Origin of the sequence: Streptomyces sp. NPDC091289, assembly GCF_044757365.1 — a bacterium.
In the GTDB taxonomy this organism is placed as follows: domain Bacteria; phylum Actinomycetota; class Actinomycetes; order Streptomycetales; family Streptomycetaceae; genus Streptomyces.
Genome location: NZ_JBIVUT010000034.1, coordinates 1 through 57,671, shown reverse-complemented (window position 1 = coordinate 57,671; position 57,671 = coordinate 1). Strand labels below are relative to the sequence as shown.

Here is a 57,671-nt window from a genome sequence, read left to right as displayed (position 1 = left end):
ACCTCGACGCCCGCTACCTCGCCGCCCACCGTGAGGGGCGGCTCCGTGTCGTCCTCGGGCGGTCCGCCGACTTCGTCGGGCCCGAGGTCCTCAACTCCACGCTCGGCGGAGCCGTCCTCCCCGCCGCGCTCACCGGGCAGAGCGTGCCCGCGCTCGGCGACATCGACCTGCCGCACAGCTACACGTACATCGAGGACGTCGCGGCCGGCCTCGCCACCCTCGGTGAACACCCGGACGCCGACGGCCGGGTCTGGCACCTGCCCACCGCCCCGGCCCGCACCACCCGTGAGATCTTCGCGCTCGTCGAGCGACGCACCGGCCGGCCGATCGACGTCACGGTGGTCGCCGAGCCCCGCCCCTTCGGCCCGTTCGACGAGACCTTCATGGCGGAGTACGCCGAGATGTTCTACCAGCACACCGAACCGCAGATCCTTGACTCCTCCGCCATCGAGCAGGCCTACGGACTGGCCCCCACTCCGCTGGAGACCGCGCTGGACGCCACCCTCGCCTGGTACGGGGAGTTCCTCGCCGCCCACCGCTGAGTCGCGGCCCGGCCCCGGGCGCCGTACCGCACACCCGGGGCCGGACCGCTGACGCCGTCCCTCAGTAGCGCAGCCGGGACAGATACCGGTAGCTGGCCCGCGCCGAGGCGAACGGGTCGGCCGGGGCGTCATGCTCCACCAGCCACTGCTTCACCCCGCCCTGCCGTGCGGTGTCGAACATCGCCGGGAAGTCCAGGATCCCCGACCCGACGTCCGCGAAGTCCCCGTTCGGCGCCATGTCCTTCACATGGAGCGCGGGGAAACGGCCCCGGTGGCGGACGAACAGTTCGCCCGGGTCGGAGGAGCCGCCGTCGGCCGCCCAGTACAGGTCCAGCTCGAAACCGACCAGCTCCGGATCGGTCTCGTTCAGCAGGATGTCGTACAGGCTGACGCCGTCCACCACCTCGTGGTCGCTGCCGTGATTGTGGTAGAGCAGCTTCAGCCCGGACTCCCGCGCTGCCAGCCCCGCGCTGTTGAACTGCCGTGCCACTTCCCGGTATCCGTCCGGCGAGTGCAGCGAACCCGGCAGGCTCGGCACCACGATCCACTGACCGCCGAGGGTGTGGACGTCCTCCAGCGCCTGCGGCAGCCCGGAGCCCGTCACGATGTCGTAGCCGACGTGTTCCAGCACCGCCTTGAGCCGGGTCCGGTCCAGCATCTGCCGTATCGCGGCAGGGGAGTTGCCGTGCCGGCCGCTGACGCCGACCGTCGCGTACCCGATCTCCGCGAGCTGCTCCAGCGTGCCCGCGAAGTCCTCCGCGAGCGGCGTGCGCATGGTGTACAGGTGCATCCCGATCCCCGACGGCGGGATCCGCCGACAGCCCCGCCGGCCGGCCGCGGCGGCCGGGGTCGCGCCCAGTCCGACGGCGGCCACCGCCCCCAACGCCGTACCGAGAAAGGCTCTTCGGGCTCCGTTCGCGTGCTCCGCTCTCACAGGACTCCTCACTTCCCGTCGATTCACTTCACATCGATCCGGACGGCGCCGGTGCTCGTGTCGCCCTTGTCGTCGGTGACCGTCAGATGCGCGGTATAGGCGCCCTTGCGGTCGTAGGTGTGCGTCGCCGTCGCACCCTCGGGCCCGGACGGCTTCACGTTGTCGCCGAAGTCCCAGTGGTACGAGGCGATCGTGCGACCCTCCGCGGGCTCGACCGTGCTGCTGAGCGACACGGTGAGCGGGGAAGTGCCGGAGGCCGGTTCGGCCTTCACCGCCACCGTCGTCCCGGCCTCCTTCTCCACGCCCGGGCCGTTGAAGTGCAGCCAGTCGACGGAGAGCAGATCGGCCTTGTCGGGACTCCAGTCCGGGTTGGTGAATACGGCGTACAGCCGGGTGGTGCCGCCCGGATCCTTGAGCTCCGTCGTCGGCGAGATCACCTTCTCGTAACCGCCGGTGTTCGGGATCTCCACCGAGCCCAGTAGCTCACCGGTGGGGGAGCCGGCCCGGAACTCCACCGTGCCGCCGAGCCCGCCGGACGACGCGCCGACCGTCACCGAGTCGACGCCCTGGAGGTTCACCGGGTCGAAGCCGACCCAGTCGCCGTCCTCGATCTCGATCAGCCGCTTCCCGCCGGACGCGTCGTCCCGACTGCCGATGTCCGCACCGCCGTTGGCACCGCCCGTCGCCGTGCGGTGCTCGGCCTCACGGAAGGAGGTGCGCAGGGTCAGCGAGGTGGAGCCGGTCAGTGCGGGTGCGTCCGGTGCGCCCTTGTCCTCGTACTGGGCGGTGATCCCGTAGTAGAGGTTCTGCCCCGGACCGTGACTGTCCCCGGCGTCCGTGACGATCTCCCCGGTGCAGCCGGTGTAGTTGTCCAGCGGATGCAGATGGGTGTCATGGCCGAGCTGCGACTGCACCACGACCCGTGAGCAGTCGATCGGACCGCTCTCGTCATCCTCCGCGTCGGTCACCTTCACCGTGAAGGGGATCGTGTCCCCGAAGCTGAACATCCCCCCGTCCGGCGGCTGTTGGATCGTCACCTCGGGCCGGGTGTTGCCCACGGTGATGTCCCGCACCGCGAGCGCCGTCAGTTCGTCGGGCCCGGTCACGGTGAGCCGTGCGGTATGCAGCCCCTTGGCGGTGTACGTGTGCGAGGGGTTGGCCTCGGTCGAGTCCGTGGTGCCGTCGCCGTCGAAGTCCCAGGCGTAGCTGACCGGTTGGTCGCCGGGCAGCCCCGATCCCTCGCTGGAGAACTTCACCTCCAGCGGGTCCGTTCCGCTGTCCCGGTCGACGGAGATCTTGGCATCGGGCAGCCGGCCGTCGCCGACGTAGTCGATCCGGTAGATGCCCGCGCCCTCGTTGCTGCCGCCACGGCCGGTGCCGCTGCCGAGCCCGAAGTCGATGACGTACAGCGCCCCGTCAGGACCGAAGTCCGCGTCGAAGGGCTGATTCCACTCCATGTCCTCGAAGACGCCGTTGATCGACTGGAGGTCCCCCGCCTTCACCGGGTCGAACCGGGGATCGGTGAAGGTCTGGTCCTCGCTCTGGAACGAGAACGTCTTGAACCAGGTCCGCGTCAACTCGTAGTTGAACGCCTTCCCTTCGAAATACTCCGGGAACTTGGTGCGGTAGGTGTTGTCCGGGTCGTAGTCGTAGACCGGACCGCCCATCGGGCCGCCTCCTCCGGTGCCCACCTCGGGGAACTCGGCCGAGGCGGAGTAGGCGTACCAGACCGTCGCGGGCTGGGCCGGCGGCAGCTCCCGCAGCCCGGTGTTGTTCGGCGAGTCGTTCACCAGCGCCCCGCAGTCGAACTTCGGACCCGACGTCTTCGTCGCGAAGTCGTAGTCGTTGAACGGGGTGTTGTTCCCGACGCAGTACGGCCAGCCGAAGTTCCCCGCCTCCGTGATACGGGTGTACTCGACGGTCCCCTCGGGACCCCGGTCCGCCACCGCCTCGCGGGCGTCGGGACCGTAGTCCGCGACCATCAGCGCCCCACTGACCGGATCCGAGGTGATCCGGAACGGGTTGCGCATGCCCATCGCGTAGATCTCGGACCGTGTCCTGTCCGTACCCGGCGCGAAGAGGTTCCCCTCGGGGACGGAGTACGTCCCGTCGTCCTCGGGCGTGATCCGCAGAATCTTGCCCCGCAGATCGTTGGTGTTGCCCGCGGTGCCCTGCGCGTCCCAGGCACGCCGGCCCTCGCCCTCGTCGATCGGCGTGAAGCCGTCCGAGGCGAACGGGTCGGTGTTGTCGCCGGTCGCCGCGTACAGGTTGCCGTCCTTGTCGAAGGCGAGCGAACCGGCCATGTGCGAGTTGGCCCGGCCCTCGCCGCGCAGCGTCGGCACGGTCAGCAGCCGCTTCTCGGAGGCCGGGTCGACGGTGTTGCCGTCCGCGGTGAAACGGGACAGGTTCAGCCGCTTCTCGACCTTGTCGGAGTACAGCAGGTACAGCCAGTTGTTCTCCGCGAACCCGGGGTCGAGCGTCAGGCCCAGCAGCCCGTCCGACTGGCTGGTCATCTCCGGGGTGTACGCGAAGTCCAGCGCGGTGGAGACCTTCATCGTCTCCTGGTCGATCACCTTCAGCTTCCCGGTCCGCTGGGCGAAGAACACCCGGCGGTCGGGGGCGACGGCCAGCTCGAACGGGTCGGCCAGATCACTCGTGGCGAGCGGGGTCCGCTGGAACGAACCGGTGCGCGTCGCGGTGCAGTCGCCCTCCGCCGCGCCGGCCGCCCACTGGATGCCGCCGAGGAGGTGCTTGACGAACCCCTCCTCCTGGAAGGCCGCCTGGTCGTGCCCGCCCGCCGTGAACCAGGAGCGGCCCCCGTCGTAGTTCTGGCACCAGGAGAACGGGTGGTCCACGCCCTCGTCGAGCCCGTCGATCCCGTCACGCACCTTGATCTGGGCGAGGGTGTGGACCTTGGACGTGGGGTTGGTGCGCCAGTTGTACCACTCCTCCTGCAGCTCCCAGAGGTCGGGAAGGTGCTGGGTCGAGGGGTGCGCGTGGTCCAGGACCTTGACCCGGCCGGTCTGCGGGGCGGGGTGCTGGTCGAAGATCGCGCCGACCAGACCCTCGTACCACTCCCAGTCACGCTCACTGGCGGACGCCGCGTGCAGCCCGACCCAGCCGCCGCCCGCCCGGATGTACCGCTGGAGGGCGGCCCGCTCCTCGGCGTCGAGCAGGTCACCGGTCTCCGGGGTGGAGTTGGTGTTGTTGAAGACGATCGCCTGGAACCGGCCCAGGTCGGCGTCGTTGAAGACCGAGGAGTCGTCGGTGGCCTCCACCTCGAAGCCGTGCTCGGCTCCGAGCTTCTTCACCGCCTCGATCCCGGCCGGGATCGAGGGGTGGTCGAAGTTGGTGACCTCGGAGTAGACGAGCACCCGATAGGCGGGAGCCGCCTGCGCGCCGGTCGGCGAGGCCACCAGCAGGGCGAGGACCAGCGCCAGGAGCGAGGTGACGGCGATGAGGGGGGAAGGGCCGCCGGGGGATCGGCCGACGCGGCCGGCCCGGCGTAACGAACGGCGTCTCATGGGGCGCTCCCTGTGCGGTAGAAGCCGACTGTGGGGTGGGTAGAAAGCGCTTTCTGAATTACGCCGTTCAGAGTAGGTTCAGCGCTCCGACGGGGTCAATGGGTCTGCAGGGTCCGCCGGGCCGGTTGCGGGGCGGTGCCCGGCCGCGGGTGGATGTCGGCGCCGGGCGTTACGGTCGAATCGATCCCGGCGCCAGGCCGCCGGGGCCGTCGAAACGGAGACCCGGGATGACCGCCGACGCCACGATCACCGCCGCCGACGTCCGCACGGCCGCGCTGTCCCTGCCCGACACCACCGAGAAGCTCGCCTGGGGGCAGCCCACCTTCCGGGTGGCGGGCAAGATCTTCGCCTCGCTCGGCGACGACGAGACGGCCATGGGCGTGAAGTGCCCGAAGGAGGACCGCGCGGAGCTGATCGCCGCCGAGCCGGAGAAGTTCTTCATCCGGGAGGGGCACGACGACCACTACGCCTGGATGCGTGTCCGGCTGGCCGCACTGGAGGGCCCGGACGAGCTGGCCGCCATCCTCGCCGACTCCTGGCGGCAGGTCGCCCCGCGCCGGTTGGCGGCGGCGCACCCGGAGCTGGAGCCGGATGTGCCGGGGCCGGATGTGCCGGGGGAGGGCGATGGCTGAGCGTGGGCAGGGGCGGGCGGTGAGGTGACTCGGGCGGGTCCGAGCCCGGGCGGGCCGGGCGGTCAGGATTCGGGCGGGCGGTCTGGATTCGTGCGGCGGGCGGCCGGGCGGCCGGGCGGCCGGGTGGCTGGGGTGGGCCACCGGGCCCGGCCGGTCCTGAGGCTAGGCGGGGCGGGCGATCAGGATTCGGGTGGGCCATGGGGCCGGGGCGGTCCTGAGGTCGGGCGGGGCGGGCGTTTCGAGGTTCGCCGGGGCGGCCGCGCGGGTCAGGGGCGCAGGAATCCGGTGATCCGTTCCCGCAGGCCTCGCGGGTCCAGGCCGTGCGCCGCGAGGTGCTCCTCCATCTGCCCGTACCGGCGCAGTTCGGCGCGGCCGACCCCCAGCCCGAGCACCCGGTGGGGCAGGTCCATGAGCGCCTCGCCCGCGGCGGCGGCGGAGGTGCCCGCAAGATACGGCTCCACGATCACCACGTCCGCCATCGTTGCCGCACCCGCGGCCCGCCGTACGCCCGCCGCGTCGAACGGCCGCACGGTCGTCGCGTACAGCACGGTCACATCGAGATCCTCGGTGGCGGCGAGCACGTTGTCGAGCATGGGGCCGACCGCGACCACGGTCCCACCCCGCCCTTCGCGCACCACGGCGAACCCGCCCGCGCCGCTCACCGGCCGTGCCTCCCGGTTCGCCTGGAGCGAGAGACGTACGTACACCCGGTCGTCGCCGGCGACCGACTCCCGCAGCAGGGCCTCGGCCTCGTCCGGATGGCCCGGTACGTGCACGGTCCAGCCGTCGAGCGTGTCCAGGAGCGCGACGTCGCCCGGCGCCATATGGGTGAAGCCACCGGCCGGCCAGTCGTACGAGCCACCGGCGCTCACCAGGATCCCGCCGACCCCCTGATGCCCGAAGTCCAGCTTGACCTGCTCGAACGGCCGCTCGACCAGGAAGCTGGCGAAGGTGTGCACGATCGGCCGCATACCCGTCAGGGCCATCCCCGCACCGGCCCCGACCAGCAGCTGCTCCCGGATGCCGACGTTGACCACCCGGTCCGGGTGGGCGCGCCGGGCCGGGGCGAAGCCGTCCGCGCTGATGTCGGCCAGCACGACGGCCAGCCGGGGCTCCTCGTCCAGGAGCTGCGAGGTGGTGTTGATGAATCGGTCACGCATGGTGTCCATGAAGGGGTCCCTCCCGGGGGCTCCGGTGTGCGAAAGCGGCCGGCGCGAGGTGTTCGCGCGGCGTCGGTCGTACGAGGCGGACGCGGTCAGCTCTTGGGTTCGACGCGGGCGACGACGGCCAGCGGCTTGCCCGGGTGGGGTGTGGTGAACGCCGCGTTCAGGGCCTCGTGGTCGCGACCGTCCACGGTCACCGCCGCCCACCCGGCGGATGCGAAGCGGGAGGCGATCCCGCCGGGCCAGCCGTGGGTGGCGGACGCGTTGTCGATCACCAGCGTGTGCAGCTGTTCGAGCCCGGCCGGGCCCGCGTGGGCGATGGCCTCGTGATTGCTGCCCTCGTCCAGCTCGGCGTCGCCGATCAGGACCCAGACCCGGGGATCGGTGAGGCCCTGGGCCCGCAGCCCCAGCACGGTCCCGACGGCGAGCGGCAGCCCGTGCCCCAGGGACCCGCTGCCGATTTCCGCACCCGGCACCAACAGCCGGTCCGGGTGATGTCCGAGCGGTGAGTCGTACGCTCCGAATCCGGGCAGCAGCTCCTCGCCGAAGAAGCCGTGGGCGGCGAGGACGGCGTAGTAGGCCATGGGCCCGTGCCCCTTGGACAGCAGGAAGCGGTCCCGCCCGGGGTCGTCGACCGAAGCCGGTGCGACCCGGAGCACCCTGTTGTAGAGGACCCACAGGGCGTCGAGCGTGGAATGGGCGGCGGGGGCGTGCTTCTCGTCCCCGGTCATCAGGGCGATCAGGCGGGCCAGGTCCTGGCGGTCGGGGGCCGGTGCGCCCCGGTGGTCGAGGGTGGGTGCGGCAGTCGTGTTCGTCATGACACCGAGCGTTCAACATCAACCATGGTTGAGGTCAAGCGGGGAATGGTGTTGGTGACCACCTGTCGGAGTGCGGTATTGTTCTCATGCGCGTTCAGCCAGGGGAAACCCCAGGTCAGACGGGCAGCGGGACGTGGCGCAGCTTGGTAGCGCACTTGACTGGGGGTCAAGGGGTCGCAGGTTCAAATCCTGTCGTCCCGACTGGAGACAGTCGCAGGTGAGGGCCGGTTTCGGAGTAATCCGAAACCGGCCCTCTCTCGTTTTTGAGGCCCGGCCGGGGATCGGCGCCCTTGGTGCGGCGGGTCGGGCCGTGTTTCGGCAACGGCGTGAGCGAGGCGTTCCTTGGCGTCCTGAAGGTCGAGTGCGTCCACCGGTACACCTCCCGTGCCTCCCCCCGCCCCCGCACACCGCTTGCAATGATTTTGCTGAACTCTGATCCATTTTTGCGGCCCGAATGTATCGTGCTCCCATGGCATCGAAGCTGATACAAGTGGCCGAGTTCGCGGGCGTGAGCCAAGTGACGGTGCGGCGCGTACTGAACGGCAGTCCCGCCGTGGCCGAGTCCACCCGGGAGCGGGTCTTCCGGGCTCTTGACGTGCTGGGCATCAAGCGTCCGGCGTCCTTGGCCGTCGAGCGCTCGCCGCTGGTGGGCCTCGTGATCCCGGACCTGCAGAACCCGGTCTTCCCGGCCTTCGCGGAAGCCTTGGCCGGGCGGTTGAACAAGCGCGGCTACATCCCGGTTCTTTGCACTCGCACGGCTGATGGAGTGTCTGAGGCGAACTACATCGAGATGCTGCTGGCGCAGAACATCGGCGGGATCGTGTTCGTCGGGTCCAGTTACGCCGATGCCGGTGTCGAGCAGGGCATGGCGCTGAGGGAGCGCGGGGTTCCGATGGTGCTGGTCAACAGCGCCGACGAGAATCTGGAGGTGGCCCAGTTGGCGGCCGATGACACACACGCCGTCGAGCAGGCGCTCGTGCACCTGGAGCGCATGGGGCATGAGCGCATCGGGCTGTTGGTGGGGCCCGGCGGGCATCTTCCGTCCGTTCGGAAGCTCAAGGGGTTCGCCCGGTTCTGGCAGGCCAGGGGAGTGTCGCGGAAGGTGTGGCTGCCCTGGGTCGGGCACACCCTCTTCTCCCTGGAGGCGGGCGCCCATGCGGTGGGAGACCTTCTCGAGCAGGGGGTCACCGCTGTTGTTTGCGGAAGTGACACACTCGCCCTGGGGGTGGTCCGAGGCGCCCGCCGTCAGGGGCTGCGCGTCCCCGAGGAGCTGTCGGTCGTGGGTTTCGACGATTCGGCGTTGATGAGCGCGGTCGATCCGCCCCTCACCACGTGCCGGCAGCCCGTGGCGGCGATGGCCGAAGCGGCCGTCACCGTACTCGCCGAGCAGATCCAGGGGCGCCGGGTGCCCCCTGGTCTGACGCTCTTCCAGACCGAGCTGATCGTCCGGACCTCGACGACTCGACCCGGCGTAGCCCGTCTCCTCGTCTAGCTTCCAATAATTTGCAACAAGTCATTGACATTTTACGTAAGCGACTCCTACCTTCTGCATGTCCGCTGGCGCTTCGGTTGACGCGGCCGCAAGCACAGTGCATCGAGAGAGGCAGATCTGTCATGGGTGGAGCCCGGAGCCGTCGCAGATTCATCAGCGTGGGCATAGCCTGCGCGCTCAGTGGGGGGCTGGCCGCTTGCGGCGGTTCACCGTCCTCGGGGAGTGAGAACGGCGTGGTCACCATCTCGGTGAACGGCATGCCGCCCAAGACCCAGCCGGTGGACCGCAGGTACTTCGAGCAGGACGTCAAGGCGTTCGAGAAGGAACACCCCAAGATCAGGATCGATGCCCGTGAGGGCCAGATGGATCCCAAGACCTTCTCGGCGAAGCTGGCCGGCGGCCAGCTGGAGGACGTCTACTACGTCTACTTCACCGACCCGGCAGGTCTCATCCAGCGCCGCCAGGGCGCGGAGATCACCGAACACGTGAAGGACATGCCGTACTTCAAGGACGTCAAGAGCGAGTTCCTCGACGTGTTCACCGGCCCCGACGGTGGCCTGTACGGCCTGCCCAACGGACAGTACTCCCTCGGCCTGATCTACAACCGCGCCCTGTTCGAGAAGGCAGGTCTCGACCCCGACGAGCCCCCCACCACATGGGAAGGGGTCCGCGAGGCGGCCAAGAAGATCACGGCGCTGGGCGACGGCACGGTCGGTTACGCCGACTACAGCAAGAACAACCAGGGGGGCTGGCACTTCACGTCGTGGGTCTACTCGATGGGCGGGGACATCGCCCTGCGGAAGGACGGGAAGTGGAAGGCCGCCTTCGACAGCGAGGCCGGCCGCGACGCACTCCGGACGCTGCACGACATGCGCTGGACCGACAAGTCGATGGGGACGCGGCAGCTTCTGCAGATCGACGACGTGCAGAAGATGATGGGCTCCGGAAAGCTCGGAATGTATATGGCCGGCCCGGACAACATCCCCACGATCGTCAAGCAGTTCGAGCGGAAGTACAGCGAGTACGGCGTGGCCGCCATGCCCGGTGAGGCCACGCTCGGCGGCGGCAACGGCTTCATGTTCAACCCGAAGGCGTCACCGGAGAAGATCAAGGCCGGTATCGAGTGGGTCCAGTGGAAGTACCTCAACCCGGACCGTACGGAGTTCGAGGACAAGCGGGCCTCCGGCAACGACGTGCCCATCGGACTTCCGCTGGACCGGCTCTTCAACGGCGCCGCCGAGGCCGAACAGGCCCGCGCGCACGCGAAGTACGCCAACGTGCCGCAGGACAACTACCGGCCGTTCGTCGAGCGGAACGCCCAGATCGACCAGAAGGTCGAGCCGCCGAACGCGCAGCAGATCTACACCGTGCTCGACGGAGTGATGCAGGCTGTCCTGACCAAGGAGGACGCCGACCTCGACCAGGTTCTGGCCGACGCGGCCAAGAGGGTCGACGCCATCCTCGCGACGGTCCGGTGACATGGCGGCCCCGGCCCCCGTCCGAGAACCGAAGACCTCCCCGAAGCCGCGGAAGACCGGCGTGAACGACCCGAGCGTGCGACGGCGCCGCTTCCAAGAACATCTCGTCGCCTACAGCTTCCTCGGCGCGGGCGTGCTCTGCTTCGCCCTCTTCTCCTGGTACCCGATCGTCCGCGGCTGGCTCCTCGGCTTCCAGGAAGTGACGTTCTCCGAACCCGCCGCCTGGGTGGGCTGGGAGAACTACCGACGGCTCTTCGACGACCCGCTCTTCGTGACGGCGTGGAAGAACACCGGGTACTTCACCCTCCTCGCCCTCGTGTTCGGGTTCGTCGCCCCCTTTCTCACCGCGGTGGTGCTCAACGAATTCCGCCACGCGCGCTCCTACCTGCGGATGACGGTCTACCTTCCGGTCATGCTGCCGCCGATCGTCACCATGCTGCTGTGGCGCTGGTTCTACGATCCGGGCCCGGGGCTGTTCAACAGCCTTCTCGAGACCCTTCGGCTGCCGGCGCAGCAGTGGCTCGAGTCGGAGAACATCTCCATGATCTCCCTGGTGCTGGTCTCCACCTGGGCCAACATGGGCACCACGACCCTCATCTACCTCGCAGCTCTCGGTTCGATCCCCGGCGAGGTGTACGAGGCGGCCGAACTCGACGGCGCCTCGATCCGCCAACGGCTGTGGCACGTGACGATCCCGCAGATGCGGTTCATCCTCATGATCACCCTGCTGCTCCAGATCATCGGCACCATGCAGGTCTTCATCGAGCCGTACGTCCTCACCGGCGGCGGCCCCGACGACGCCACCGTGACCGTCCTCCTGCTGCTCTACCGCTACGCGTTCGTCTACAACGACTTCGGCATGGCCAGCGCCATGAGCACGGTGCTCTTCATCGTCCTCGGACTCTTCGCGGCGGTCTATCTCCGACTGACCCGCAGCAAGGGCTGAAAGGAACGACCATGTCCGAATCCTTCGAACGCACCCTCATCGCCCCTGCCGAGATGAACCGGCGGACCGGTCGCCTCCTCTACCGGTTCGTGCTGTGCTCGACCGTCATCGGCTTCACCCTCGCCTTCGTGTTCCCCTTGTACTGGATGGCCGGCGGGGCGGTGAAGTCCTCCTCCGAACTGGCCGACCCGAACCCCACCTTCCTCCCGCAGAGCTGGCACCCGGAGTCCTACTCCCAGGCATGGGTCAACGTCGGCCTGGGCGACTACTTCCTCAACACCCTGATCCTGGCCGCCGGCGCCTGGCTGACCCAGCTGCTGGTCGACGTGGCAGCCGCCTATGCCTTGTCCAAGCTACGGCCGGCCCTGGGCAACGTCGTCCTCGGCATGATGCTGGCCACGCTGATGCTGCCGGTCTCCGCACTCCTGGTGCCGACCTATCTCACCGTCACCGACGTGCCGCTGTTCGGCGTCAACCTGATCAACACCCCCTGGGCGATCTGGCTGCCGGCCTGCGCGAACGCGTTCAACATCTTCATCCTGAAACGCTTCTTCGACCAGATTCCCGCCGAACTCCTCGACTCCGCGCGCATGGACGGCGCAGGCCCCTTGCGCGTCCTGGTGTCCGTGGTCCTGCCGCTGTCCCGTCCGGTCCTGGCGGTCGTCTCCATCTTCGCCGTCGTCGGAGTGTGGAAGGACTTCCTCTGGCCGCTGCTGGTCCTCCCGGATCCGGCACGCCAGCCCATCACCGTCGCGCTCAACCGACTGGCCGAATTCATGCCCGCCAACCAGCTGTTGGCCGGCATGGTCATGGCCTCGATCCCCCTGCTGGTGATCTTCCTGATCTTCCAGCGGCACATCATCGCGGGTCTTACGGCAGGCAGCCTCAAAGGCTGAGCCGCCCGAGTCCTCGCCCCCCCACCAGCCCGCTCACCCCGTCAGGTCCGCACCCGCACATCCCCATCCTGACCCGGACGCCGCTGGGTGGTCCCCCTGCCCGCCGTCGCGCATCCGCGCGTCACGGCGCAAGCTCGTCGGCCCCTCGCCGACATTCCGAAGGGCCGAGCCGCCCCTCTACGGAAGGACACACCGCTGTGTCGACCCACCGCACCGCAAGGTCCCTCAAGCCCACCGCCGTCATATCCGCCGCCCTGCTGCTGGCTCTGACCGGCGCGGTCTCCTACAGCCTGGCCGTGCCGACCCCCGCCCACGCGGCCACCATCACGCTGGAGGCCGAGTCCACCACCCTGTCCGGCGGCGCCGTCGCCGAGCAGGAGCACTCCGGGTACACCGGCAGCGGCTACGTGGGCGGACTGACCGACCCCAACAAGGGCAACGCCTCGATCACCACCGGTGTGCGGTCCGACCGGGCCGGCGGCGGCAGCGTCGCCATCCGTTACGCCAACGGCACCGGCTCGTCCAAGACGCTGACCCTGTCCGTGGGCGGCGCCGCCTCACAGGTCACGCTGCCGGCGACCCAAGGCTGGGCCGCCTGGTCCACCGTCGATGTTCCGGTCACTCTCGCCGAGGGAACCAACAACCTCACCCTGGCGTTCACCGGCAGCGACAGCGGCAACGTCAACATCGACCACTTCAAGGCGACCACCCCCGCCGCCCCCGGCGACCCCGACCCCGGTGTCCCGGACCCCAGCGGCGTCGGCGCCACACTGCCGTTCACGGCCTACGAGGCCGAGGACGGCACGACCAATGCCTCGACGATCGGCCCGGACCGCACCTTCCTCACGGAGGCCTCGGAGGCGTCGGGCCGCAAGGCCGTGAAGCTGGCCAGGACCGGCGACCACGTCGAGATCACGCTGACCGAACCCGCCAACGCGATCAACCTGCGGTACGCCCTGCCCGACAGCAGCGACGGCCGGGGCATCGACGCCTCCCTGAGCCTCTACACCGACGGCACGGAGCTGACCGACCTCCGTCTGACCTCGCGCTACGCCTGGGTCTACGGCGACTACCCGTACACCAACGTCCCCGGCCAGGGCAAGGCTCACCGCTTCTTCGACGACACCCGACTCCACCTCGGCAGGACCCTGCCCGCGGGCACCGTCCTGCGGCTCCAGAAGGACGCCGCGGACGACGCCGACTTCTACACCATCGACCTCCTGGAAGCGGAACTGGCCTCGGCGGCCGGCACCCTGCCCACCGGGTATGTATCCGCCCGGGACCTCGGCGTGACACCGGACGGCCCGGACGTCACCTCCGCCCTCAACAACGCGCTGACCCAGGCCAAGAGTCAGGGCAAGGGCTTGTTCCTGCCCGCCGGGACGTACGCCATCTCCGACCACGTGAACCTCACCGGGGTGAAGCTGCGCGGCGCGGGAGTGTGGCACACCGTCCTGCGCGGCACCGGCTTCAAGGGCGGCCTGCTGGCCAAGGGCGGCACCAGTACGGTCGAGGACCTCATGATCGACGGCCAGAACACCGTGCGTGACGACGCCGCCGGGCACGCCGCCATGGAGGGGGACTTCGGCACCGGCTCCGTCATCCGCAACGTCTGGATCGAGCACACCAAGGTCGGCCTGTGGGTCACCGCCCCGACCGACGGGCTGGAGGCAAGCGACCTGCGCATCCGCAATACCTTCGCCGACGGCGTCAACCTGCGCGGCAACGTGCGGAACACCGTCGTCTCCAACAGCAGCATCCGCGGTACCGGCGACGACGCCCTGGCCATGTGGTCCGATCCCGGCGCGGTCCGCGACAGCGCCTTCCGCAACAACACCGTTCAGCTTCCCACGCTCGCCAACGGCGCCGCGGTCTACGGCGGAAGCGGCAACAGCGTCGAGAACAACCTCATCTCCGACACCGTCACCTCCGCCGCCGGAATCTCCGTCTCCACCCGGTTCGGCGAGCCGTTCACCGGCACCACCACCGTCTCCGGCAACGTGCTGCGCCGCACCGGCAGCCTGGAGCCGAACTGGAACTCCGAGCTCGGCGCCCTGTGGGTCTACGCCGACCGCCACGAGATCACCCAGCCCGTCGTCCTGAACGACAACCTCGTCGAGGACTCCACCTACAGCGGTCTGCTCGTCTCCTGGGAGAAGCAGGTCACCGACCTGCGCGTGGACGGTCTCACCATCGACAAGGCCGGCACCCACGGCATGGAGGTGTTCGCCGGCGGCAAGGGCACCTTCTCCCACACCAGGATCACCGGAACCGCCGACAGCGCCCTCGACATCGCGGGCGGCTTCACCATCCAGCGCGGGGACGGCAACTCCGGCTGGTGATCAAGGCCGGCCCCACCCCATGACTCGCGGGCCCGGAACACATGGCCCCGCTTCCGGGCCCGCGGCACCACCCATCCACTCGCTTCGCACAGGAGGCAGGTCCCATGACCCCGCGCACCACCGACTGGTGGCGACACGCAGCCATCTACCAGGTCTACCCGCGCAGCTTCGCCGACGGCAACGGCGACGGTATCGGCGACCTGGCCGGAGTGCGCTCCCGGCTGGACTACCTGCACCGGCTGGGCATCGAAGCCATCTGGTTCTCCCCCTGGTACCTGACTCCCATGGCCGACGCCGGCTACGACGTCACCGACTTCCGGCAGATCGACCCCCGCTTCGGCACCCTCGCCGAAGCCGAAAAGCTCATCGACGAAGCCCACCAGCGCAACATCCGCATCATCGTCGACGTCGTCCCCAACCATGTCTCCAACGAGCACGCCTGGTTCCTGGCCGCTCTCGACGCCGCTCCGGACTCCCCGGAACGTGAACTGTTCTGGTTCCGCGACGGCCGTGGCGAAAGCGGCGAACTGCCGCCCAACGAGTGGCAGTCCATCTTCGGCGGCCCGGCCTGGACCCGCGTGCCCGACGGGCAGTGGTACCTGCATCTGTTCGCCCCCGAACAGCCCGACCTCAACTGGCGCAACCCCCTGGTACGTGACGAGTACGAGGAGGTCCTGAGGTTCTGGTTCGACCGTGGGGTCGACGGCATCCGGGTCGACTCGGCCGCCATGTGCAGCAAGGACCCGGCGCTACCCGACTACGACCACACCGTCTTCCCCGATCCCCACCCCTATGTCGACCTCGACGAGAACCACGACATCTACCGCGGATGGCGGGCGGTCGCCGACTCCTACCCCGACAAGCGCGCGTTGATCGGGGAGGTCTGGCTCGCCGACCCCGCCCGCTTCGCCCGGTACCTGCGTGCCGACGAACTGCACACCGCTTTCAACTTCGACTTCCTCGGATGCGGTTGGGACGCCCTGGCCCTGCGTGCCTGCATCGACCAGACCCTCGCCGCACACGCCGGGGTGGAGGCGCCGAGCACCTGGGTCCTGTCCAACCACGACGTCACCCGCCACGTCACCCGCTACGGAAGGCCCGACACCAGCACGGCCGCGGGCATCCGCCAGTACAACCCGGTCGTCGACGAGGACCTCGGCCGGCGCCGGGCCCGCGCGGCCGCCCTGCTCACCATGGCGCTGCCGGGCGCCGTCTACATCTACCAGGGCGAGGAGCTCGGCCTGCCCGAGGTCGAGAACATCCCCGCCGACCGCCGGGACGACCCCATCTACCACCGTACGCAGGGCAAGGACCCCGGCAGGGACGGATGCCGCGTACCCCTGCCCTGGGACGAAAGCACGGAGACCTACGGGTTCGGCCCCGCCGGCGCCGATCGCCCCTGGCTGCCCCAGCCCACCGCCTGGGCACAGCTCAACGCCGCCGCCCAGGAGTCCGACCCCGCTTCCATGCTCCGCCTCTACCACACGGCCCTGGCCCTGCGCGGAGAAGAACCCGCTCTGGGCGACGGGCCCCTCACCTGGCTCCCCGCCCCGGAGAAGGTCCTCGCGTTCACCCGCGGTGGCGGCTTCACCTGCGTGATCAACCTCTCGGAGGCAGCCACGCCCCTTCCGCCGAACAGCACCGTGCTCGTCGCCTCCCAGCCGCTGACCGGCGCACTGCTGCCGCCCGACACGGGAGTGTGGCTCCGCACGTTCTGAGCGGTCCGGGGCCTTGGCGCTCAGCCTCCTTCGAGCTCCCGGCGCACGGTAGCGGCGATGCGGGTCAGGGCGGCCTCGAGGTGGCGGCGCTGAGCGGCGCCGAGCGGATCGAACACGAGCCGCTTCACCTGCGCGACGTGTTCCGGTGCGCTCTCCACGAGCTTCTGCCGGCCGGCGTCGGTCAGGGCGGCGAGGGTGTACCGGCCGTCGCCGGGGTCGGTTCGGCGGGCGACCCAGTCGCGGGCTTCGAACCGGTCCATCACCTTCGACAGCCGGGGCTGGGTGCTGTCGCAGAGCCGCGCCAGTTCGCTGAGCCGCATCGTGGCCTCGTCGGCCATGGACAGCTGCGCCAGGACCCCGTACTCGAAGTTGGAGATGCCCGCGTCCCGCTGCAGCTGGCGGTCGAGGGCGGCGGGGAGGGCGATGACGACCGTGAGGAGCGCCTGCCACAGCTTCTGCTGATCGTCGTCGAGCCAGGGCGACTGAGTATCCATGCGTCCCATCGTACTTGCCCAGGCAACTCGTATCACTTGCCTGGGCAAGTCTTGGTGGGCTACTTTTTCACTTGCCTAGGCAAGTGAAGAGCTTCGTCGGCACACCCTGGAGGACAACGACATGAAGGCAGTACGTTTCCACGAGTTCGGCAGCAGCGAGGTCCTGCGGTACGAGGACGTCGAGCGTCCGGTCCCCGGCGCCGGCCAGGTGCTGGTGCGGGTGGCGGCCACGTCGTTCAACCCGGTCGACGACCACATCCGCGCCGGTGTCATGGCCGGGATGCTCCCGATCGCACTCCCGTACGTGCCGGGGATCGACCTGGCGGGCACCGTCGCCGAACTCGGCGCCGACGTGACCGGCCCGGAGGTCGGCGACCAGGTCGTGGCGATGCTGCCCCTCGACTCCGCCGGTGGCGCCGCCGAGTACGCGCTCGTCCCGGCCGGGTCGCTGGCCCCGGCGCCCCGGACGACCGAGCTGGTCGACGCCGCGGCGCTGCCGCTGACCGGCCTGGCGGCCTGGCAGACGGTGTTCGAGCTCGCCGAGCTGAAGCCCGGTCAGACCGTGCTGGTCAACGGTGCGGGGGGCGCGGTGGGCAGCCTCGTGGTGCAGCTCGCCGTCGACGCGGGGGCACAGGTGACGGCGGTGGACGCACCGGGGCACGCCGACCGTCTTCGAGGCTACGGCGCGGACCGGGTCACCGGCCCCCTCGACCTCGCCGCGGGACCGGGCGCCGTGGGCGGTCCGTTCCAGGTCGTGGTGAACCATGTGCGCGTCTCTCCGGAGGAGCTCGCCCGGCTGACGGACTACGTCGCCGACGGCGGGGTCGCCGCCAGTACGGCCGGCCCGGTCCCCGAAGACCCGGGCCGGGGCGTGCGCAGTGCGAGCCTGTGGGTCCGCAGCGACGGAGCCCAGCTGGCGGAGCTGGTCGCCAAGGTGGATGCCGGAAAGCTCCGGGTCCATGTCGCCGCCCACCGCCCGGTGGCCGAGCTGGCCGCCGTGCACGAGGACGCCGGCGCCGGGCGGCTGCCCGGCAAGACGGTCGTCCTCGCTCCCTGACCGCACCCGACCGGGCCGCCCGCCGTCCGCTTCCGCACTTCGGCACGGCCGGGCGGCCCTTCCGGGGGCGTGGGCCGCACGACGATGAGGAGGGGTCCGAAGCCGTTGTCACTGGTGCCGCTTAGAGTCTCTCTCACTCGTCACGGTGCGTTGCCGCTGACGGGTTCTGTCAGCGTGCCGCCGGTGCGGCGGCCGTCCGGAACAACGGGGAGAACAGCGCATGGGGTGGGTTTCGGCAGGCGACTATGAAGTCGCCCTGGAGGCGGGCAAAGTAGTCTGCCGCAACGGGAAGGGACGACGGCTGAAGTCCGTTCCGGCCAGGTTGAAGGACGACCCCGCGGTCGTCGGTCTCCGGCAGTTGACCGAGTGGCTCGAGCGACACGAACGCCGGTGCGTGACCGACGTCGAGCAGTGGATGGTGCGTTCGCTGCCCGTTCCCACGGCCGTGCTCGCCCGGGTCTGGCCCGATCCGGCCTGGCAGGCGGCCCTGCGGGACGTCGTGGTCACCGGCGCCGGCGGCGGGGTCGCGGGATTTCTGCGCGATGTCGACGCCGAGCGTGGCCTCGGCCTCGTCGACCTGGACGGTGACACGGTCCGCATCACCCCGGACGTGGTCAGCGTGCCCCACCCCGTCCTCCTCGACGACCTCGACGAGCTGCGGGAGTTCGCGGTCGAACTGGGAGTGCGCCAGAACGTGGAGCAGCTGTTCCGTGAGGTGTGGCGCCGCCCGCCCGGCCTCGCCCCGGAGACCACCTCCGTGGACACCTACGCCGGCGGCGTGTTCAAGGAACAGCGCTTCCTGCACGGCCGCGTCACCCAACTCGGGTACCGCTCGCGCGGGGGATACGCGGTCTGCCCGGTGGTCGAGGACGGAGCCACCGCCGAGGCGCGCATCTGGATCGGCGAACACGACGGATACGACGCGTACGGCACCGAGACGGGCCCCCTGGGCTGGACCGACCCCGCGGGGCGCGCGCTGACGGCCGCCGAGGTCGGCCCCGTGGCGTGGTCCGAGGGCATGCGGATGGCGGCGGCGCTCTACGCCGGCCGCGACGTGGAGGACGAGGAGCGGGCGGCATGAGCATCACGACGACGAACACCGACGCGAGCACGACGGCCGCGACGTTCCTTCCCGGCCAGGCCCCGGGCGGGAGCACCGCCGGACCCGACGCCGAGGCCGCCGCGACGGCCCTGCTGGACGCGGGCGCGATCCTCCCGGCCGGCACCACCGACCGGGACGACGCCGACGCGCTGACCGCCCGCACCTACACGCACACCGCCCTCGGCGACCGCCCCGTGGTCCGGCTCGTGCCCGGCACACTCGGCGAAGCCGAGGACCTGGCCCTGGAGTTCCTCGGCCTGGCACGGACCGCGGAGGCCCCCGTCGTGGGCCAGGTGCGCCGCGAGACGCTGGGCTTCCCGGCCTGGGCACTGGTCAACGACCCGGCCAACGGACACCACGCCCTGGCCCTGGTCAAGGACATCGAGCGGCTGGGCCGACAGGCCAGGACCCGTGCCGGAGCGGCCAAGGAGGGCTTCGACGCACTCGGCGCCCGGCTCGGCCGGGCCGTGCCGCACTTCCTTCCCACCTACTACGAGCAGGTGGCACGCCTCTTCCTCCAGGCCGAGAACACCAGCTACGCCGCCTCCTTCTTCGGCAAGGCCCGCGAGGCCGAGCGGGTGCACGGGCTGGTCGTGGACGAGGAGCGGCAGCGGGCCGTCTTCCTGGAGTTCGCCCTCGCCGGCGCGCTGACCGTCAAGGCGCTCCGGCAGTACGTGCGGGACCTGGTGGCCCGGCTCGCACCGGCGGACGCCTGGGCGCAGTTCCGCCGGCTGCTGGTCGAGCGCTGCGCGGCCGGCATGCCGCCGTACGCGGCGCTGCCGCAGGACGTACGCGCGCTGGTCAAGGCCGCCGGGCTGGACCGCGAGGCCGCCGAACAGGAGCTGGTGGCCGATCTGATCGGCTCGCCGGGAGTCGTCCGCGCACCCGCCTCGTTCTGGACGGCCTACCGCTCCGCGCTCATCGCCCTCGCTCGACGGGACACGGCCGTCAAGGCCCGCCTCCTCGGCTTCTTCCCGGAGACCTTCAGTGAGAGCGGCCAGTCCGCCGGTGAGACGGACGGCGAATCCGGCTGGCTCGCGTTGCTGGCCGAGGCCGGCGCCGAGGACCTGCTGACGGCCCTCCCGGACACCGCCGGCAAGGCACCTTCCGCCCCGGCCGCCCTCTCCGCCCCGTCCGTCTCACCGGCGGACTGGCTCGCCCGCTGGGAGGCACACCGCCGGCGCGACCGGGCCACATCGGGCCGCTGCCCGGGGACCCTCGACCTGGCCGCCCGGATGGCGGACCGGCTGCGCGCCGAGGGGCGCCCCGTCGAACTGTTCCAGGGCCGCTGGCAGCGCACCGCCGATCTGGACCTTCTCGACCTCTGCCTGGCCTCCGGCGTTCCCGTGGCCGAGCCGGACGACCAGGACGCGGCCACCGCGCGGTCCCTCGGTGTCCCGATCGGCCAGTGGCTCGCCGACACCGCGCCCGGCGCGCGGGATCTCACGGCCGTCGCCGAACGGCCGGTCTTCCGTGCCCTGCTGAGCCGGAACGTCGGGCGCCTCGGCGACGGGCGCGGGCAGCGGTTGAGCGACGCCGGCCTGGCGAAGCTGGCGGCGCACCCGGTGCTCTCCGTCATCCTGCGGGAGTGGCTGACCGCCCGCGCCGAGGAGTACACGGCCGCGCGAGGGCTCCCCGGGCTGCGCACCGCTCTCAACAGGCTCTCGCCGTTCGGTTCCGTGGTCGCGGACGTCGCCCCGGAAGCCGTACGACTCCTCGAGAGCCACGACGTCGTACCGCTGCTCGCCGCCACCCTGCGCACTGGCCTCCTCGACGAACTGGGCTGGCCCGCGCTCGACGAGACCTACGCCGAACTGGCCGCCGAGGCCGCCGCCGCCGCGCGTCGGCCGAACCACCGGTCGCAGAGCGTCGGCGTCACCGGCGCCTGGCCCGCGCTGATCCTCAACACCTTGGAACGGGCCGTCGTCGTCGGACCGGAAGGCGTGCTGCTGCGGCACACCCTGCGACTGCCCGCCACCGTCGACCACTGGCGGATGATCGCCTTCCGTTACGTCGACGGCGAGTTGCTGGTCATCTGGTGGGAGGACGGCAAGCAGCGCGGCTACTGGTCGCACCGCCCCACCGAGGTGTTCACCGTCGGCGGCGAGCAGATTCCCCGCTGGGGCGGCTCCGGCCCCTCGGACGAGGTCTGCCTGCCGCTGCCCGACGGCGGTCGCGCCACGGGCGGCAAGGCGCTGCACGCGGGAGACACCTCCCTCCCGCCGCAGCGCGCCGTCATCTCCGACGGCACCGGTCACTGGCGGGAGGGCCACCAGGGCACCCAGCGGGTGTGGCTGGAGTACGACCCGGCCGGCGGCACGCACGGCCGCGCATCCCTTCCCGCCTTCCTCCGCTCCGGGGTGCGGGACGGCACCCGGCTGCTCGCCGAGCACTGCCAGGTGCTGCCCCTCCAGCCCGGTCTGGAGACCACCCCGTTCGGCACGGACGGCACGGTCCTCGGCCGCTGGGTCCGCCGCACGGTCACCGAGCCCGGGGCGGCCGCCCCCGCCGACGGGCACCGCACCGTCGCCGGCACCCCCGACGGCCACACGGTCGCCCTGCCGCACCCGCTGCCCGGCGGCGTCTCCCCGGTGCCGCTCGGCGCCCTCGCCCTGCCCGGCGGGTCGAGGCCGGTCGCCGCCCTGAACCACCGCTCCGTGGAGGCGCACCCGGCGGACACCGACGGCACCGGCGGCATCCTGTGGTCCGTCACCACCGAATCCTCCGGCGGGAACGACGCGGCGGGCACCCCCTACGTACCTCCCGTCTCCTACTGGCACGCCCTGCGCCCGAGGGACGAGCGGGGCTCCACCGCCCTGCGGAACCTGACGGACGCCCGGGCGGAGGAGCTGTTCAACGAGGTCGCCGTCGCGGTCGCCCAGCACCTGGAGGCGTTCCGGGCCGTCGAGGAGTACACCGGGCCCTCCTCGCGGGAGCTGACCGAGGAGGCCGCCGCCCGGGTGCTGCCCGAGGTGTCCGACGCCCGGCTCCTCGCGGGCGTCACCGCGCTCGTCCGGAACGCGGTGGACCGGGCTGTCTCTGCCGCCCGGTATGTGGAACCGCCCGAGCCCGTGGAGCCGGCCACCCCCCGGAACACCGCGCGCACCAAGGGCATGTTCTTCGACCACGAGCCCGAGCACGGCGACGACACGACGTTGCGGGACGCCTCCGCCTGGGGCTCCGAGCGGATGCGCGGCAGCTGGTGGGGAGCCGGGAACCGATGGACCGTGATCCGGCAGATCCTCGCCGTCAACCATGTGCTCGGCGGTGAGCCGGCGTTCGGCCCGCCCACCCCGTCGAAGGTCCCGTTCACCCCTGTGGACGGCTGGCAGCGGGACGAGTACACCGTGCCCGGAGACTCCCTCACCTGGCTCTCCCTCCTCGACAAGCTGCCCCAACTGGCCTACCGGGCCGCCTCGGAGACCACCTCCGCCGAGCACCGCACCGGGCTCCTCCTGCTGCTGGAAGCCCTCGCCGCGGGCCCGCTGGCCGACCCGGCCGGCACGGTCCGACAGGTGGAGCTCGTCGAACCGCTCGGCGGAGCGACGCCCGGGCGGGGACGCCCCGAGGCCGTGCACCGCCTCGGCCAGGTGCTGCGCAAGGGCGCCCGCACGGTCGTGGTCCTCGCCGACCGCGGCCGGAACACCCGGGACGACGCGGCCCGCTGGCTCGCCCTGGACCACGACCCGACCGGCGCCTTCGGACCCGTCCCCGGCTTCACCCTGGACCGCGAGCGCGTCCACCGGCAGGGCTTCGCCCGCGACCGGCTCACCCGGCTCACCGCCCTGGTACGGGAACAGGGCCCGGCACCCTGGCGCCCGGAGGCCGCCGAGGCGTTCCACACGGCCACCGGAATCGGACCCCTCCAGTCCGCCGCCCTGCTGTCGGCAGCGGTGCCGGAGCCCGGCGCCGAGGCGCTCGCGCTGCTCGGCGCGAAGACACGTGCCTTCGAGGAGGCCGAGGCACGGCTGGACGCCCTGCCCCGCGACGACCGGTACGCCCTGCTCCGGGCGCTGCTGCCCGAGGACCCGGCCGAGCTGTGGTCCACCGGCCCCGACGTCCGCGCCGCCGCCGAGGTCTGGCAGGACCGCCTGTCCTCCCTCGTCCGCGTCCCCGAGGAGCTGGACCTCGACCTCTCGGGCACCACCGCGGACGCCGTCGACCTGGTCCTCAACGCGGGCTCCCGGACCTGGCTCGCCCACGGCACCGCCGTCCAGGACGGCACCGGTCGCCCGGGCCCGCGCGTGACGAGCGCACGCGGCGCGGTCTCCTCCGCACTGACCGCCCTGCACACCCTCGCCTACACGCTGCCGTACGGGCACCCCCTGCGGGAGCACCTGCCCATCGGGCTCGCGGCCCTGCGCGGCCGCCTCGCCGACCCGGACCTGGTGCTGGACCTCGGTCTGCACTGGACCGAGTCGGGGGGCCCGATCGGCGGCACGGTCCGCGCCGCCCACGGGCTCCCCGAGTCCGGCGGCGCCGACGCCGACGGACTGGTCCGGGCCGGCGAGGCGCTGCTCCTCGCCCCCGGTTACGGCGACAACGAGAAGCTGCTGATTCGCCCGGCCGGCCTGGCGGGCCCCGACGACCCGGCGTTTGGCCTCGTCGAGGGCACCATCGCCAGTCACGGCACCGGCGATCTGCTCGCCCTGCGCGCACTGCTGGGCCAGGAGACCGACGCGTTGGTCTCGGCGGGCGCCCCCGACGGCTCCCCGCACCATCCGGCCCAGGACCCGACGCGTGCGGTGCCGGACCTGGTGGCCGAGGCAGCCGCCGCCCTCGACCTGAGCGCGGACACCGCCGCCCTCTACCTGATGCTCCTCGCCCTGCCCGACCCCACGGACCGCAACTGCGTCCGCTGGACCGGGTGGAAGCCGGCACGGATCAAGAAGGCCCGGGCGGAACTCGCCGCCACCGACCTCGTCGTGGAGGCGAAGCGCTCCCGCGCCGGCCGCACCCTGTTCCTGCCCTGCGGTTGGCTGGAACGCGGAACCCCCGGGCTGCCGCTCGAGACCTGGAAGGAACGCCTGTACCCCGTGACCGGGTCCACCCGGACCCTGCCCCACCTCCCCGTGCCCGAGCTGTTCGCAGCCGCCTGGGCACGGACCCGCGGCGGCGACGCCCCCGCCTTCGAAGAACTGGACACCCGCGCAACCCGGAAGGGCCGCCGCCGATGACGAACGACACCACGACCACCACGGACACGACCGCCACGGACACCACCACGGGCAGCACCATCGGGGGCGGCGTCCCGGGCCGGGCGACGGCGCCCGGCCGGCAGCACCGCCAGATAACGCCCCCCGAGGACCGGTACGCCACCGAGCTGGCCTTCCTCGCCGCCCACGACCCCGGGCCCCGCCCGCCCGGCTGGCTGCTCACCCCGCGTGCCGTCGTCACCTTCGTGATGGGCAGCGCGGGCGATCCACTGGGCCTGCCGAAGGGGGCCCGGCCCGGAGCCGGGGTCCCGGGCCGCCTGGTGATCGAGCAGAAGTTCGTCGGCGAGCGCGCTCTGGTCGAACGGTGCGTGGTCACCCTCGCCGGGGAGCGCGGGCTCCTCCTCGTGGGTGAACCCGGCACCGCCAAGTCCATGCTCTCCGAGCTGCTGTCGGCGGCCGTCTGCGGGACCAGCGCGCTCACCGTGCAGGGCACCGCGGGCACCACCGAGGACCAGCTCAAGTACGGCTGGAACTACGCGCTGCTGCTCGCCCAGGGGCCCACCGAGCAGGCCCTCGTCCCCTCCCCGGTACTCACCGCCATGACGCGGGGGGCCGTCGCCCGCGTCGAGGAGGTCACCCGCTGTCTGCCGGAGGTCCAGGACGCCCTCGTCTCCCTGCTCTCCGAGCGGCGGATCGCGGTCCCCGAACTCGCGGGCGGCGAAGGCGCCCAGGTGCACGCGGCCCCCGGGTTCACCCTCATCGCCACCGCCAACCTGCGGGACAAGGGAGTCTCGGAGATGTCCGCCGCGCTGAAGCGTCGCTTCAACTTCGAGACCGTGGGCCCCATCGGGGACGTCGAGGCCGAGACCGCGCTCGTCCGGAGCCAGTCGCGGGCGGCCGTCGAACGGGTGGGCGCCGCCTACCAGGTGGACGACGCGGTCCTCGAAGCCCTGGTCACCGCCTTCCGGGACCTGCGCGCGGGCCGCTCCGTGGAGGGCTGGGAGGTCGAGCGCCCCTCCACGGTGATGAGCACGGCGGAGGCGGTCTCCGTCGCGGGCTCCCTGGGCCTGGCCGCCGCCTACTTCCCCGGCGACCGGGACGTGCTCTCCCTCCTGCCCGGCCATCTGCTCGGCGTCGTCCGAAAGGACGACCCCGCCGACGCGGGACGGCTGCTGGGGTACTGGGACGGGCCGGTGCGCAGGCGCGCGGAGCAGGGGTCGGCCACCTGGCGTGCCCTGTGGGACCTGCGCGCGGTGCTGGAGAACTGACGGATGAACGAGTCGACCATCCCCGGTACGCGGTCCACCGCTGAGGCAGCACCCACCGCCGACGCGCCGGCCGCTTCCCCGGCACGGGGCACGGCGGCAGAGCCGGCCGCCACCCCGGCTTCCGGACCGGCTGCCCCGGAAGCCGGGCCCGCCACCTCGGAAGCCGCGGTGGCGGCCCTCGCGGCGACCGGACCCGGGTCGCCGTTCCTCATCGGGGTGCGTCACCATGCGCCCTCGCTGGCGGCCGCCCTCCCGGCGATGCTGGACGCGGCGGCCCCCGACGTCCTCCTCGTCGAACTGCCCGCCGAGTTCCAGCCCTGGCTGGGCTGGCTCGCCCACGAGGAGACCGAGGCCCCGGTGGCGCTGGCCGCCGTGCCCGCCGCCGTGCCCGGGCCCACCCCGGCAGGCGAACGAGGGCCGGCCTTCTACCCGTTCGCGGACTTCTCGCCCGAGCTGGTCGCCCTGCGCTGGGCGGCGAGGAACGGAGTCCCGGCGGTGGCCTGCGATCTGCCGCTGGCCGACCCGGCATGGGCGGGCGGCACCGACGCCCCCGCCCCCGGCGCCGACTCCGCACCCGTGCCGGGGGAGGGGCGCGGGCTGTCCGCCGCGCTCCGGTCCCGGCTCACCGGCCGGGACGGCGACGACCTGTGGGACCGGCTGGTGGAGGCACTCGCGCCCGGTTCGACACCCGAGGCGCTGCGCCGTGCCGCCCTGCTCACCGGCTGGGCTCTGCGCTACGAGGCCGAGGCGCGGGGCGGGGTGCACGGTATGGATCTGGCGCGCGAGGCGTGCATGCGCGGACATGTCGCCGAGGCCCTGGCGAGCGGGCGGCGGCCCGCCGTGGTGGTGGGAGCCTTCCACACCCCGGCCCTGCTGCCGTCCGCCGCCACGGCCGCCGGGGGCCCCGCGCAGGAAGCGCCGGACTCACGGGAAGCGCCGGCCGCACCGGACCGCACGTCCGCGACCGGTCCGGGCGCGGACGGAAGGATGAACGGCGCGGACGGAAAGGTGAACGGCGCGGACGGCCACGTGAACGAAGCCGCCGGGACCTCGGCGTGCACGGTTTCCCTGGTCCCGTACACGTACCGGCTGCTCGACTCACGCTCCGGCTACCCGGCCGGCATCCGGGACCCGGAGTGGCAGCACATCGTCCTGGACGCCGCCGGGGACCCGGCGGCCCTGCACGAGGCCCTGATCCGCACGGCGGTCCGCGTCTGCGCCGCCCTGCGCGAACAGGGCCACCCCTACGGTCCGGCGGACGGCCGGGAGGTCGTCCGGGTGGCCGGTGACCTGGCCCGGCTGCGCGGTCTGCCCGCCCCCGGCCGCGGTGAACTCCTGGAAGCCGTGCAGACGGTGCTGGGGCGCGGCGAGACCTACGGCACGGGCCGCGCCGTCGCCCGGGCCCTCGAACACGTGCTCGTCGGAGCCCGCACCGGACGGCCCGCACCCTCCGCTCCGCGCAGCGGACTGGGCCCCGCCGTCGAGGCCGCGATCGCCGAGCTCGCGCTCCCCGGGCCGGAGGACGCGCACGAGAAGACGCCGCGCGACCTCCGGCTCGACCCGGCGCGCTCCACCCTGGACCGGCACCGCGAACTGCTGCTGCGCAGGCTGACGGTGTGCGGCATCCCGTACGCGCGTGAGCAGGGGGTGGCCGGTGCGGCGGGCAGTGAAGGACTCACGACGCGCTGGCAGGTCCGCTGGACCCCGGCGACGGCCGCGATGCTCACCGCGGCCGGGGCCCGGGGCGTCACCCCGGCCCAGGCGGCCGAGGGCGTGTTGCGGCAGCGGCACGCGGCCGAGCGGGAGGAGGGCGGTCCGACGGCCGCCCAGGTCGTCCGCGGCCTCATGGAGGCCGCCGAGTGCGGGCTCCCCACCTCCGCCGACGAACGGCTGACGGAACTCGCGGCCGTGCTCCCCGCGAGCGGTACCCTTCCCGAACTCCTCGCCGGCCTCGACCTGCTGGACCGCCTCGACGCCGGCCATCTGCCGGGCCTGGCCGCGCCCGACGGCTCCACGGCCCCGGACGCCACCGCCTCCGCCGGTGCCGCCCGCATCGCGAACGCGGCCGAACTCCTGACCTCGGCCGCGGTACGCCAGGTCGACGGCCTGACCGGCTCGGAGGAACCCGAAGACGCCCGGGCGCTGCTCGAACTGGCGCAGCGCGCCGACCGGGTGGGCGGCATCCGGCTCACCGACGCCCTCGCCCGGCTGGCCGCCGACGGCACCCCGTTGATCGCCGCGGCCGCCGGAGCGGTCCGGGTGCTCACGGGCCACGAAGAGGCGGAGTCCTTCGGGGGGCGCGTCGCCTCCTGGGTGGACGGAGCCGTGGACAGCACCTCCCGGGCCGCGCTCACCGCCCGCCTCACCGGCGTCCTGACGGTGGCGGGCCCGCTCCTGACCGTCGGCGTGGGCGCCCTGGACCCGTTGCTGCACCGGGTCGTCGAGCTGGACGACTCCGCGTTCCTGGCGCGGCTGCCGGCCCTGCGCGGTGGCTTCGACACCCTGAGCCCGGCCGCCCGGGACCGGCTGCTGGACACGGTCGAGGAGCGGCTCGGCGAACGGGTGGACACCCTCGACGCGGACGACCCGGCCGAGCTGGCCCGCCGCACGGTCGCCGACCTCGCGGCCCGCGAGCTCCTGACCGGCCTCGGCCTGCCCGTCCCGCCACCCGCGCACGACGACCGGATCCCACCGCGGCCCGGCAGCCCCACCGCAACGCACCGAACCGCCGCACTGGCTACCGCCACACCCGCCACCGCCACACCCGGCTCACCGGGCCAACCCGCCCCCGCGCTCTCCGCCGAGGCCGCACCCGCCACCGCCACACCCGGCTCACCGGGCCAACCCGCCCCCGTACCTTCCGCCGAGGCTGCTCCCGCACCTTCCGCCGAGGCCGCCCCCGCCCCCTCCGCCGAGGCCGCCCCCGCCCCCTCCGCCGAGGCCGCTCCCGCACCTTCCCCGGGGGCTGCCCCCGTACCTTCCACCGGGGCCGCCCCCGTGCGGACCCTCGCGTCCGCCGACCGCTGGCGGCTCGTGCTCGGCCGGCGTGCCGACCGAATGCCGTCCGGCGCCGCCCGCCTGGCGACCGCTCTGGACGAGCTCTACGGCGCGGGACGCGGCGAGGGATCCCGCAGCGGTCTGCCCGGCCCCGGGCACGGCGGCGCCGGACCGCGCGGCGGCCGGGAGCCGTCGTTCCCCGGCGTCCGCGAGTGGTCCGAGGAACTGGCCGCGCTGTTCGGCCCCGGCGTCCGCGAGGAGGTCCTCGCCGCCGCGGCCGTGACAGGACGGCAGGACGTCCTCGCCGAACTCGACCCGGCGGCCGCCACCCCCTCCGTGGAACTGCTCCGGACGATCCTGCGGTACGCCGGCGGTCTCCCCGAAGCCCGCCTCGCGGCGCTCCGGCCCCTGGTCCGCCGCCTGGTCGACGAACTGACCCGGCAGCTCACCACCCGGCTGCGCCCCGCCCTCACCGGCGCGATGACGGCCCGGCCCACCCGCCGTCCCGGTGGCCGGCTGGACCTGCCGCGCACGCTGCGCGCCAACCTGGCCACCGCCCGCCGGACGGCCGACGGAACGGTCCGGGTGATCCCGGAGAAGCCCGTGTTCCGCAGTCGCGCCCGCCGGTCGGCCGACTGGCGCCTGATTCTGGTCACCGACGTCTCCGGGTCCATGGAGTCGTCCACGATCTGGTCCGCGCTGACCGCCTCCGTGCTCGCCGGTGTGCCGACCCTGAGCACCCATTTCCTGGCCTTCTCCACGGAGGTCGTCGATCTCACCGGCCATGTGCGCGATCCCCTCTCGCTCCTGCTGGAGGTGAGTGTGGGCGGGGGCACGCACATCGCCGCCGGGCTGCGGCACGCCCGCAGCATGGTCGAGGTGCCCAGCCGCACCCTCGTCGTCGTCATCAGCGACTTCGAGGAGGGCGCGCCGCTCGCCGGACTGCTGGCCGAGGTGCGGGCTCTGGTGACCACCGGCTGCCACGTCCTCGGGTGCGCGAGTCTCGACGACGCCGGCCGGCCCCGCTACTCGACGGGCGTCGCCGGGCAGCTCGTGGCCGCCGGCATGCCCGTGGCGGCCCTCAGCCCACTCGAACTGGCCCGCTGGATAGGGGAGAAGACCGCATGAACGCCGACCGGTTGCCACCCGTCGCGCCGGAGGTCACGGCCACACTCGTGGAGGACCTCTCACCCCGGCTGCGCAAGCGGCTGGACGCGGCGGTCTCCAAGCTCGGCACCCGCACGACGCGCCGCGACGGGGACACGGTGACGATCGAGGTCGACGCCGAGACCGAGTTGCGCCTGCACGCCCCGGGCGGCGTGGTGGCGACGACGGACGCCATCACCTGCGGTTGCCTCCTCGCCCCGGCATGCGTCCACCGCGCGGCCGCCGCCTGCGCCGCCCCCATGGCGGACCCGACGCCGGAGGTCGCCGACCGGCCCACCCCGGCGGTCCCCGAACCCGCTGCGGCGACGGACTCAGCCCCCGCCCCCGGCTCAGCCCCCGGCTCTGCCCCCGCCCTCGGCTCTGCCCCCGCCCTCGGCTCTGCCCCCGCCCTCGGCTCCGCCTCCCCGCCCGAGGTGGCGAGCCCGGCCCAGCGCGCTGCCGCCGACGCCCTGTGGTCGGCGGGCGCCGCCGTGCTGGAAGCCGGAGTGGACGGGGCCGGAGCCGTCACCCAGTCGGCCCTTCTCCGCGCCGCGCACACCGCCCGGCTCCGGCATCTGCCGCGTGGCGCGGGTGCCGCGCTGTCCGTCGTCACGCTGCTGCGCGCGGCCCGCGCCGGGGACCCGTCCTACCGCACCGCCGACCTCGTCACGGCCCTGGCCGAACTCCTGGGCACCGCACACCGGGTGGGGACAGCCTCCGGGGCGGAGCTGGAGGCCGTCAGAGGCCGCGCGCGCCGCCCGTACAGCCCGGACGGTTCGCTGCGCCTGTACGGCCTGTTCACCGAACCCGTGGTCACCGACTCGGGGCACGGCGGCGTCCGCACCTGGGTCGCCGGATCCGACGGCCGTCTCTTCACGGTCGGCGACGTGGCGCCCGGCGGTGTCGGGCGTGCCCTGGGCGTGGCCGACCGGGCCGTGCGCCTGGGGGACAGCGCGCTCACCCACCGGGAGCTGGGCCGGGCCGGCCTGGCGGTCTCGGGGGCGACGGTCTCGCCGGACGGCAGACTGGGTGCCGGGAAGGGAGTCAAGGCCGTGACCGCAGGGGGCGCGGCATGGACGGAGCCACCGCTCGCCGCGCTGTGGGAGACCCCGCCGGCCGAACAGGCCGCCCGCGCCCTGCGGTCCACCTCGCGCTACGCGGACCCGGACGGCGGCGGCAGCGACCTGCTCTTCCTGGACGTCGAAATCCTCGGCGCGGTACGGGAGTCGGGCGGCTCCTGCCTGCTCGCGCGGTGCGAGGGAGGCGTTCCCGTCCGGCTCGCCGTCGCCGACGACGACCCCGCGCTGGCCCACCGCGACAACATGGTGCTGCTGGCCGCGGCACCAGGGACACGGCTGAGGATCATCGGCCGCCTGGTGCCAGCCCCGCACCCCCGGCTCACTCTCCTCGCCTGCTCGCACCCCACCGGCGAGGGCGCCATCGATCTCGGCCTCGACCGCCTGCGCCGGGCCGACCTCCCGGACCCGGCCGCCTCCGTGCACCCCGTATCGCTCCAGCCCGGAGGGTCCGGCGCGCACTCGCCCCTGTACCTCCTGGAGCGCCGGGTCGAACAGACGGTCCCGGCCGGCCGCGCCGCCCTCGGCATGCTCGGCGACGTCAGCGCGGAGACCCGCCGGATCCGCCGCGCCGGCCTCCCCACGGCCGCCGGGCTCCTCACCGCCCTGTGCGCCTCGGCGGCCCGACGCGACCGCGATCATTTCGGCCGCCTGCTCCCTGCCGACACCGACGGCTTCGCCGCCCACTGGCTGGCTGCCGCCCGTTACACGGCCGCCGTGGCCGAGTCCCTGTGCTCCGCGGCCTGGGAACCGACGTAGGCGTGGTCCGCACCTATGATCACTTCCCGAAGCCGACCTGAGGAGGCGGGTGCATTGCCGGCCGCAGTGCTCGTTCACGGCCTGTACCACCGCCCCGAACACTTCGGAGCGGTGGCGGAGCCCTTGCGGGCGGCGGGAATCGACGTCCTGGTTCCCGAGCTCCACCGAGGGTCGCTGCCCGCTGACACCGCAGCGGTCCAGTCCGCTGTCGACTCGCTCACCGAGCCTCCGCTCGTGCTCGGACACTCCTACGGCGGCTCGGTGATCACCGGAGTGCGCGGAGCACGGCATCTGGTCTATCTGACGGCCTTCGTGCCGGACACCGGCGAGAGCGCGGCCGCTCTGGGCGGTGCGTCCCCGCGACTCCAGGAGGCGATCGAGCCCGAGCCCGACGGATCGACCAGCCTGCGTCCCGACCGGGCCGCCGACGTCCTCTACCACGACTGTTCCGGGCCTGCCGCCGCCCGGGCGGTCGGCCTGCTCCGCCCGCAGGCCCCCGGCTGCGGGCGAGGAGTTCCGACGCACCACAGCTGGAAGGACACTCCCTCCACCTACGTCGTCTGCGGCCAGGACCGGGTCATCGCCCCGGCTCTGCAACGGAGGATGGCCTCGCGCTGCACCGAGGCGCGCGAGTGGCGGACAGGCCACTCACCCTTCGTGGGGCGACCCGATCTCCTCGTAAAACTCCTGCGGGAACTGCTCGTACCCGTGAGCCGGCAAGAGGCCTTCCGGCCGTAGTCCGTGATGAATCCCTGGCCCCTTCTGCGAGCCCTCAGTTACGACCGCCGCGCTGCCAGCGCTGGGAGGAGAGCCGCACGGGCCCGCCGGCGAGCCGGTCCGCCAACGGCTGGACCAGGCTTCGCGCCTCGTCCGGGAGCGCCCGTACGGCCGCGACCAATCCCGTCGTGCGGTCCTGGTCGTCGTCGTCGACCAGGGCGGCCACGAAGCTCGGCCGGCTGTCCGGATCGGCGGCCGACAACCACTGCTCGGTGTCGCCCGGCGTGCGGGTGTGCGGGGACCATCGGGCGGTGACGAGCGTGTACAGGACGTCCGCCGCCGGTTCGCGGTGCAGCAGTACCACCACCGGGGCGGCCAGGAAATCCCGGTAGAGACCGGCCTTCCAGAAGGGTTCCTCGGTCGCGAACCGTTCCGCGTCGGCCCGGTCGGCCAGATCGACGACATGGACGCTGCCCGTGTGCTCCTCCCCGTCGTCGGACAGGGTGGGGCCGCGCAGTATCAGCCCGTCGGCGAACCGGTCCATATAGGACCAGTGTTCCTCGCAGAGTTCGTCCAATCGGTCCGCGACGTCCGGCTTGTCCTGTGCGTGTACGTAGAACGGCATGCCGGAACCGTACCGGGACGCGCCGGGCGTACGTACGGGAGTATGTGGGGCGTACGGCGGACAGGAGGAGCCCGGTGCACGCACCCGGTCGCACGCGTCCGGCGTACGGCCGACGTTAACCGTTCCGTCACGGCCTCTTCCGTTCTGTTCGGTTCTCTTGGAACATCCTGTTCGCTTCTGTTCCCCACACTTCAACGAGGCCCCTCACTCATGGCTGATATGAATCGGCGCCGCTTCTTCCAGATAGCCGGTGCGACGGCGGGGTTCGGCGCCCTGTCGGGCAGCATCGACCGTGCCGCCGCCATCCCCGCCCACCGAGCTTCCGGGACGATCCAGGATGTCGAGCACATCGTCGTCCTGATGCAGGAGAACCGTTCCTTCGACCACTACTTCGGGGCGTTGAAAGGGGTACGGGGGTTCGGCGACCCGCGGCCCGTGACGCTGCCGAGCGGGAAGTCCGTCTGGCACCAGGCCGATGCGGCGGGCAAGGAGACGCTGCCGTTCCACCCGACCGCCGACGACCTGGGCATGCAGTTCCTCCAGGGCCTCAACCACGACTGGGCCGGCGGTCACCAGGCGTACAACGACGGGCGTTACGACCGTTGGATACCGGCCAAGACGCCGACGACGATGGCCCATCTGACCCGGGACGACATTCCCTTCCATTACGCGCTCGCCGACCGCTTCACCGTGTGCGACGCCTACCACTGCTCGTTCATCGGGGCCACCGACCCCAACCGCTACTACCTCTGGTCGGGGCACACCGGCAACGACGGCACCGGCGGCGGGCCCGTCCTCGGCAACGAGGAGCGGGGCTACGGCTGGACGACGTACCCCGAGCGGCTGGAGGAGGCCGGGGTCTCCTGGAAGATCTACCAGGACATCGGCGACGGTCTGGACGGCCCCGGCGGCTGGGGCTGGATCGACGACGCCTACCGGGGCAACTACGGCGACAACTCGCTGCTCTACTTCGACAAATACCGCGACGCGCAGCCCGGGGACCCGCTGTACGACAAGGCGCGCACCGGCACGAACGTGGCCGACGGCGACGACTACTTCGACGGGATCGCCGCCGACGTCCGCAACGGGAAGCTGCCGCAGATCTCCTGGGTCGCCGCCCCGGAGGCCTTCACCGAGCACTCCAACTTCCCCTCGAACTACGGCGCCTGGTACATCGCGCGGCTGCTGGACGCGCTGACGTCCGACCCCGAGGTGTGGAGCCGGACCGCCCTGTTCATCACCTACGACGAGAACGACGGCTTCTTCGACCACGTCGTGCCGCCCCACCCGCCGACCTCCGCCGACCGGGGCCTGTCCACGGCCGACACCTCGACCGAGGTGTACGAAGGCGGCTCCTCGTACGGCCCCGGTGTCTACGGACTGGGGCCGCGCGTCCCGATGCTGGTCGTCTCCCCCTGGAGCACCGGCGGCTACGTCTGCTCGGAGACCTTCGACCACACCTCGGTGCTCCGGTTCATGGAGCAGCGCTTCGGTGTACGCGAGCCGAACATCTCACCGTGGCGGCGCGCCGTCTGCGGCGATCTGACCTCCGCCTTCGACTTCGCCCGCACCGAGCCCGCCCCGGACGACCTGCCCGACACCGCCGCCTACGAGCCGCCGGACCGCGAGCGGCACCCCGACTACCGGCCCACCCCGCCCGCCGTCGGATCGCTGCCGAAGCAGGAGCCGGGCAGCCGGCCCGCCCGGCCGCTCCCGTACGCCCCGTACGTCGATGCCGCCGTCGACACCGGCACCGGGAAGATCGCGCTCACCTTCAGCCCGGGGACGGCGGCCGGCGCGCAGTTCTACGTCACCTCCGCGAACCGGACCGACGTCCCGTGGACGTACACCGCCGAGGCGGGCAGGACGGTGGCGGACGCCTGGAACTCCGCCTACTCCGGCGGCACCCACGACCTCACCGTCCACGGCCCCAACGGCTTCCTGCGTACGTTCAGGAGCCCGGGTTCCACCGCCGGTCCCGAGGTCACCGCCCGCCACAACGACGGGAGCGGCAATCTCGATCTGACCCTCACCAACCCCGGTGACACCGAGGTCCGCCTCACCCTCGCCAACGCCGAGGCCTACGGGGGAGCGGAGCAGACGGTCACCGTCCGGCCCGGGGCCACGGTGTCGCGCACCATGGACCTGCGGGCGGGCAAGCGCTGGTACGACGTGTCCGTCACGGCCGAGGGCGACCCGGTCTTCCTGCGCCGCTTCGCCGGTCATGTCGAGACGGGGGCCGTCGGGGTCAGCGATCCGGCGACTGCCACCTCCACGGTCACTGCCACGGGCTGAGCTGAGCACCGGGGCCCGGACCGTCTCCGCGTGACGGTCCGGGCCCGCCGGTCGTGTGGTGCCGGGCGGGCCGCTCAGACGGCTCCGCCGGTGCTTCCGCCGGCACGGGACGCGGCCTTGATCCCGCGGGTGATCTCGTCCAGGACGGACAGCTTCGGCGCGTCCTTGTTGATGTCGAACCCGGACCGGACCACGACGAGCATGTCCTTGGCGGCGGGGGAGGGGAACACCAACGATTCCACGTAGCCGTCGTCGCCCTTCTCCGTCACGACCTTCCAGCGCACGACATAACCCTTGCCGCCCGCCACCGTGACGGCCTCCGACTTCAGCTCCTCGTGCGAGGTGAGCGTCCCGTAGCTCTTCCCGCCGTAGGACTCCTTGGCGTTGACGGCGATGTCCTTCTTGGCCGCCTCCTCCGGTGTTCCGGCGGTGAGCTTCATGGCTGCCGCCGGGGCCGAGAACACTCCGCCGCGCACGCAGGTCTCGGCGGTGTCACCGGGGCAGGCGTGCTCACCCGTCGTCAGTCCGGCGCCGACCGCCCCGGACGTTCCCTTCCACCCCTTGGGCACCGGGATGCTGATCCCGGCGGCCAGGTCCGTGGCGAAGCCCGGCTCGACCGGCGGGAGTTGTTGGCCGGGCCCCTGGCCGTCGCCGTTCTCCCCGCCGTTCCCCTCGCCGCCCGTTCCCCCGTCCTTCTCGTCGCCGTCCGGTGCGCCCGGCGGGTCGGGGGCGGGGGACGGGGAGGAGGCCGCGGTGTTGTCCGGTCGGCCGCCGCCGTCCTCGCCCAGCAGATACACACCGCCCCCGATGGCGGCGAGCACCACCGCGCCGACCGTCACACCGACGCCGATGCGGATCCCGCGGCGACGCGCCGCGCCGGGCGAGGCGCGGACATGGCCGGTCCACTGTGCTCCGTCCCACCAGCGTTCCTGAGCGGGGCCTTTGCCTGAGTACCCGGGGTCTGGATGCCAGCCGGGCGGGGTCATCTGGGTCACGGGGGCACCCTATGCGGACCGGGTGAGAATCACATGAACTGCCCGCACGCGCTCACCCCCGGACCCGCGGCCGCCTCGCCCACGGGTCAGGGTTCGATCAGGCCGGCGCGGATCGCGTAGCGGGTGAGCTCCAGGCGGTCGCGCAGGCCGAGCTTCTGGAGCAGGTTGGCGCGGTGCCGCTCCACCGTCTTGACGCTGATGACGAGCAGCTCGGCGATCTCCTTCGAGGAGTGGCCCTCGGCGACCAGCTTGAGGATCTCCTCCTCGCGCTCCGTGATGGCCCTCGCCGGCAGGTCCTCGCCGTCCTTGGCCCGGTCGAGGAAGTTGCGGATGAGCGCGGTCACCGCGCCCGGGTAGAGAAACGGCTCGTCACGCATCGCCGCCCGGCAGGCCTCCACCAGGTCCCGGTCCGCGACCGACTTGAGGACGTACCCGGCCGCCCCCGCCTTCAACGCCTCGAAGAAATACTGCTCGTTGTCGTACATCGTGAGCATCAGGATGCGCAGCCCGGGCATGACCCGGGACAGCTCGCGCGCTGCCTGGAGGCCGGTCAGGCGGGGCATCGCGATGTCCAGGATGACCAGGTCGGGCCGTTCGCTGCGGGCCATCTCGATGGCCTCCGCACCGTCGCCGGCCTCGGCGACGACCGTCAGGTCCGGTTCACCGTCGAGGATCAGCCGGACGCCGCGACGCACGAGGGCGTGGTCGTCCGCCAGCAGGATGCGGGTCGGAGCGGCGGCACCCCGGGAAGGCGTGGCGATGGACGGTGAGGTGGGCATGATCACTTGCTTCCGTTGCTTCCGTTGCTTCCGTCCGGGACGGGCACATCGAGACGTACTTCGGTGCCGCCCTGCGGACCGGGACCGAGGGAGACCTCGGCGCCGATCAGCAGAGCGCGTTCGCGCATACCGCGCAGGCCCGCCCCCTCGGGGGTGTCCCCGAGACCGCGGCCGTCGTCGCGGATGAGCAGTTCCACCCCGCAGGGGCTGCGTCGCAGCGAGAGTTCGAGCCGGGTGGCGCGGGCATGCCGGACCGTGTTGGTGAGCGCTTCCTGCGCGATCCGGTAGACGACCAGTTCGGCCTCGGCGCCCAGCTCCGGCAGGTCCTTTCCCATCTGGCGGCGGATCGTCAGCCCGTCCGGCGTCGGGGTCTCGGTGATCAGCGCCGTCAACGCGCTGACCAGGCCCAGTTCCTCCAGCACCCCGGGCCGCAGCCGGCGCGCGATCCGGCGGATCTCGTCGAGCGACCCCCGGGTGATCTCCTGGACCTGCCGCAACTCCCCGCGCAGCGGCTCCGGGGCGTGGTCGGCGACCCGCTTCAGCTCCAGCAGAACCGCGGTCAGCGTCTGCCCGACCTCGTCGTGCAGCTCCTGCGCCACCCGGCGGCGTTCGGCCTCCTGGGCGGAGAGGGCGCGGGCACTGCTGGTGGCGCGTTCGGCCTCCAGCCGGTCCAGCATCGTGTTGAACGTCTCGATCAGCGCGGCGATCTCACCGTGCCCCGCGACCTCGGGGCGCGGGCTGGGGCGCAGCAGATCGGTGGTCGTCATCGCGCGGGTGACCCGCTGGAGCGGGAAGAGGCCGAGCCGGAGCAGGGCCGCGTTGGCCGCGAGCATGAAGGCGATGCCGCCGGTCAGGATCATCGCCTCGGTCAGGAGGACCGGGGTGGAGATGGTGATCGGCCCGAGCAGCAGCAGGGCGCCGGCCGCGACCAGCACGGCGGCGTTGAGCAGGAAGATCCGCCAGAACAGGGACAAGGTCGAACGGCTCCTTCGGAAGGTCGGTTCGTGCGGGCGCGCTGACAGCCTCCACTATCGCCGCTGTACAGCGGGAAGTCCGCAGCCGCCCGGACCATGACCCCCGCTCCGGCCACTCTCCGGAGTGCCGCGTGCGCACCCCGTCTGCATGGTGCGCACCCCCGGATATGGGTGCTGCCCCCGATGGTCCGCCGAGGCCCTTTCCGACGACCATGAGGTCCAGGGCCCGGGGGGCCCTGCCCCGTGCCGCATCGCGGGGAGCCGGAGCTTCAGGAGCCGAGAGGGTTTCCGTACCGGGAGGGAGACACGATGCCCACGTACGACGAGCGGCTGCGTGACCTCGAGGAGCAGCTGCGCCACGACGATCCCGAGTTCGCCGAGGCGATGTCCGACGGGACGCCGCGCACCCCGCGTGAGTACCGTCGCCGCAACGCCTGGCTGTGGCTCGCCGTCGGGCTCGCCGCGCTGGGCATCGGCATCGCCGTGGGCCACGGTCTCCTGATCGCCGCCGGACTGGTCGTGTCCGGCGCGGCGGCCCACCTCTTCGACCCACAGCGCGGACGCCTGCACGGGCGGGACATCCCCAGCACCCGCTGACCCGCGCCCCTTTTCCCGGCGGTGCCCGCATGCACCGCCCCACCGGCCTCTTCCGGCCGGCGTCAAGGCCTCGTCCGGATCCCCGGACGGGGCCTTCGCACGTGTACGGGGCCTTCGCAGGTACGGGAGCGGAGCGGAGCCGTACGGGAGTGGACCGGGCGTTCGTGAGGTCCGACCTCATGCTCGGTGTGACATAGGCTGCATGTCCGGATCCGGCCGAGGCAGGGAGTGACGGATGCCCGTCGAATGGCAGCCCGTGCGGCAGTCCCGAACCCATGAGCTCGTGCTCCGCAGCATCGAGGAGCGGGTCTTCGCCGGAGAGCTCCGGGCCGGCGACCGGCTGCCGCCGGAACGGGAACTGGCTCCGGTGCTCGGCGTCAGCCGCTCCGCCCTGCGCGAGGCGCTGCGCGTACTGGAGACCATCGGCGTCCTGGTGGCCCAGCCCGGCCGGGGTCCCGACGCCGGGGCCCGGATCGTGCGCAACCCGGACGACGCCCTGGGCCGGCTGCTCCGGCTGCACTTCGCCCTCGGCAGCTACAGCCTCCAGGACGTTCTGGAGGCCCGGGTGGTCCTGGAGCGGTCCAGCTTCGAGGCCGCCGCCGGCCACGCACCGGCCGAGGACCTCGACGAGGCGGAGGAGCTGGTGGCGGGCATGGCGGAGCCGGGGATCGGGGTGAGCGGCTTCAACGATCTGGACACCCGCTTCCATGTGCTCATCGCCCGCAGCTCCGGCAACGCCCTGACGTCCACGCTCACTTCCGCCGTACGGGAGTCCGTGCGGTCGCTGATCCTGCGCGCCCTGGAAGCCGCCGAGGACTGGCCGGCCACGGCCCGCGCGCTCAACGCCGAGCACCGGGCCCTCCTCGCGCTGGTACGGGAAGGGAAGGGCGCGGACGCCGCGGATCTGGTGGAGCGGCACATCCGGGGGCTGCACGGGACGCTGGTGGAGGGGCCCGTCGCGCCGTAGGAGCCACCCGAGCCGGGCTCCCGTCAGGCATAGGCACGGCTCCCGTCAGGCACAGGCACGGCTCCGACGGACACGGCTCCCGTTCGACGCCGCGTGCCGCAGACGTTCCCTTCAGCGACCCATGACTAGTATGGTCCGACCATAGAAACATCAGAGTGAACCCGACCGGGGAGGCCCCATGCGCATCGGACTCTTCGCCACCTGTCTGGGAGACACGCTCTTCCCCGACACGGTGAAGGCCACCGCGATCCTGCTCACGCGCCTGGGCCACGACGTGGTGTTCCCGCCGGGCCAGACCTGCTGCGGGCAGATGCACATCAACACCGGCTACCAGCGCGAGCCCGTCCCCCTGGTGCGCAACTTCGCGGACGGGTTCGGCGACGCCTCGATCGAGGCGGTCGTGATGCCGTCGGGCTCGTGCGCCGGTTCCGTGCGGCACCAGCACCGGATCGTCGCCGACCGCTACGGCGATGCCGCGCTCCGCGCCGGAGTGGACGCCGTCGCCGCGAAGACGTACGAGCTCTCCGAGCTGCTCGTGGACGTCCTCGGCGTCACCCGGGTCGGCGCGTACTTCCCGCACCGGGTGACGTACCACCCCACCTGCCACTCGCTGCGGATGCTCCGCGTCGGCGACAAACCGCTCCGACTCCTGCGCGCGGTCGAGGGGATCGACCTCGTCGAGCTGCCCGGGGCCGACTCCTGCTGCGGATTCGGCGGCACCTTCGCGCTCAAGAACGCCGAGACGTCCACCGCGATGCTCCACGACAAGACGGACAGCATCACGGCCACCGGGGCGGAGGTGTGCACCGCCGGGGACTCCTCCTGCCTGATGCACATCGGCGGCGGGCTCTCCCGGATCCGGTCCGGGACCCGCACCCTGCACCTCGCCCGGATCCTCGCCGCGACCCGCACCACGCCCGACGTCCTGACGGAGGCCTCCGTATGAGCACGTTCCTCGGCATGCCCGCCCCGCCGCCCCGCTCCCCGTACGGCACCGGAAACCTCCGCGGCGACCGGTCCTTCCCCCGCGCAGCCCACGAGGAACTGGGCAACGACCAGCTCCGCCGCAACCTCGGCCGCGCCACCGGCACCATCCGCGCCAAACGGCTGAACGTCACCGGCGAACTCCCCGACTGGGAGGCCCTGCGGGACGCGGGCTCCGCCATCAAGACCGACGCCATGAACCGGCTGCCCGAACTGCTCGAAGAACTGGAGCACAAGGTCACCGAGCGCGGCGGCACCGTCCACTGGGCCCGCGACGCCGCCGAGGCCAACGAGATCGTCGCCCGGCTGGTGAAGGCCACCGGCAGCGACGAGGTCATCAAGGTCAAGTCCATGGCCACCCAGGAGATCGGACTCAACGAGCACCTGGAGTCGGTCGGGATCACCCCGTACGAGACCGACCTCGCCGAACTCATCGTGCAGCTCGCCCACGACAAGCCTTCGCACATCCTGGTGCCCGCGATCCACCGCAACCGGGACGAGATCCGGCAGATCTTCCTCGACCGGATCCCCGGCGTCCACCCGGACCTGGACAACGTCCCCGCCCATCTCGCCGCCGCCGCGCGCACCTACCTCCGCGAGAAGTTCCTCACGACGAAGGTCGCCGTCTCCGGCGCCAACTTCGGTGTCGCCGAGACCGGCACGCTCGCCGTCGTCGAGTCCGAGGGCAACGGCCGCATGTGCCTGACCCTGCCCGAGACGCTCATCACCGTGATGGGCATCGAGAAGGTGATTCCGCGCTACCAGGACCTGGAGGTCTTCCTCCAGCTCCTGCCCCGCTCCTCGACGGGGGAGCGGATGAACCCCTACACCTCGCTGTGGACCGGAGCGACGCCCGGCGACGGTCCGAGCGACTTCCACCTGGTCCTCCTCGACAACGGGCGCACCGCAGCGCTCGCCGACGCGATCGGACGCGCGGCCCTCAACTGCATCCGCTGCTCCGCCTGCCTCAACGTCTGCCCGGTGTACGAACGCACCGGCGGCCACGCCTACGGCTCGACCTACCCCGGACCCATCGGGGCCGTCCTCACCCCGCAACTGGCCGGAATGCACGCGGCGAAGGACGACCCCAACAGCTCCCTGCCGTACGCCTCCAGCCTCTGCGGAGCCTGCTTCGACGCCTGCCCGGTCAAGATCGACATTCCGTCGCTGCTGGTGGAGTTGCGCCACCAGCACACCGAGCAGACCGGTGTCACACCGGAGAAGCTGGCGATGAAGGCGGCCGCCGCAGTGATGCGCCGCCCGGGCCTCTACACCGCCGCGCAGAAGGCGTCCGGGCTCGGCCGCGTCATCGCGGGGCGCGACGGCACGATCTCCCGGCTCCCTCCGCCGCTCAGCGGCTGGAGCGACAGCCGCGACACCGAGGCCCCGCCCCGGCAGACCTTCCGCGCCTGGTTCGCCTCCGACGAGGGCACGGCCGCCCTGCGCGCCGCGGCCGCCGAACACGCCACCGCGGCCACCGGCGGCGAGCACGACGAGACGTACAAGAAGGACGAGACGTACAAGAAGAACGAGGACGCGACATGAGCAGTGCCCGCGACACCGTGCTGGGCCGGATCCGCGACGCCCTCGCGCTGGCCCCGACGCCCGCCGTCGTCGTCCCGCGCGCCTACCGCACCGGCCGCGTCCTGCCCGACGGCGAACGCCTCGCCCTGTTCACCGACCGGCTGCTCGACTACAAGGCGCGGGTGCACCCCTGTACGGCCGACCGCACCGCCGGGACCGTCGGCGAGCTCCTGCGGGAGCACGGCGTCCGCCGCATCGGCGTGCCGGCCGGACTCGACGCGCGCTGGCTCGCCGGATACGACGGCGAGGTGCGGCAGGACGACGCCGACGTCCCGGCCTCACAACTCGACACCCTGGACGCGGTGGTGACGGCGTCGGCCGCCGGCTGCGCCGAGACCGGCACGATCTTCCTGGACGGTTCGCCCGGCCAGGGCCGCCGGGCGCTGTCCCTCGTCCCCGATCTGCACCTGTGCGTGGTGGACCTCTCCACCGTCGAGGTGGGCGTGCCCGAGGCGGTGGCGCGGCTGGTGCCCGAACGGCCGACGACGCTGATCAGCGGCCCGTCCGCCACCTCCGACATCGAGCTGGAGCGGGTGGAGGGCGTCCACGGGCCCCGGACGCTGGTGGTGGTGATCCGTACGGACGCGTAGCCGTCAGCGCGTATACGTCAGGGGGCAGACGTCAGGGGGTGTCCGGCCGCCTGTGAACCACGGTCACCGCCGGAACCGCCGCACCGCCGAACGTGATCCGGGTCCGCGCCCCGTCCTCCGCCCAGCGCACCTCGACCGTGTCACCGGCCACCTCCACCCGGTCCACGGCCCCGCCCACGGCCCCGCCCAGCGGGGCAGCCTCCGGGGCGGCTTCCGGATCGGCGGCGGTGAGGGAGGCCAGTGCCACCAGAACCACCGTGCCGGTGGCCTCCGCGCCGAGCCGGGGCACGGTCGCCCGGTGCGCGAACGCCGTTCCCTGCGGGGCCCGTACGCCCTCGGACGCTTCCCAGCCGTGCAGCCCCCGCAACTCCGAGCGCACCGCCCCGCCGGGATCGGTCGCCCAGCCCGTCAGCTCCGCCCGCGCCCCGTCCGGCGCACCCAGCACCCGGTGCACCCGCAGCTCATGGCGGCCCCGCGCCACGGTCACGCTCTCCACCCGCAGCCCGGGGACGGTGGACGGGCCCGCCGGGAACACCGGCAGATGCCAGGAGGCCGCCCAGCCCCAGCCGTCGCCGTGACCGGCCCCGAGCGGACGGATGCGCCGCCGAGCACTGCGCGCCCCGCCGACCGTCACCGACAGATGGTTGTCCGCGGTGTTCGCAGCCGAGGCCGGCCCGGTCACGGTGGAGTACGCGAGCCGCGCGTAGTGCGGATCCTCGTCGGCCGCCGACTCGCCCTCGTCCGGGCGGACATGGTCGCTGCCGTGGTTGTGCAGGCGCACTACACCGTCCGCCCGCGTCGACTGCAGCAGAAGGCCCGCCGCCGGTACGGACAGCACCCGGTCGGGGCCCTCGCTCGGAGCCTCCTCCTCCGGCGACGACCACAGAGGGTGCTCGGCGGGCGCCAGCAGGGACACGAACGCCTTCGACGCCCAATACGGGGACGCGGGACCGGAATAGGTCTGCAGCGTCGCCGCGTGCGGTCCGTGCCAGCCGAGGCTCAGCAGCCCGCTCTCCCCGGCCGCCCCGCGTTCCAGGAAGTACCGCAGCGACCCGCTGACGACCCGTCGGGAGGCCCCCGGGGTGAGCGGCGTGTGCCCGGTCACCGCACCCAGACCCACACCCGCGCTCGCGGCGAAGCGGTAGGTCAGCGAGCGGCCGAAGTACAGCGGGGCGCCGTCGCCGCCGAACATCAGCGAGAAGCTCTCCAGATGCTCGCGCAACCGCGCCCCGAGCCGCGCCGACTCCCGCTCGTCGCCCGCCAGATGGGCGTCGAGCACCGGATACAGGTGCAACGCCCAGCCGTTGTAGTGGTCGAAGGCGCGCCCGTCCCCGTCGGCGTACCAGCCGCCGCCCCGGTACCAGCCCTCCAGCAGCTCCAGCGCCCGCTCCCGGGCCCGCGCGGTCTCCGCGTCGCCCCGGCCCACCGACTCCAGGAACCCGGCGACGGTGTACGGGAAGAGGTACCAGTTGTTGCCCGCCGGAACGTGCCGCAGCGCGCCCCGCAGCCAGTGCTCCGCCCGGTCCCGCACATCCGGCGTCAGCCGGTCCCAGAGCCAGGGCCGGGTGAGCCGCAGGCCGAGGGCCACCGACGCGGACTCCACCATGGGCTGGCCCTGCACATGGTGGTCCAGGATCAGCGGCCAGGACTCCGCGTCGTCGCGGCCCGGTGTCCGCGTACCGGCGTCGAGCCCGTCCGCGTACCGCTCCAGCAGGCCGTTCGGATCCTTGCCGCCCGCCCCCGCGACCCGGAAGCCGGCCGCCAGGAACGTACGCGCGTACCCCTCCAGGCCGTCGGAGCGGACACCCGAGTGCGACGGGGGCCCGGGCAGGTCGAGCCGGGCGCCGCCCGGCGTGGCCCACTTCCAGGCGGCGTCCAGCATGCCGTCGGCGGCCGCCTCCCAGTGGGCGCGGGTGTATCCGGTGTACGGGCTCGACGCGGGGTCTTCCGGGGGCAGTCCGAAGAGGGCGGCAGCGGAGGTGGTCATCCGGGAATCCTGAGCGACTGATCAAAGAGGGTCAATAGATCGATCAGAAGCAGGGGTGAATCGATCAAACGCTCATCGACGGGATGGCGGGGAGGCGAGAGCCTCGGTCGTCGGCCGCAAAACCGTTGCGCTTACCATCTTTCCCGACATGGACACCATCAGCCTCTGGCCGTTGGCCGCACTCGCGGCGGCATCCACCCTCGTCGGCTTCTCCAAGACAGCCGTCAGCGGTGCGAACACGATCAGCCTCGCGGTCTTCGCGGCTGTTCTCCCGGCCCGTGAATCGACCGGAGTGCTGCTCCCGATCCTCATCGTCGGCGATCTCCTCGCCGTACTCGTCTACCGCCGTCACGCCCACTGGCCCACCCTGCTCCGGCTGTTCCCCGCCGTCGCCGTGGGCGTCGTGGCGGGCACGGTCTTCATGCTGTGGGCCGACGACGCGGCGGTCCGCACCTCCATCGGCGCGATCCTGCTGTTCATGACGGGCGTCACCCTGTGGCGTCGCCGGATCGCCGAGAAGGAGACCGAGAAGGAGACCGAAGCCGAGGGCGGCAGCGGCCGGACCGCCGCGCGTGGTTACGGCGTCCTCGGCGGGTTCACCACGATGGTCGCCAACGCCGGCGGCCCGGTGATGTCGCTCTATCTGCTGTCGGCCGGCTTCCGGAAGCTCGGCTTCCTCGGCACGTCGGCCTGGTTCTTCCTGATCGTGAACGTGTCCAAGGTGCCGTTCAGCGTGGGGCTCGGCCTGATCGACGCCCGCTCCCTGCTGCTCGACGCCTGTCTGGTGCTGTTCGTCCTGCCCGGCGCCTACCTGGGCCGCGTGTGCGTCGACCGGATCAACCAGAAGATCTTCGACCGGATCGTCATCGGTGCGACGGTGGTCGGCGGACTCCAACTGCTGCTGATCTGAGGCCGCCCGCCCCCAGGCAGAGACGCTCGTCAGGGAAGCAGCAGCCAGTCCGCTCCCACCGCGGCCAGCAGCCCCGCTCCCAGCAGCCAGCTGGCCAGCCGGGTGCGGCCGTTCCTGCTCAGCTCGATCACCACGCCGCACAGGATGAGCGCGAGCCCGTAGACACCGACGACGAGCACCGACGAGCGGCTCGCGATGCGCAGCGCGAGCACGACGGCCATCGCCGCCATGCCCACCGAGGAGAGCACGACCCGCAGTCGCCGGGCCTGGCGCGGGGTCAGTCTCTTCCCGTCCCGACCGTCGCCACCGTCCGGGGCGTCCGAGTCCCCCGCGACGGCGTCGGCTATCGGAGTGTCGGCGCCCCGGTCCTGGTCGGAGTGCTCGTCGTTCAGCCCGTCCTCGCGCTGGTCCTCGCGCTGGTCCCGGTGCTGGTCCTGGTCAGAAGTGCTCATGGAGCCGGATCGTAGTAGCTGCGCGGACCCCCGGTCCCCGGACCCGGACCTTCCGTCGCGGGACCCGGACCTTCCGCCCCCCGGCCCGCTCCCGCGCCGCCCCTTCGGGCTACCCCCGCAGGCGGGGCGCCTCGGCCGCCGCGTCCACGGTCGGGCCCGACTCCACCCGGCCCGCCAACTCCCTCGCCCAGTCGCACAGTCCGCCGACCGCGATCCCGTGCGGCGCGGACCCGGCGAACGGGACCAGCGCCCCCGCGCCCCGGCGCAGCAGCCGGGCCCCGCCCCCGGTGTTGCCCCGGGCGGAGTGGGTCAGCCCCACCGCGAGCTGTGCCAGCCCCCGCCAGAGCTCGCGTTCGTCCTCCGGCCCCGATTTCCAGGCGTCCTCGAAGACCTCGTGCGCGTGGAACGGCATCCCCGCGTCCAGCAGCCGCTGCGCCTCCCGGAGCGTTTCCGGAGGCGTGCGGACGACGCCCTCCGGCTGTCGTTCGACGCCGGGCGTCCCGTACGGGAGGGGGCGCCCCAGTCCGTCACGGGGGCGCGCGTTGCGCGCCCGGCCCTCGGCATCACGGTCTCTGCGCGTCTCGTTCACTCCTTGATTGTGCCCCGCACCTGCGGGGAATCGTGCGAACCCTGTCGGCGAGCACCCGCGCACGACTAGGCTCGACCGTCGATACGACTGCCTCTGTGGGAAGGGTGGGCATGAAGCCGTCCCGTCCGTTGTACGAGCGTGAACCGGAACTCGCCGCCGCTGCCGAGGCGGTGGACGCCCTGTGCGGTGCGCAGGCCGTCGGCGGGCTCCTGGTCTTCAGCGGAGAGGCGGGGATCGGCAAGACCGCGCTGCTCGCCGAGATCCGGGCGATGGCCGCCGACCGCTGCACCGTCTGGTCGGCCCGGGGAGGCGAGACCGTCACCTCCGTACCGTTCCATGTCGTACGGCAGTTGCTGCAGCCCGCCCTCGACCAGTTCCCGCCCGACGAGACCCGGGCCCTGTTCGGCGACTGGTACGAGACCACCGCGCCGGCCCTGGGACTCGCCGAGCCGAGCGGACCGCAGCCCGACCCGCAGGGTGTGCGCGACGGACTGGACTTCGTCGTCGGCCGGCTCGCGTCCCGGCTCAGCCACCGGCCGTTGCTGCTCATCGTGGACGACGCCCACTGGGCGGACGGCGAATCCCTCGCCTGGCTGGCCTCGTTCACCGCCCGCCTCGGCGAACTCCCGGTGCTGGTCGTGCAGGCGCACCGCCCACAGGAGCTCGCCGAACGCGACGCCAACTACATCGCCGACCGCGAGGCCGAGCGCGGCCCCGGCAGCCAGGGCACGGTGAACCGGGTCGCCCTGCGGGCCCTGACCCCGGACGCCACCGCCGTGCTCGTCCGCGCGGGCCTCGGCGACCACGCCGACGACCCGTTCTGCCGTGAGGTGTGGGCCGTCACCGGAGGCAACCCGTACGAGGCGGTCGAGCTGGTCGCCAAGGTCCAGGACCGCGAACTGCCGCCGGTGGAGGAATCGGCCGGCGAACTGCGCGAGCTGGGCGCGTCCGCCCGGGGCAGCGGGCTCGTCGCCCGGCTGGAGCGGCTCGGCACGAACGCCAACCGGTTCGCCTGGGCCGCCGCGGTCCTCGGCACCGACATCTCCCAGGAACTGGCCGCCACGCTCGCCGGAATGAGCTCGGCGGAGGCCGCCGACTGCACGGCCCGGCTGCGTGACGCCCGTATCGTCAGCGGCTTCGATCCGCTGGAGTTCGTCCACCCGCTGATCGCGACCGCCGTCTACCGCTCGATCCCGCCGGCCACCCGCACCGCCATGCACGGGCGCGCCGCCTGGGCGATCACCCGGGCCGGACTCGGCGCCGCCGCGGCCTCCCGGCACCTGCTGGAGGTCCACCCGGACGACGACCAGGAGCTGGTCGCGCAGCTGCGCGAAGCCGCCGGTCAGCACCTTGCCGTCGGTGCGCCGGAAGCGGCCCGGCGCTGCCTGGAACGGGCCCTGGAGGAGCCGCCGCGCCCCAAGGACCGGGCCGTCCTGCTGTACGAGCTGGGCTGCGCGACCCTGCTGAGCTCCCCGCCCACCACGGTCCAGCACCTGCGCGCCGCCCTGGACATGCCGGGGCTCGACGACGGGCTGCGGGTCGACGCCACCTTCCGGCTCGCGGCCGCGCTCGCCCACAACAACCAGCTCAAGGACGCGGCGCTCTCGCTGGCCGCCGAGGCGGCGCGCACCGCACCCGGCCCCGGGCTGATGCGCCTGCAGGCCGCGCACTTCATGTGGGAGGGCATGCAGGCGGCCGAGGACGACGGACCGACCCGCTCCCGGCGGCTCACCCGCAACGCCGACCACCTCAAGGGCCGCGACAACGGGGAGCGGGCGCTGCTCACACTCCGGGCCTTCGACGCCATGCTGCGCGGTGAGAACGCCCAGCTCATCGTCGACCTCTGCGAACGCGCGCTGATCGACGGCAGCCCCGCCCGGGGGCTCGGCTGGACCGACTCCGAGTGGGGCTTCGAGCTCCCCACGATGGTCGGCATCACCTACACCTTCGTCGACCAGCTGGACCGGGCCGAGAGCCTCTTCGGTGAAGCGGTCCGGGCCTTCGAGATCTCCGGCTGGAGCGGGGCCCACCTGGCGTTCGCCCACACCCTGCTCGGCATGGTCCACCGCCGTCGCGGCCGGCTCGCCGAGGCCGAGGGCTTCCTCCGCGAAGGGCTCCGCCTCGCCGACCGTGTCGGCTCCGGACTGCCCGTCCACTGGGACGCGGCCTGCCTGCTCATCGACACCCTGCTGGCCCGTGGACGTACCGACGAGGCCCGCCGCATCGCCGACCGCTACGACTTCGGCCCGCCCTACCCCAGCGCCATGGTGCTGCCGGACGGACCGTGCGTGCGGGGCCGCCTGCTGCTGGCGGAGGGGCGCACGGAGGACGCGATCGCCGAGCTGGAAGCGGCGGGCGCCGCCCTGGAGCAGCGCGAACGCTTCAACGGCATCTGGGCTCCCTGGGCCGGCGACCTGGCGCGCGCCCTGGCCGGGAGCGACCCGGCCCGCGCGGCGCACCTCGCCGCCCGGAACCGGGTGCACGCCGAACGGTTCGGCACCCCCACCGCCCTGGGCGAGGCCCTGCGCTGCGTCGCCCTCTTCGCGCCCCCGGAGCGGTCCGCGCAACTGCTCGCCGAGGCCGTGGGGCACCTGGAGAAGTCCTCCTCCGCCTATGAGCACGCCCTCGCCCGGGTCGACTACGGCATCGCGATCGGCTCGCACCGGGAGCTCGCCCGAGCCCAGAAGCAGGCGATGGCCTGCGGAGCCGAGGGACTGGCCGCCCGGGCCCAGCAGGCACGGGCGTCGATACGGTCCTCGGAGTGAGGTAATGTTTGTCCTGCGCGGCCGCCCGGGACACCCGGGGGGAAACGCGGCGGGACGTGGCGCAGCTTGGTAGCGCACTTGACTGGGGGTCAAGGGGTCGCAGGTTCAAATCCTGTCGTCCCGACTGGAGACAGTCGCAGTTCGAGGCCGGTTTCGGAGGTATCCGAGACCGGCCTCCGGCGTTTCCCGGGGAGTCCGGCCCATGCTGCCGCCTGCCCGCGGCGGTACCCCCGGACGGCCTACACCCGCTCGTGCGGGTGGACGGGCGGGGTGAGGGTGGCACTGGCCGTGTCCTGCGGGACCGGGCCGCCTGTCCGCCGCCCCGAGGGAGTTCGAGATGGCTCGGAACACCGACACCAAGCCCGCCGAGCAGGCCGTCGCACTGGCCAACAAGGCGGTCCGGCAGAACTACCCCTTTGCCGACCGCCAGGATCTCGACGACGCGCGGCGCGGCTTCATGGGCACGGCGGAGGACCATGTGATCCGTGACGCCGAGGGGAGCGCGGTGTGGGACCTGGACGCCTACGGGTTCCTCGACCAGGAGTGCCCGGACACGGCCAACCCGAGCCTGTGGCGGCAGAGCCGGCTCTGCTCCGACCACGGCCTCTTCGAGGTGACCGAAGGCATCTACCAGGTGCGGGGCTTCGACCTGTCGAACATGACGATCGTCGAGGGCGAGCGCGGGATTCTGGTCATCGACCCGCTGCTGTGCGCGGAGACGGCCGCCGCGGGGCTCGCCCTGTACCGGGGCCACCGCGGCGACCGGCCCGTCACCGGCGTCCTCTACACCCACAGCCACGCCGACCACTTCGGCGGCGTGCGAGGCGTCATCGGTGACGAGGACGTCGCCAACGGCGTACCGGTGTTCGCCCCGCACGGCTTCCTCGAGCACGCCGTCAGCGAGAACGTCTACGCGGGCACGGCCATGAACCGCCGTGCCGCCTACATGTACGGCGCCGCCCTGCCCAAGGGCGAGCGCGGGCAGATCGGGGCCGGTCTCGGCCAGACCCTCTCCACCGGCGCGGTCGGCCTGATCGCCCCGACGGTGGACATCACCCGCTCCGGACAGACGGAGACGGTCGACGGCATCCGGATGGTCTTCCAGCTCACCCCGGGCACCGAGGCGCCGGCGGAGCTGAACATCCACTTCCCCGACCACGCGGCCCTGTGCATGGCGGAGAACGCCACCCACAACCTGCACAATCTGCTGACCCTGCGGGGCGCGGAGGTACGCGACCCCAGGGTCTGGGCCCGCTACCTCACCGAAGCGGTCGACCTGTTCGTCGACTCCTCCGACGTCGCGTTCGCCTCCCACCACTGGCCGGTCTGGGGCCGCGACCGCGTCCTGGCGTTCCTGTCCGAACAGCGCGACGTGTACGCCTATCTGCACGACCAGACGCTGCGCATGCTCAACCAGGGTCTGACGGGACTGGAGATCGCGGAGGAGATCGTGATGCCCCCGGCCCTGGAGCGGGCCTGGCACACCCACGGCTACTACGGCTCCGTCAGCCACAACACCAAGGCGATCTACCAGCGCTACCTGGGCTGGTTCGACGGCAACCCGGCCCATCTGTGGGAGCATCCGCCCGTCGAGTCCGCCCGGCGGTACGTGGAGTACATGGGCGGCGCCGACGAGGTGCTGAAGCGCGCCCGCCGCTCCTACGCCGAGGGCGACTTCCGCTGGGTGGTCCAGGTCGTCAACCATGTGCTTTTCGCCGACCCCGGCAACACCGAGGCGCGGGACCTCCAGGCCGACGCGCTGGAACAGCTCGGATACGGCAGCGAGAACGGGACCTGGCGCAACTTCTACCTGATGGGCGCTCGGGAGCTGCGCCACGGATCTGTCGGCACCCCCACCTCCACCGTCGCCCCCGACCTGCTGGCCGTCCTGACGCTGGAGCAGCTGTGCGACGCCCTCGCCATCCGGGTGGACGGGCCGGGCAGCTGGGACGCGGACATCACCGTGCGGTGGAAGCTCTCCGACGGCGAGCCCCTCACGCTGCGGCTGCGCAACGGAGTCCTCACCCATGTCAGGGGGACCGGGCCGGCGGCCGCCGCCCCGGACGTGGAAATCCTCCTGACGGAGCCCGAGGTGCGGGCCGTACTGCTCGGCTCCCTGTCACCGGCCGACCTCATGGCCCGCCCCGGAGTCGAGATCACCGGTGACGCGGGCAAACTGACCGAACTCCTCGGCCATCTCGGCGACCCGGACCCGGACTTCGCGATCGTCACCCCCTGACGCGCGCGCCCCGCCCGCCGTCTTCGCGGCGGGCGGGGCGAGGGTCCGGTGCGGCCGTCCAGGACCGTCAGGACCTCCAGGGCATCCAGGACCTCCAGGGCGTCCAGGGCGTCCAGGACCGTCAGGATCCAAGAATGCGGGCCTTCTCGGTGGCGAACTCCTCGTCGGTGAGCAGCCCTTGGGCCTTGAGGTCGGCGAGCTGGGTCAGCTGGGCCACCCGGTCCGTGCCCGCCGGTGCGGGCGCCGGGGGAGTGGGCGGGGCCGCCGGGGCCTGGGCGGCCGTCTGCCGCCGGATGTCCCGCCGGTCCACGCGGTTGGAGACCGCGGTGGCGGTGCCCGAGATGACAGCGGTGCGGGCGATGGTGCCCAGCAGGCCGGGCCGTCCGAATCGTTGAGGCATGACTGGCCGTCTCCTTCGTCTCTGTCAGTTGCCGTCGAGTGCCGCGATCGCTTCGACGACGGCGTCCCGCGGGATACGTTCCAGCATCACCAGCTCGCCCTCGGATCCCCGCACCGCTGCCGCCAGCCGCGCGGCCCACGTGTTCTCCCAGGCCACGACGAGGGCGGAGGAACCGTCACCGAGGGAGTCGGACACCGTCCGCAGATCCTCGTCGCTGAGCAGGTCGAACTGGACGTCCGAGACCTGCCGCAACGTCTCGGCCACCCCGGGATCGGCGAGTTCCACCACGGTGACCGAACTGTCCCGCGCCTTCGAGACGAAGGCCAGATCGAGAATCCGCACCGTCGCGTTCTGCTGCAGTTCCCGTAGCGCGGGGACGACCTGGCCGTCGAAGCGGTCGCCCGCGAAGGCAATGACGGCGACGTCCACCGGGCCGACTGTGTCGGCTTGGAGACCACTGGGCACGATCAGCCCGCCTTCCATGAAGCGTCAAAACGGATGAACCGCCACAGCTTCCCGCATCGGGGACGAAGGGTGTGGCTGCCCCGCCGACCGGCGACGGACCGGCCTCCTGCGAGGGGCCGGCCGTGGACGTCACGCCGAAGCCGTGACCGGGCACCGGCTCTGGGTGGAGAGGCGTCGCAGCGCTGCCTCCGCGAGCAGCACGACGGACGCGACGGCGAACAGCGGCTGCAGGGGAGCCCAGTAGCTCAGCGCGCCGGACGAGCCCAGGAGTACGAGCACGAGCTTGTTGCACACGGGACAGCCCACGGCGAAGAACGACAGCACCCCGCCGACGGCCCCCATACGGCCGTCCCGGTCGGCCCCGGAAGGCTGCGTGGACGGCGGTGTGGTCGGGGGTGTGGTCGGGGGTGCGTCCGGCCGGCGGACGTACGTGCTCAGCACGAGGCCGGCCAGGACGGCGGTGAGGGCCAGGGCGGGATAGTTCCACCACTGCACGGGGACCGAGCGGCCGAACAGGGGGGTGGGCACCACATCGGTGGGCACGCCGACAGCGACGGCCGTGGCCAGGGCGCCGAGCCCTGCCACCAGCCACTGCCTGGGCCGCCACGCATGCAGCGCCTTACCCGCCCCGCTCCATGAGCGCCGGGAAGAGGACATGCGGATATCTCCGTTTCCGGATGGAAGGAATCAAGGACGCGACCGCGAGGGCCGGCCTACATCCGCAGAACGGAGAAGGCGGTGACGGGAAGAGGCGGCGCGGGACCATTACGGCAGAGCGAGGCGCCCGAACCGGTAGCCGGCACCGGGGAGTCCGTCCACTGCTGCGAACCGGACGCCGGGACGGGGTCCGACGTGCGGTCGGAGCGCGGCACGACGTCCTCGGCGGTCACCGGCTTCTTGCCGCACGGAACGGAGCCGCCGTCCGCCGAGGGCTGGACGGCGGAGGCCGCCTGCGACACGGACGTCGGGCCGGAAAGGGCCGCGTCCTGCGGCGCGGCCCGGCCGAGCAGGCACAACAGGCCGACAGCGGCCACCAGGAACACGAGCAGACCACTCAGTGCGACGGTGGCCGCCGAGGGGGTCGTCGCTTGCCTCATGTGCGCCTGCTCTTCTTGGAGTCACCCCACGATAGAGCACGCGATCCAGGCTCCGGCCCGGCGTCGGGCCTCAGGCGAGCAGCTTCGCCTTGGCGCGCTCGTACTCCTCGGCGTTGAGCGCGCCCTTGTCCTTGAGCTCGGCGAGCTTCGCCAGATCGTTCACATGGTCGCTGCCGCCCGCGCCGCCCGAGCCGCCCTGTGTCCCGGCGGCCTGGCGTACGTAGTCGCGGAACGCGGCCTCCGAGTCCTTGGCCAGCTTCGCGTCGCGTTCGTGCATGCTGCGCCCGCGGACGATGAGGTAGATCAGCACGCCCAGATAGGGCAGCAGAATGACGAAGACCAGCCAGCCCGCCTTGGCCCAGCCGTTCAGCGAGTGGTCCCGGAAGAGATCGGTGATCACCTTGAACAGCAGGAAGAACCACATGACCCACAGGAACAGGTACAGCATGGTCAGAAAGAGGTTCAGGAGCGGGTAATCGTCCATGGGGGCCTACTCCGATCGCACGGATGGTCCCTTATTCATACAGCTGGTCCGTTTGGTCCGCATCCGGCGATCCGCAGCACATGCGCCGGCGGGTGGGTGATGCCCAGCTCCGGTCGCCAGGCCGCCAGGATCTGTGCCGAAGGATCGAACAGAGGGGCCGGCAGCTCCTCGGGTGCGGTCCACCGCCAGGTGCTGATCAGATGCGGCTCGGTCACCTCCGGGACGCCGGAGGCGAGCCGTACGACGGCCGCCATGCTGATGCGGTTGATCCCGCCGATCACATCGTGGACCATCGCGATGATCTCCACGGACGTCTCGTCGACCACCAGGCCCGTCTCCTCGCGCAGCTCCCGCGCGGCCGCCGCGGCGATCGACTCGTGCGTCGCGTCGACCTTCCCGCCCGGCAGCTCCCACGTACCGCTGTGGTGCCGGCCCAGCAGAATGCGCCCCCGGCCGTCCTCGACGATCACCCCGACCCCGAGGGCGGCCTGGGCCGTGGGCGGACGGGTGTTGCGGGCGGGTTCGGTGACAGGTTCGGCTGACATGATGCCGGCGCTCCGTTCTCCGGTACGGGTACGAGTACGGGCCACCGTAGCCAAACGGCCGGGCCGGGCGCGCTCAGGTCACCAGGCGCAGGGACCTCTCCGCGATGCCGAGCCGTACGCTCTGACCCCAGGTCAGCTCCAGTGCGTCGGACTCCATCCCGTCCCCGAAGACCACGATCCGGTCCGACTCCACGGTCAGCCGCAGCCCCTGCCCCCGGCCCAGTTCGCCCGCCACCCTCGATGTCCCCGTCGCCGGGGAGGGCCAGGCCTCGCGCACGAACCACAGGAGCCGCGCGTCGCACGGTGCGGGCAGCGGCAGGGCGCTGCCGCGCTCCAGCCACAGCGAGCGGAGCCAGCCGGTGGCGCCCGTGCCGGTGCCGACCAGCACCCCGGAGGAGGCCTGGGCCTCGCCGGGGGTCGCCTCGCCGTCCTCGCCCAGGCGGTAGCGGGCCGTCTGGTGGCCGGGCGGCCCGAGGTAGATCTCGTTGAGGGCGAGCAGGCGTTGCGTGTCGTCGGCGACCGCCTCGACCATCGTCAGCTCCTCCGCCCCGCCCCCGACGGCGGTCGCGGCGCGCAGCAGGGCGGCCGCGTCGGCGTGGCGGTGGCGGACCAGGACGCCGGGGTTGCGCCCGGGATCGGTGTCGATGCCCACCACCGGCTGCCCGGACAGGTACTTCGCGGTGTTGGCGACCAGGCCGTCCTGGCCGACCACGACCACCACGTCCTCCGGGGCGAACAGGAAGCGGTCCAGGTCCGCCCGCTCCACCCGGGTGGAGCGCCAGGTGAGCGGCACCGCCGCCGCCACCTCGCGCAGCGCCTGCCGGGTGTCCTCGTGGCGGCGGGCCACCTCGTCGATCGAGCGGCCCCGGCTGGACAGGAAGAACGCGGCCTGCCCGTGCGTCCCGTGCCGGGCGAGCAGCTCCTCGTACTCCGTACGCCGGTGGACGAGCACCGCCCGGGGCGCCAGGCTCACGCTCCCGCCCCGCCTTCCGGACGGCCGAGCCTGGCGAGCAGCCCGGTGAGGACGTCGGGGGAGAGGGTGAGGCTCTCGATGCGCGGCACGTTCTCCGCGAGCCGGGTCGCCGCCAGCGCGTGCAGCGTGGCCGGGTCGACCTCGCCGTGCACCCGCAGCCAGGCGGCCTGCGCCTCGGCCCGTGCCGCGCCCGTCTCGCGCGCCGCCTCGGCCTCCGCGCGGGCCAGCCGTACCTTCCGGGACGCCTCCGCCTCGGTCCGTACACCGTCGGCCCCGGCCTTCTCCTCGGCCTCGCGGCGCGCGTTGGTGCCGCGCTGGTCGACCAACTGCTCCTCGCGCCGGGCCAGTTCGATCTGGCTGGCGAGCTCGTTCTCGGCGATGGTGCGCTCGCGCTCGACGGCGACGGCCCGCCGTTCGTAGGTCGCCCGGTCGGCCTCCTGCTGGATCTGCTCGCGGGCCGGGGTGCGCAGCGCGCGCTCGACCTCGGCCTCCGGGCGGATCGCGACGACGCGCACGGCCACCACGTCGATGCCGGTGGCCGGGAGGCGGGGCTCGGCGGCGAGACCGGTGGCGACCCGTTCGCGTACCGACGCGACACCGTCCACCAGGGCCGCCGCGAGCGGGGTGCGGGCCAGCACGTCCAGCGTGTGCTGCTGTGCGGTCTCGGTGAGGAGGGTGGCGATCTGCTCCAGCGGTGCGCCGCGCCAGCTGCCGGTGTCCGGGTCCACGGAGAAGTCGAGCCGGTTCGCCGCCTCGGCCGGATCGCTGATCCGGTAGGTGACGGTGGCCTGCACGGTGACGTCCTGGAAGTCGGCCGTACGGGCGTGGAACGCCATGGCCAGCTCCCGGTCGTCGACCGGCACTTCGGAGAGCGCCGCCGACAGCGACCGGTACCAGAAGCTGAGCCCCCGCCCGTCGTGGGCGAGCCGGCCGCGCTTGTGGTGGCGGATGTGGGCGGTGGGCGCGGAGCGCAGATGGCGCCAGCCGAAGCGGCGGGTGATGTCGGCCATGATGGGAACCCCCTTGATTTCGTCATGGCGACGATAAGGGGTGAGGTTATTAGAGTCAAGGTGACTATTAAGAGGGTGCGGGGCGGCGGCGGGCCGTGTGTCTGGCCGGGATCCCACCGCCCCCGTGCACGGCGAGATCGGCGCCGTTGACGTACGAGGAGAGGCCGCCGGCCAGCCAGAGGCAGGCCCGCGCCACATCGTCCGGCTCCGCGAGCCGCCCCATCGGGACGGTGCCCGCCACCGCCGCCCCGCCGTCGTCGCCGTACAGCGCGGTGGCGTTCTCGGTGCGGACGAGGCCGACGGTGATGTGGTTGACCCGGACCCGCGGCGCCCATTCGAGGGCCAGCGCCCGGGTCAGCCCGAGCAGGCCCGCTTTGGCGGCGGAGTAGGCGGCGGTGCCCGGCTGCGGGTCCTGGGCGGAGACGCTGCCGATGTTGATCACGGCGCCGCCGTGCGGCTGCTCCCGCATCACCAGATTCGCCGCCTGGGCCGTGTAGAAGGGGGCGAGGAGGTTGAGGGCGACCACCTTCTCGACGAAGCGCGGCGAGACGGTCGCCGCATCGGCGTCCGGGGAGCCGCCGGCGTTGTTCACGAGCACGTCGAGCCGCCCGAACCGCTCGGCGGTGGCGACGACGAGATCCGCCGCCGCCACCGGATCCCGCAGGTCAGCGGCCCGGAACGCGGCCTCGCGCCCGCCCGCCGACGGCAGTGCGGCCGGCGTCCCGCGCCCGCAGACCATGACGGCCGCCCCGCTCGCGAGGAAGGCCCGCGCGATCGCGGCCCCCAGGCCCCTGGTGCCGCCGGTGACCAGCACCGCCCGGCCGGTGAAGTCCATCGCCTGGGACAGGTCCATGGTCCGCCCTTCGCCCGTGGTTCCGGAGCGCCGCCGGGTCCCGTCCCCGTGCGTCCGCCCGTTCCCGCCGAAATCTACCAAGCGCTTGTTTGGTGAGCTAGGGGGTGGTCCGCGAAGAGGTGTGGACGCCGGATACACGGGCGGGGGGGGGGGGCCCCCCCCGGGCCCCCCCCCGCCGGGGGGGGGGGGCCCCCCCCCCCCCCCCCCCCCGCCCGCGGGGGCGCCCCCCCCCCCCCCCGCCCCCGGCCCCCCCCC

General features: G+C 72.5%; 45 protein-coding genes and 2 tRNA genes (1 of these 47 running past the window's edge). 26 read left to right on the top strand and 21 right to left on the bottom strand.

Annotated elements, in window-relative coordinates:
• Positions 1-542 carry the 3' portion of an NAD-dependent epimerase/dehydratase family protein gene (locus ACIQPT_RS34330; RefSeq protein WP_401161810.1) on the top strand. Its footprint begins 409 nt before the window's first position, so 542 of the gene's 951 nt are visible here — the last part of the coding sequence; the start codon falls outside the window, past its left edge; the stop codon is at positions 540-542.
• A gap of 61 nt (positions 543-603) precedes the next feature.
• Here ACIQPT_RS34330 and ACIQPT_RS34325 read toward each other — a convergent pair whose 3' ends face one another.
• Entirely contained in the window at positions 604-1,332 is a 729-nt protein-coding gene (locus tag ACIQPT_RS34325) for a sugar phosphate isomerase/epimerase family protein (RefSeq protein WP_401161808.1), read from the bottom strand.
• Between the two features lie 167 nt (positions 1,333-1,499).
• On the bottom strand, positions 1,500-5,000 hold the full coding sequence (locus tag ACIQPT_RS34320) for a ThuA domain-containing protein (protein ID WP_401161807.1): 3,501 nt from the start codon (positions 4,998-5,000) through the stop codon (positions 1,500-1,502).
• 227 nt (positions 5,001-5,227) lie between these two features.
• Here ACIQPT_RS34320 and ACIQPT_RS34315 point away from each other — a divergent pair, with 227 nt between their 5' ends.
• Positions 5,228-5,632 carry an MmcQ/YjbR family DNA-binding protein gene (locus tag ACIQPT_RS34315; protein WP_401161805.1) on the top strand — a complete coding sequence of 135 codons (405 nt, stop codon included), beginning with the start codon at positions 5,228-5,230 and terminating at the stop codon, positions 5,630-5,632.
• A 266-nt stretch (positions 5,633-5,898) separates the two neighbouring features.
• On the opposite strand, the gene ACIQPT_RS34310 is transcribed toward ACIQPT_RS34315, so the two are convergent.
• Both ACIQPT_RS34310 and ACIQPT_RS34305 read right to left on the bottom strand, forming a co-directional pair.
• A complete protein-coding gene (locus tag ACIQPT_RS34310) occupies positions 5,899-6,801 on the bottom strand; it encodes a transketolase family protein (protein WP_401161803.1) in 903 nt (300 codons plus the stop codon).
• 86 nt (positions 6,802-6,887) lie between these two features.
• Positions 6,888-7,613 (bottom strand): transketolase, encoded by a 726-nt coding sequence (locus ACIQPT_RS34305; protein ID WP_401161801.1) that lies wholly within the window; start codon positions 7,611-7,613, stop codon positions 6,888-6,890.
• A 127-nt stretch (positions 7,614-7,740) separates the two neighbouring features.
• On the opposite strand from ACIQPT_RS34305, the gene ACIQPT_RS34300 reads away from it, so the two are divergent.
• The 7 genes from ACIQPT_RS34300 (at position 7,741) to ACIQPT_RS34270 (ending at position 16,485) form a co-directional block, all read left to right on the top strand.
• Positions 7,741-7,814, top strand: a tRNA-Pro gene (locus ACIQPT_RS34300).
• Positions 7,815-8,082: 268 nt separating this feature from the next.
• Positions 8,083-9,105 (top strand): LacI family DNA-binding transcriptional regulator, encoded by a 1,023-nt coding sequence (locus ACIQPT_RS34295; protein ID WP_401161800.1) that lies wholly within the window; start codon positions 8,083-8,085, stop codon positions 9,103-9,105.
• A 233-nt stretch (positions 9,106-9,338) separates the two neighbouring features.
• Complete coding sequence (locus tag ACIQPT_RS34290) at positions 9,339-10,583, top strand: extracellular solute-binding protein (protein ID WP_401161798.1); 1,245 nt, start codon at positions 9,339-9,341, stop codon at positions 10,581-10,583.
• A 1-nt stretch (position 10,584) separates the two neighbouring features.
• Positions 10,585-11,529, top strand: a complete 945-nt coding sequence (locus ACIQPT_RS34285; protein ID WP_401161797.1) for a carbohydrate ABC transporter permease — start codon at positions 10,585-10,587, stop codon at positions 11,527-11,529.
• A gap of 11 nt (positions 11,530-11,540) precedes the next feature.
• On the top strand, positions 11,541-12,425 hold the full coding sequence (locus tag ACIQPT_RS34280) for a carbohydrate ABC transporter permease (protein WP_401161796.1): 885 nt from the start codon (positions 11,541-11,543) through the stop codon (positions 12,423-12,425).
• A gap of 197 nt (positions 12,426-12,622) precedes the next feature.
• Complete coding sequence (locus ACIQPT_RS34275; RefSeq protein ID WP_401161794.1) at positions 12,623-14,767, top strand: glycosyl hydrolase family 28-related protein; 2,145 nt, start codon at positions 12,623-12,625, stop codon at positions 14,765-14,767.
• A gap of 104 nt (positions 14,768-14,871) precedes the next feature.
• On the top strand, positions 14,872-16,485 hold the full coding sequence (locus ACIQPT_RS34270) for a glycoside hydrolase family 13 protein (protein ID WP_401161792.1): 1,614 nt from the start codon (positions 14,872-14,874) through the stop codon (positions 16,483-16,485).
• A gap of 20 nt (positions 16,486-16,505) precedes the next feature.
• Here ACIQPT_RS34270 and ACIQPT_RS34265 read toward each other — a convergent pair whose 3' ends face one another.
• Positions 16,506-16,979 carry a MarR family winged helix-turn-helix transcriptional regulator gene (locus tag ACIQPT_RS34265; RefSeq protein WP_401161790.1) on the bottom strand — a complete coding sequence of 158 codons (474 nt, stop codon included), beginning with the start codon at positions 16,977-16,979 and terminating at the stop codon, positions 16,506-16,508.
• A gap of 121 nt (positions 16,980-17,100) precedes the next feature.
• Here ACIQPT_RS34265 and ACIQPT_RS34260 point away from each other — a divergent pair, with 121 nt between their 5' ends.
• The 7 genes from ACIQPT_RS34260 (at position 17,101) to ACIQPT_RS34230 (ending at position 32,278) form a co-directional block, all read left to right on the top strand.
• Positions 17,101-18,036, top strand: a complete 936-nt coding sequence (locus tag ACIQPT_RS34260; RefSeq protein ID WP_401161788.1) for an NADP-dependent oxidoreductase — start codon at positions 17,101-17,103, stop codon at positions 18,034-18,036.
• Positions 18,037-18,256: 220 nt separating this feature from the next.
• On the top strand, positions 18,257-19,117 hold the full coding sequence (locus tag ACIQPT_RS34255; RefSeq protein ID WP_401161787.1) for a DUF4132 domain-containing protein: 861 nt from the start codon (positions 18,257-18,259) through the stop codon (positions 19,115-19,117).
• Positions 19,114-24,315, top strand: a complete 5,202-nt coding sequence (locus ACIQPT_RS34250) for a hypothetical protein (protein WP_401161785.1) — start codon at positions 19,114-19,116, stop codon at positions 24,313-24,315. The genes ACIQPT_RS34255 and ACIQPT_RS34250 overlap by 4 nt, the downstream gene beginning before the upstream one ends.
• The gene (locus ACIQPT_RS34245) at positions 24,312-25,562 is read left to right on the top strand and encodes an AAA family ATPase (protein WP_401161783.1); all 1,251 of its coding nucleotides are present in this window, start codon (positions 24,312-24,314) and stop codon (positions 25,560-25,562) included. Before ACIQPT_RS34250 ends, ACIQPT_RS34245 begins: the two co-directional genes overlap by 4 nt.
• Positions 25,563-25,565: 3 nt before the next feature.
• A complete protein-coding gene (locus ACIQPT_RS34240) occupies positions 25,566-29,687 on the top strand; it encodes a DUF5682 family protein (RefSeq protein ID WP_401161781.1) in 4,122 nt (1,373 codons plus the stop codon).
• Positions 29,684-31,540, top strand: a complete 1,857-nt coding sequence (locus tag ACIQPT_RS34235; protein WP_401161779.1) for a hypothetical protein — start codon at positions 29,684-29,686, stop codon at positions 31,538-31,540. Before ACIQPT_RS34240 ends, ACIQPT_RS34235 begins: the two co-directional genes overlap by 4 nt.
• 15 nt (positions 31,541-31,555) lie before the next feature.
• Positions 31,556-32,278 (top strand): alpha/beta hydrolase, encoded by a 723-nt coding sequence (locus ACIQPT_RS34230; RefSeq protein WP_401161777.1) that lies wholly within the window; start codon positions 31,556-31,558, stop codon positions 32,276-32,278.
• 34 nt (positions 32,279-32,312) lie between these two features.
• Here the strand turns inward: ACIQPT_RS34230 and ACIQPT_RS34225 are convergent, their stop codons facing one another.
• Positions 32,313-32,882, bottom strand: coding sequence for a YciI family protein (locus ACIQPT_RS34225; RefSeq protein ID WP_401161775.1), 570 nt, complete (start codon positions 32,880-32,882; stop codon positions 32,313-32,315).
• 210 nt (positions 32,883-33,092) lie between these two features.
• Between ACIQPT_RS34225 and ACIQPT_RS34220 the strand changes: the two genes are divergently transcribed.
• Positions 33,093-35,177 carry a phosphocholine-specific phospholipase C gene (locus tag ACIQPT_RS34220; protein ID WP_401161773.1) on the top strand — a complete coding sequence of 695 codons (2,085 nt, stop codon included), beginning with the start codon at positions 33,093-33,095 and terminating at the stop codon, positions 35,175-35,177.
• 74 nt (positions 35,178-35,251) lie between these two features.
• Here the strand turns inward: ACIQPT_RS34220 and ACIQPT_RS34215 are convergent, their stop codons facing one another.
• The 3 genes from ACIQPT_RS34215 to ACIQPT_RS34205 all read right to left on the bottom strand — a co-directional run bounded on the left by ACIQPT_RS34215 (position 35,252) and on the right by ACIQPT_RS34205 (position 37,925).
• On the bottom strand, positions 35,252-36,163 hold the full coding sequence (locus ACIQPT_RS34215; RefSeq protein ID WP_401161870.1) for a DUF2510 domain-containing protein: 912 nt from the start codon (positions 36,161-36,163) through the stop codon (positions 35,252-35,254).
• Positions 36,164-36,258: 95 nt separating this feature from the next.
• Complete coding sequence (locus ACIQPT_RS34210; RefSeq protein WP_401161771.1) at positions 36,259-36,951, bottom strand: response regulator; 693 nt, start codon at positions 36,949-36,951, stop codon at positions 36,259-36,261.
• A gap of 2 nt (positions 36,952-36,953) precedes the next feature.
• Positions 36,954-37,925: a HAMP domain-containing sensor histidine kinase gene (locus ACIQPT_RS34205; protein ID WP_401161769.1), complete on the bottom strand. Its 972-nt coding sequence runs from the start codon at positions 37,923-37,925 to the stop codon at positions 36,954-36,956.
• 309 nt (positions 37,926-38,234) lie between these two features.
• On the opposite strand from ACIQPT_RS34205, the gene ACIQPT_RS34200 reads away from it, so the two are divergent.
• From ACIQPT_RS34200 to ACIQPT_RS34180, 5 genes are all read left to right on the top strand, one after another.
• On the top strand, positions 38,235-38,522 hold the full coding sequence (locus tag ACIQPT_RS34200; RefSeq protein WP_401161767.1) for a DUF3040 domain-containing protein: 288 nt from the start codon (positions 38,235-38,237) through the stop codon (positions 38,520-38,522).
• 235 nt (positions 38,523-38,757) lie between these two features.
• The gene (locus ACIQPT_RS34195) at positions 38,758-39,489 is read left to right on the top strand and encodes a FadR/GntR family transcriptional regulator (protein WP_401161765.1); all 732 of its coding nucleotides are present in this window, start codon (positions 38,758-38,760) and stop codon (positions 39,487-39,489) included.
• A 178-nt stretch (positions 39,490-39,667) separates the two neighbouring features.
• Entirely contained in the window at positions 39,668-40,435 is a 768-nt protein-coding gene (locus tag ACIQPT_RS34190) for a (Fe-S)-binding protein (protein WP_401161763.1), read from the top strand.
• The gene (locus tag ACIQPT_RS34185; protein ID WP_401161761.1) at positions 40,432-42,018 is read left to right on the top strand and encodes a lactate utilization protein B; all 1,587 of its coding nucleotides are present in this window, start codon (positions 40,432-40,434) and stop codon (positions 42,016-42,018) included. The genes ACIQPT_RS34190 and ACIQPT_RS34185 overlap by 4 nt, the downstream gene beginning before the upstream one ends.
• Positions 42,015-42,647: a lactate utilization protein C gene (locus tag ACIQPT_RS34180; RefSeq protein ID WP_401161759.1), complete on the top strand. Its 633-nt coding sequence runs from the start codon at positions 42,015-42,017 to the stop codon at positions 42,645-42,647. Before ACIQPT_RS34185 ends, ACIQPT_RS34180 begins: the two co-directional genes overlap by 4 nt.
• Before the next feature lie 31 nt (positions 42,648-42,678).
• On the opposite strand, the gene ACIQPT_RS34175 is transcribed toward ACIQPT_RS34180, so the two are convergent.
• Positions 42,679-44,634, bottom strand: coding sequence for a DUF2264 domain-containing protein (locus ACIQPT_RS34175; RefSeq protein WP_401161757.1), 1,956 nt, complete (start codon positions 44,632-44,634; stop codon positions 42,679-42,681).
• Positions 44,635-44,782: 148 nt separating this feature from the next.
• On the opposite strand from ACIQPT_RS34175, the gene ACIQPT_RS34170 reads away from it, so the two are divergent.
• Complete coding sequence (locus ACIQPT_RS34170; RefSeq protein ID WP_401161755.1) at positions 44,783-45,544, top strand: sulfite exporter TauE/SafE family protein; 762 nt, start codon at positions 44,783-44,785, stop codon at positions 45,542-45,544.
• Positions 45,545-45,573: 29 nt separating this feature from the next.
• Here the strand turns inward: ACIQPT_RS34170 and ACIQPT_RS34165 are convergent, their stop codons facing one another.
• Positions 45,574-45,996, bottom strand: a complete 423-nt coding sequence (locus ACIQPT_RS34165) for a hypothetical protein (protein WP_401161754.1) — start codon at positions 45,994-45,996, stop codon at positions 45,574-45,576.
• Between the two features lie 109 nt (positions 45,997-46,105).
• Entirely contained in the window at positions 46,106-46,585 is a 480-nt protein-coding gene (locus tag ACIQPT_RS34160; protein WP_401161752.1) for a DUF309 domain-containing protein, read from the bottom strand.
• A 110-nt stretch (positions 46,586-46,695) separates the two neighbouring features.
• Here ACIQPT_RS34160 and ACIQPT_RS34155 point away from each other — a divergent pair, with 110 nt between their 5' ends.
• From ACIQPT_RS34155 to ACIQPT_RS34145, 3 genes are all read left to right on the top strand, one after another.
• Entirely contained in the window at positions 46,696-49,350 is a 2,655-nt protein-coding gene (locus tag ACIQPT_RS34155; RefSeq protein WP_401161750.1) for an ATP-binding protein, read from the top strand.
• 50 nt (positions 49,351-49,400) lie between these two features.
• A tRNA-Pro gene (locus ACIQPT_RS34150) sits at positions 49,401-49,474 on the top strand.
• A 213-nt stretch (positions 49,475-49,687) separates the two neighbouring features.
• Positions 49,688-51,589: an alkyl/aryl-sulfatase gene (locus ACIQPT_RS34145; RefSeq protein ID WP_401161748.1), complete on the top strand. Its 1,902-nt coding sequence runs from the start codon at positions 49,688-49,690 to the stop codon at positions 51,587-51,589.
• A gap of 121 nt (positions 51,590-51,710) precedes the next feature.
• Here the strand turns inward: ACIQPT_RS34145 and ACIQPT_RS34140 are convergent, their stop codons facing one another.
• The 9 genes from ACIQPT_RS34140 to ACIQPT_RS34100 all read right to left on the bottom strand — a co-directional run bounded on the left by ACIQPT_RS34140 (position 51,711) and on the right by ACIQPT_RS34100 (position 57,416).
• Complete coding sequence (locus ACIQPT_RS34140; RefSeq protein ID WP_401161746.1) at positions 51,711-51,989, bottom strand: SHOCT domain-containing protein; 279 nt, start codon at positions 51,987-51,989, stop codon at positions 51,711-51,713.
• A 24-nt stretch (positions 51,990-52,013) separates the two neighbouring features.
• Positions 52,014-52,418 carry a DUF6325 family protein gene (locus tag ACIQPT_RS34135; protein WP_401161745.1) on the bottom strand — a complete coding sequence of 135 codons (405 nt, stop codon included), beginning with the start codon at positions 52,416-52,418 and terminating at the stop codon, positions 52,014-52,016.
• A gap of 165 nt (positions 52,419-52,583) precedes the next feature.
• A complete protein-coding gene (locus ACIQPT_RS34130; RefSeq protein ID WP_401161743.1) occupies positions 52,584-53,111 on the bottom strand; it encodes a hypothetical protein in 528 nt (175 codons plus the stop codon).
• Positions 53,112-53,167: 56 nt separating this feature from the next.
• Entirely contained in the window at positions 53,168-53,551 is a 384-nt protein-coding gene (locus ACIQPT_RS34125; protein WP_401161741.1) for a hypothetical protein, read from the bottom strand.
• A 70-nt stretch (positions 53,552-53,621) separates the two neighbouring features.
• A complete protein-coding gene (locus ACIQPT_RS34120; protein ID WP_401161739.1) occupies positions 53,622-54,035 on the bottom strand; it encodes an SHOCT domain-containing protein in 414 nt (137 codons plus the stop codon).
• 35 nt (positions 54,036-54,070) lie between these two features.
• Positions 54,071-54,580, bottom strand: a complete 510-nt coding sequence (locus tag ACIQPT_RS34115; protein ID WP_401161738.1) for an NUDIX hydrolase — start codon at positions 54,578-54,580, stop codon at positions 54,071-54,073.
• Positions 54,581-54,653: 73 nt separating this feature from the next.
• The gene (locus ACIQPT_RS34110; protein ID WP_401161736.1) at positions 54,654-55,553 is read right to left on the bottom strand and encodes a hypothetical protein; all 900 of its coding nucleotides are present in this window, start codon (positions 55,551-55,553) and stop codon (positions 54,654-54,656) included.
• Positions 55,550-56,563: an SPFH domain-containing protein gene (locus tag ACIQPT_RS34105; protein ID WP_401161734.1), complete on the bottom strand. Its 1,014-nt coding sequence runs from the start codon at positions 56,561-56,563 to the stop codon at positions 55,550-55,552. Before ACIQPT_RS34105 ends, ACIQPT_RS34110 begins: the two co-directional genes overlap by 4 nt.
• 67 nt (positions 56,564-56,630) lie before the next feature.
• Positions 56,631-57,416, bottom strand: a complete 786-nt coding sequence (locus tag ACIQPT_RS34100) for an SDR family oxidoreductase (RefSeq protein WP_401161732.1) — start codon at positions 57,414-57,416, stop codon at positions 56,631-56,633.
• Between the last annotated feature and the right edge of the window lie 255 nt (positions 57,417-57,671).

Excerpts from the sequence above, each read along its gene's own strand:
- ACIQPT_RS34195 (WP_401161765.1), top strand. The coding sequence starts at position 38,758 with ATGCCCGTCGAATGGCAGCCCGTGCGGCAGTCCCGAACCCATGAGCTC.
- ACIQPT_RS34240 (WP_401161781.1), top strand. The coding sequence starts at position 25,566 with ATGAACGAGTCGACCATCCCCGGTACGCGGTCCACCGCTGAGGCAGCA.
- ACIQPT_RS34250 (WP_401161785.1), top strand. The coding sequence starts at position 19,114 with ATGAGCATCACGACGACGAACACCGACGCGAGCACGACGGCCGCGACG.
- ACIQPT_RS34115 (WP_401161738.1), bottom strand. The coding sequence starts at position 54,580 with ATGTCAGCCGAACCTGTCACCGAACCCGCCCGCAACACCCGTCCGCCC.
- ACIQPT_RS34165 (WP_401161754.1), bottom strand. The coding sequence starts at position 45,996 with ATGAGCACTTCTGACCAGGACCAGCACCGGGACCAGCGCGAGGACCAG.
- ACIQPT_RS34265 (WP_401161790.1), bottom strand. The coding sequence starts at position 16,979 with ATGGATACTCAGTCGCCCTGGCTCGACGACGATCAGCAGAAGCTGTGG.
- ACIQPT_RS34310 (WP_401161803.1), bottom strand. The coding sequence starts at position 6,801 with ATGGACACCATGCGTGACCGATTCATCAACACCACCTCGCAGCTCCTG.
- ACIQPT_RS34170 (WP_401161755.1), top strand. The coding sequence starts at position 44,783 with ATGGACACCATCAGCCTCTGGCCGTTGGCCGCACTCGCGGCGGCATCC.
- ACIQPT_RS34245 (WP_401161783.1), top strand. The coding sequence starts at position 24,312 with ATGACGAACGACACCACGACCACCACGGACACGACCGCCACGGACACC.
- ACIQPT_RS34280 (WP_401161796.1), top strand. The coding sequence starts at position 11,541 with ATGTCCGAATCCTTCGAACGCACCCTCATCGCCCCTGCCGAGATGAAC.
- ACIQPT_RS34145 (WP_401161748.1), top strand. The coding sequence starts at position 49,688 with ATGGCTCGGAACACCGACACCAAGCCCGCCGAGCAGGCCGTCGCACTG.
- ACIQPT_RS34315 (WP_401161805.1), top strand. The coding sequence starts at position 5,228 with ATGACCGCCGACGCCACGATCACCGCCGCCGACGTCCGCACGGCCGCG.
- ACIQPT_RS34125 (WP_401161741.1), bottom strand. The coding sequence starts at position 53,551 with ATGAGGCAAGCGACGACCCCCTCGGCGGCCACCGTCGCACTGAGTGGT.
- ACIQPT_RS34175 (WP_401161757.1), bottom strand. The coding sequence starts at position 44,634 with ATGACCACCTCCGCTGCCGCCCTCTTCGGACTGCCCCCGGAAGACCCC.
- ACIQPT_RS34320 (WP_401161807.1), bottom strand. The coding sequence starts at position 5,000 with ATGAGACGCCGTTCGTTACGCCGGGCCGGCCGCGTCGGCCGATCCCCC.
- ACIQPT_RS34140 (WP_401161746.1), bottom strand. The coding sequence starts at position 51,989 with ATGCCTCAACGATTCGGACGGCCCGGCCTGCTGGGCACCATCGCCCGC.
- ACIQPT_RS34120 (WP_401161739.1), bottom strand. The coding sequence starts at position 54,035 with ATGGACGATTACCCGCTCCTGAACCTCTTTCTGACCATGCTGTACCTG.
- ACIQPT_RS34255 (WP_401161787.1), top strand. The coding sequence starts at position 18,257 with ATGGGGTGGGTTTCGGCAGGCGACTATGAAGTCGCCCTGGAGGCGGGC.
- ACIQPT_RS34325 (WP_401161808.1), bottom strand. The coding sequence starts at position 1,332 with ATGCACCTGTACACCATGCGCACGCCGCTCGCGGAGGACTTCGCGGGC.
- ACIQPT_RS34285 (WP_401161797.1), top strand. The coding sequence starts at position 10,585 with ATGGCGGCCCCGGCCCCCGTCCGAGAACCGAAGACCTCCCCGAAGCCG.
- ACIQPT_RS34155 (WP_401161750.1), top strand. The coding sequence starts at position 46,696 with ATGAAGCCGTCCCGTCCGTTGTACGAGCGTGAACCGGAACTCGCCGCC.
- ACIQPT_RS34210 (WP_401161771.1), bottom strand. The coding sequence starts at position 36,951 with ATGCCCACCTCACCGTCCATCGCCACGCCTTCCCGGGGTGCCGCCGCT.
- ACIQPT_RS34295 (WP_401161800.1), top strand. The coding sequence starts at position 8,083 with ATGGCATCGAAGCTGATACAAGTGGCCGAGTTCGCGGGCGTGAGCCAA.
- ACIQPT_RS34270 (WP_401161792.1), top strand. The coding sequence starts at position 14,872 with ATGACCCCGCGCACCACCGACTGGTGGCGACACGCAGCCATCTACCAG.
- ACIQPT_RS34185 (WP_401161761.1), top strand. The coding sequence starts at position 40,432 with ATGAGCACGTTCCTCGGCATGCCCGCCCCGCCGCCCCGCTCCCCGTAC.
- ACIQPT_RS34215 (WP_401161870.1), bottom strand. The coding sequence starts at position 36,163 with ATGACCCCGCCCGGCTGGCATCCAGACCCCGGGTACTCAGGCAAAGGC.
- ACIQPT_RS34305 (WP_401161801.1), bottom strand. The coding sequence starts at position 7,613 with ATGACGAACACGACTGCCGCACCCACCCTCGACCACCGGGGCGCACCG.
- ACIQPT_RS34105 (WP_401161734.1), bottom strand. The coding sequence starts at position 56,563 with ATGGCCGACATCACCCGCCGCTTCGGCTGGCGCCATCTGCGCTCCGCG.
- ACIQPT_RS34180 (WP_401161759.1), top strand. The coding sequence starts at position 42,015 with ATGAGCAGTGCCCGCGACACCGTGCTGGGCCGGATCCGCGACGCCCTC.
- ACIQPT_RS34260 (WP_401161788.1), top strand. The coding sequence starts at position 17,101 with ATGAAGGCAGTACGTTTCCACGAGTTCGGCAGCAGCGAGGTCCTGCGG.
- ACIQPT_RS34220 (WP_401161773.1), top strand. The coding sequence starts at position 33,093 with ATGGCTGATATGAATCGGCGCCGCTTCTTCCAGATAGCCGGTGCGACG.
- ACIQPT_RS34230 (WP_401161777.1), top strand. The coding sequence starts at position 31,556 with ATGATCACTTCCCGAAGCCGACCTGAGGAGGCGGGTGCATTGCCGGCC.
- ACIQPT_RS34225 (WP_401161775.1), bottom strand. The coding sequence starts at position 32,882 with ATGCCGTTCTACGTACACGCACAGGACAAGCCGGACGTCGCGGACCGA.
- ACIQPT_RS34100 (WP_401161732.1), bottom strand. The coding sequence starts at position 57,416 with ATGGACCTGTCCCAGGCGATGGACTTCACCGGCCGGGCGGTGCTGGTC.
- ACIQPT_RS34190 (WP_401161763.1), top strand. The coding sequence starts at position 39,668 with ATGCGCATCGGACTCTTCGCCACCTGTCTGGGAGACACGCTCTTCCCC.
- ACIQPT_RS34200 (WP_401161767.1), top strand. The coding sequence starts at position 38,235 with ATGCCCACGTACGACGAGCGGCTGCGTGACCTCGAGGAGCAGCTGCGC.
- ACIQPT_RS34130 (WP_401161743.1), bottom strand. The coding sequence starts at position 53,111 with ATGTCCTCTTCCCGGCGCTCATGGAGCGGGGCGGGTAAGGCGCTGCAT.
- ACIQPT_RS34235 (WP_401161779.1), top strand. The coding sequence starts at position 29,684 with ATGAACGCCGACCGGTTGCCACCCGTCGCGCCGGAGGTCACGGCCACA.